Origin of the sequence: Acuticoccus mangrovi (genome assembly GCF_016411865.1) — a bacterium.
Classification (GTDB): domain Bacteria; phylum Pseudomonadota; class Alphaproteobacteria; order Rhizobiales; family Amorphaceae; genus Acuticoccus; species Acuticoccus mangrovi.
Genome location: NZ_JAEKJA010000001.1, coordinates 625,172 through 682,382, shown reverse-complemented (window position 1 = coordinate 682,382; position 57,211 = coordinate 625,172). Strand labels below are relative to the sequence as shown.

Here is a 57,211-nt window from a genome sequence, read left to right as displayed (position 1 = left end):
CTGGTGCGCAACGGCACCTGCCTGAAGTGCGACACCTGCGGCTCCACCTCCGGCTGCAGCTGAGCGAAAACACCGACAGTCCCGCGAGAAAAGAAGGCCGGCCCCCGCCGGCCTTCTTCACGAGAGCGGACCCTCGAGCACGGCATCGAGCGGTTGCGGGCGGGTCAAGGCCGGCGCAGCCGCCCGCAGGGCTTGGCCTTGACGCGTCCGCAACCGCTCCCACGCTGGACGAGGTTTGCCGGTCGGCCGAGCGCGCAGCGTTCGTCCGTCCTGCAAACCTGCCCATCGGCGAGATGGGGGAGCGCGAGGGGGAACACCCTCGCCCGAAGAAGACGAAGCCGGCGCGCAGCGCCGTCCGCTTCCCCCTACCGCCGCCCGCAAAATCCCACGATCTCAGCGCGTCTCGAGGCGTCGCCGCAGGTGCCGCACCTCGTCGTTGAGCCGCTCGATCTCGGCGCGGGCATCGGCGAGCTCGCGGTCGCGGCGGGCGCTGCGCGTCTCGGCCGCGGCATAGTCGTCGTCCCGCCGCGCCAGCTGCAGCTCCAGCGCCTTGATGCGCTCGTCGCGCCGGCCGAGCTGGATCGTCAGCGCCGCGAGGTCCTCTTCGCGCCGCCCGGTGCGGATGTCGGAGGCCGTCGTCGCCCCGCGCGTGGTGCCGAGGCGCTCGCGCAGCTCCTCGATCCGGGCGTCGCGGCGGGCGAGCTCCGCCTCGAGCTCGCGCACCCGCTGCTCGAGCGCCGCCCGCTGCTCCCGATCACGCTCGGGCCGATGCTGAACCGCCACCACACCGCTCGCCACGCCGACCCCGGGCGCCGACGCCGACGCCGACCCCTGCACGGGGCCGGCCGCCGAGGCCATCGCGAGCGGAACGGTAAGAGCGAGCGGCACGGCCAGAGCAAGGGTCGAAGCGCGGAACCTATTCACAGTGCGATCCTCCGAGTGAGCATCGCAGGAATAGCAACACGCGCCTGAACCGCGGGAGAATGGGGCGTCCATGCCCCATTCAGAGAGCTTAACGAACCCTTTCGAGACGCTTCGGGACCGCACAGTGCGGCCCCGACACGTCCGCCCGGGTCGCCGTCAGCTCGGCAGGTTGAGGCGGATGTGCAGCTCGCGCAGCTGCGCCGTCGTCACCTCCGAGGGCGCACCCATCATCAGATCCTCGGCGCGCTGGTTCATCGGGAACAGCGTCACGTCACGCAGGTTCTCGCGCCCGCACAGGAGCATCACGATGCGATCGATGCCCGGCGCGATGCCGCCGTGCGGCGGCGCCCCATATTGCAGCGCCGACAGCATGCCGCCGAACTTCGCCTGCAGCACGTCATCGCCGTAGCCCGCGATCTCGAAGGCCCGCCGCATGATCTCCGGCTTGTGGTTCCGGATCGCCCCCGACGAGAGCTCGATGCCGTTGCAGACGATGTCGTACTGGAAGGCGTCGATCGTCAGCGGGTCCTTCTCGTTCAGCGCCTCGAGCCCGCCTTGCGGCATCGAGAACGGGTTGTGCGAGAAGTCGACCGCCCCGGTCTCCTCGTTGGTCTCGAACATCGGGAAGTCGACCACCCAGCAGAACGCGAACTGGTCCTTCTTGGACAGCCCCAGCTCGTCGCCCACCCGGTTGCGCGCCTCCCCGGCGAACCGCAAGAAGTCGTCCGGCCGCCCGGCGACGAAGAACACGGCGTCGCCCGCCTTGAGGCCGAGATCGGTGCGCAGCGCCTCGGTCCGCTCCGCGCCGATATTCTTGGCGATCGGGCCGGCGCCCTCCGCCTCCCCCTCGCGCCAAAAGATGTAGCCGAGCCCCTTCTGGCCGGCCGACTGGGCCCAGTTGTTCATCCGGTCGCAGAAGGCGCGGCTGCCGCCCGTCGGCGCCGGGATCGCCCACACCCGCACCTTGGGATCGGCCTCGATCATCCCGGCGAACACCTTGAAGCCGGAGCCGCGGAAGGTTTCCGTCACGTCGCTCATCAGGATGGGGTTGCGCATATCCGGCTTGTCGGAGCCGTACTTTGCGAGCGCCTCGCGGTAGGGAATGCGCGGGAACACCTCGGTGACGGGCTTGCCCTCGCCGAACTCCACGAAGAGATCGCGCAGCACCGGCTCCACCGCCTGGAACACGTCCTCCTGCTCCACGAAGCTCATCTCGATGTCGAGCTGGTAGAACTCGCCGGGCGAGCGGTCGGCGCGCGCGTCCTCGTCGCGGAAGCAAGGGGCGATCTGGAAGTAGCGGTCGAAGCCCGCGATCATCACCAGCTGCTTGAACTGCTGCGGCGCCTGGGGCAGCGCGTAGAACTTGCCCGGATGGAGCCGCGAGGGCACCAGGAAGTCGCGCGCGCCCTCCGGCGAGGAGGCCGTCAGGATCGGCGTCTGGAACTCCATGAAGCCCGCCTCGGTCATCCGCCGGCGGATCGAGGCGATGATCTGGCCGCGCTTCACGATGTCCCGGTGCAGCGTCTCGCGGCGCAGGTCGAGGAAGCGATATTTGAGCCGCGTGTCCTCCGGATAGTCGGGCTCGCCGAACACCGGCACCGGCAGGTCCGGCGCCGTCGACAACACCTCGATCTCCGACCCGAACACCTCCACGCGCCCGGTCGGCAGGCGGTCGTTGATGACGTCGGCGTCACGCAGCTTGACCACGCCGTCGATGCGGATCACCCACTCGGAACGCACCGTCTCGGCGACCTTGAAGGCCGGCGAATCGGGGTCGGCGACCACCTGGGTAATGCCGTAATGGTCCCTGAGGTCGATGAAGATGAGACCGCCGTGATCGCGCACCCGGTGCACCCAGCCCGAGAGGCGAACATTCGCGCCGGCGTCCTCGGCACGAAGATCGGCGCAGGTGTGGGAGCGATAGCGATGCATGACGGGCCTTTCAGAGCTGATGGCGCCGCATGGGGCATTTCGCCCGGCTCCTGTCAAGGCGCGAATGGGAAGGGCAGCCATCGCGCGGGCGATCGGCGCCGCGGGCGGCCCCCCGCCGAGCGGCGCACGACGCGCCTGCAAGCAAGCCGATGAGCGCCGCGACGGGCGGGCGGGCCGATTCGCCCATCATCCTCACCCTGCAGCTCGACGCCGCGGCCATGGCGCGCTTCGAGGCGGCGCGCCGCGCCCACTTTCCGCCGAGCCGCACCCTGGTCGGAGCGCACCTCACCCTGTTCCACGCCCTCCCCGGCGCGCTCCGCGCCGAGATCGTCGCCACGATCGCCCGCGAGGCGCCCGCCGCGCCGTTTCCGATGGCGGTGGACCGACTGATGCCGCTCGGCCGCGGCGTCGCCTACGGCGTGTCGTCGGCCACCCTCCTCGCCTTCCGCGAGCGCCTCGCCCGCGCCTTCGCCGGCCACCTTTCGGGCCAGGACCGCGAGCGCTTCCGCCCCCACGTGACGGTGCAGAACAAGGTGAGCCCCGCGGAGGCCCGCGCCACCCTCGCGGCGCTCTCAGCCGACTTCGCCCCCTTCACCGTCACGGCCGAGGGCGTGCAGCTCTGGGCCTACGAGGGCGGACCGTGGGCCCCGCTCGGCGTCGTCTCCTTCGCCCGCCATACCGGCGACGTCGGGTGAGCACCGGACCACGGGAGCGCCATGTCGTACGGGAGCCGGGTCATGGGGCCGCCGGGTCATGGGGCCGCCGGGTCATGGGGCCGCCGGGTCAGAGATGGGCGCCCCGCTCCAGCAGGGCGAGCAGACTGGAGCCCGGCGACCAGCGGACGCCGGCCCACCCCGCCCCGATCGCGGCATCGATGTTCGCGGCCGTGTCGTCGACGAGCACGAGGTCCCGCGGCTTGGAGCCCGTCATCGCCGCGGCGGCCTCGAAGAACGCCTGCTGCGGCTTGCGCGCCGCGACCGCCGCCGAATAGACGATCCCATCCACGTGCGCGCCGAGCCCGAGCCGCTCCATTAGATAGCGGGCCCGAAGGTGCTCTTGGTTGGTGGCGAGGACGACGCGCACCCCGTTCGCCCGCAACGCGTCACAGTCGGCGAGAACCGCCGCGTCGACGGCCGCATCCCGCTGAAACCAATAGTCGAGGAACGCATCGACGCTCACCGCGGCGGAGAGCGCCGGCAGGCAGCCCCGCAGCACCTCCACGAGGTCCTTCCTGCCGACGACGACATCCCCCCAATGGGGCGCGAAGAAGACCGCCTGGAGCCGTTCCGGCGCGATCCCGAGGTCCCGCTCGATGTCGGCGGCCCAGGATCGCCCGTCCTGCGGGCGCCCGTTGACGAGCACCCCGTCGACATCCAGCATCACACACCGCGCCATCACCCGCCTTCCGCAGCAACGGACCCAGTCCGCGTCCGTTCCTCTCCCGTTTCCAGCGACGACGCAACAGCTCCGGGACTGCGCTTACTTGCTATGTTCGCCGCGGATGGTGCCCCGCGCGGCCACTCGCTGTGAACTCTCAGAAGGTTGTTCACCCGCATCGGGTTTAGGCTGGGATTGCCAAACCACCAGCAGAGCCAGACGAGATGAACAACCCGCATCAGAATGCGCGCACGACGGTTCACAGTCGGGCGCTGATGGTGGCCCGCCGGACCGAGGAACGTCCGGTCAGCCAGATCGCCGTAGAACTCGGTGTGTCGACCCGCACGGTATAGAAGTGGCGGCGCCGTCACAGCGAAGGTGGCGCCACAGCGCTCGCCAATCGTGCCAGCACGCCCAGAAGCGCCTGTGGGCCAGCGGGCTGGTCGGCCATGGCGGTGCGGCTGCGGCGGGAGTACCGGCTCAGCGGCGCCGAGATCGCCGACAAGCTGGGCCTTCCCCGGTCGGCAGCGGCACGGCGCACTGGCTCGCCAAGGCCGGCCTCGGCCGCCTGAAGGCGCTGGACCCGAAGGACCCGCCGCGGCGCTACCGGCGCGAGCGGCCTGACGAACTGGTCCACCTCGACATCAAGAAGCTGAGGCGCTTCGAGCGCGCCGGCCACCGCGTGACCGGCCGGCGCCGGAGCTGCCGCAACAAGGGCGCCGGATGGGACTTCGTGCATGTCGCCATCGATGATGCGACGCGCCTCGCCTACGTCGAGGTCCTGGCCGACGAAAAGCGCGGCACCGCTACCGCCTTCCTGGCTCGGGCGCTGCGCTGGTTCCGCACCCGCGGCGTGAAGACCGAGCGGGTCATGACCGACAACGGCTCGGCGTATGTCTTCAGACTGTTTGCCAAGGCGCTGCGCTCGCTGGGCATCCGCCACATTCGCGCACGCCCCCACAGCCAGAAAACCAGCAGCACGGCCGAGCTTCATCCAGACCCTTCTTCGCGAGTGGGCCTACGCCATCCCTTATCGCTCTTCACACAGTCGAACGCACGACCTGCCGCGGTGGCTCTCGTGGTACAATGAATATTGGCCACACGCGGCTCCCGACAGCCTCTCTCCCGGCGCCGCCCTGAACAACCTCATGAGAAGTCACACCTAGCCCCAGGAAACCCGGCCCGAACCCTCACCCCGTTCGGTGGGGCCGCTATTCGGCCGTCATGGCCGCGGGGGCGGCGGCGTCGACGTAGCGGGCGGCCGTCGCGCGCAGCCGCTGCGCGTGGTCGTAGATGTGGTCGAGGGACTCGATCTTCACCCGCTCTTCCTTGTCGCCGTCGAACAGGCCGATGGCCTTCGTGCGGCCGTTGAAGTGAAGACGCGTCAGCGGCTTGCGGTTGTTGTCGTCGACGAGGACGCCGCAATAGGACTTCTGGTCCCGCATCGAGACCCGCCGCACCTCGATCACCTCGCGCACGATCGCTTTGACGATCATGAAGCCCTCGAGCTCCTCCTGCGTCGTGACGATCTCGTCTTCAGGCACGCTCACCGGTCGGGCCTCGTCCTCCGGCTCGGCCGTGGTGCTCGCGAGCGCGCTCGACAGGCGCGCCTGCACCGCCTCGCGCAGAAGCTCGCGAAAGGCGCCCCGAACCAATGGCGTGAAGCGTTCCCGAACCGCCTTCGTGAAGTGCCCGTCGTGCAGCGGCGCGCAGAGGCTGCGAACGAAGTCGTCCGTCGGCTCGTCCATCAGGCGGTTGATCTCGTGCTTGATCGCCGAGGTGTATTTGAGCCGTTCGGCCGAGGCGACGATGCCGGCGACGTCGAAGTCGGCCTTCTGGAACTTCCGCAGCTCGGCGAGAAGCACGGGCTGGGGATCGGAGAGGTCGAACACCAGGAAGGGTCGGGCGTCGAGCTTGTTGGGCTCTTCGATGTCGGTATGGAAGTGGAAATAGCGCCCGTTGGTCAGAATCGCGAACTTCGCCGCGGTCACGGTGAAGTATCGGAAGAGCTGAGCGAGATGCGCCGTGCCGAGGTCGGTGGTGATCGGCTTGCACTCGATGAGGATCTTCACCTCGCCGTCGTGCTTGATCGCGTAGTCGACCTTCTCGCCCTTCTTGCCCACCGCGTCGGCGGTGAACTCGGGCACCACCTCGCGCGGATTGAACACGTCGTACCCGAGGGCGTTGAGGAACGGCAGCACCACCGCCGTCTTCACGGCCTCCTCCGTCGCCATGACGTCGGCCTGGTGGTTGACCCGTTCTGAAATGATGCGAATCTCGTCTTCGAAGCTCACGATCCCATCTCCCCCGTTCCAAATTCTTGTTGTTTTTCGAGCGAATACGGACAGATCGAACGCGCTGCGGCGGCACGGCGGCCGCGCTCCGCGGCCGGCGCATCGGCCGTGCGTCATCGCGACGCGACCACAGCGTGCATCGCATCGAGGATTGGGGCAAGTTTGTGTCGATGAGCCGGCGGCATCGCCTCGTCCGACAGCCGCCTCCACGTCGAGACGGGACGCCGGCGCCCCCTCCCCGACCTGATTCGCGCGGCCCCCTCGGCTCAGACGATGAAATCGCCGCCCGTGAAACTCTCGCTCGCGGCGCCGAGGAGGCGCACCAGCTCGCCGCCGGTGTCGAAGATCATGTCGACGCCCGCCGCGCTGAGGCGGGCGAGCGCCTCGCCGGCGGTGATGTTCAGCGCGGTCACGTCGAGCCGATCGCCCTCGCCGGTGCTGAAGTCGCGCACGATGTCCGCCCCGGCCGTCCGGAACACCTTGAACACGTCGGCGCCGGCGTCGCCCGTCAAGGTATCGTCGCCATAGCCGCCGATCAGCGTGTCGTTGCCCGTGCCGCCGGCCATGCGATCGTCGCCGGCATTGCCGACGAGGCTGTCGGCGCCGCTGCCGCCGAGCATCGCGTCGTTGCCGAGCCCGCCGACGAGAATGTCGTTGCCCCCGCCGCCCAGCAGCCAGTCGTTGTCGCTGCCCCCGTTCAGCGTGTCGTTGATGGACCCGCCCAGCAGCGTGTCGGCCCCCCAGTCGCCGAAGAGCTGGTTCGCCCCCGCCTCACCGGCGAGATGGTCGTCGTCGGGCCCGCCATACATCGTGTCGTTGCCCGAACCGCCGCGCATCACGTCGTTCTGCGGGCCGCCGAGCATCCGGTCGGCGCCCTCCGCGCCCCCCAGCGTGTCGAGCCCGTAGCCGCCGATGAGCGTGTCGCCGCCCGTGCCGCCGTGGATCAGATCGTCGCCCACGTTGCCGTCGAGATGGTCGTCGCCGCCTTCGCCGAACATCCGGTCCTCGCCCCGCCCGCCCCGCATCACGTCGCGATCGGCACCGCCGAAGAGGGCGTCGTCGCCGTCGCCCCCGTCGAGCGTGTCGGCGCCGCGCAGGCCGAGGGCGCGGTCGTTGCCCGCCTCGCCGAAGAGGCGGTCCCCGTCGTCGCGACCGATCAGGTTGTCGGCCCCGCCGCCGGCCCGGATGGTGCTCGAATCGTTCACCCCGATCAGCGTCTCGTTGCGCCCCGTGCCGGTGATCGCCATCGTCTGCGCCGCCGCGTTCCACACCGCGCTCACGCCATCGAGCCCGGCCGCTGGGCCGTAGAGAGCCCGCAGCGCCGCCACGTCGAGCACCTGAAAGGTGCTCTTCGGTCCGCTGACGGTGGTGTAGCTCATCAGCGTGTAGTCGGTGTTGTCGAGGCTCTCCGCGAGCACCGGGCTGTCGTCGAAGGGATGCTTCAGACCCATCGCGTGGCCGAGCTCGTGGAGCAGGATCTCCCAGCCGAAGCCCCAGTCCCCTTTTGACGAAGTTGTCGAACACCGTGCTCATCGCCACTTCGCCGCCGGTGTTCGCATAGTTCTGCGACACCACCGGATAGTTCGCGAACGACACCCCGTCCTGGCGCAGATTGTAGTGGACGCTCACCATCGCGTCGGCGGCGTTGTCCACCTCCACGAAGAGCACGCCCGTCACCGTGGCGATGTAGCTCGCCGCCTCCCGCATCGCCGCGATCAGCTTGGTGTCGGCGGACAGCCGGTTCGCCACCGGCAGGTCGTCGTCGGTGAGGCGATAGGTGACGATCACCGGCGCGCCGCGGTCCGTCATGCCGTTGAGGCGGTACGGATCGCCCGCGATCACCGTGCAGTAGTTGCACATCGGCCCGTCACTCCCTATCACACCGCAGGTTCCGCCATCCGGCGGGCCCGTCGCACTCTATCAACAGCCCCGTTGCGCGCACCGGCCGGCTGGCCTTGACCCGAAGCCCGGAATGGCTTTGGACGTTAAAGGCGTGCGGCGAGCGGTGACATCCTGGCGAACGATCGTTAGATGTCCTCCAAAGTCGTCCCGAGTAGGCTCTGTCATGCAAACTGTCATCATCGTCATCCACCTGATGATCGTGATCGCACTGATCGCGGTGATCCTCCTGCAGCGGTCCGAAGGCGGCGCCCTCGGCATCGGCGGTGGGGGCGGCGGCGCGATGTTCTCCGCCCGCGGCAGCGCCAATCTGTTGACGAGGGCGACGACGATCCTCGCAGCGATCTTCTTCATCACCTCGCTGGGGCTGGGCTTGCTGGCGAAGTCGCAGCAGGGCACCCCGTCGATCCTCGACGGCGGCGCGACGCCCGCCGGCACCGCGGCGCCGCTCGGCGATCCGACCACCCGCGGCTCCGGCTCCGGCCTCCTCGACACGCTGCGCGAGCAGTCCGGCGACACCCCGGCGCCGCCCACCGACGGCGGCTCGGCGACGCCCTCCGGCGCCCCCTCGTCCGGCACCTCCTCGTCCGGCACCTCCTCGTCCACGGCGCCCGCGGCCCCCGCCGCGCCGCAAGTCCCGACGAGCGAGTGATCGCCGGGCCTCACACCCGCCACTTCCGCCGGGGCCTCCCGCCCCGGCACGATCTTCCCTCCCCGAAAGGCGGCCCGGTCGGTGCCCGGCGCCGCTCGCAACCGATGAGCTTGCTGTGACGCGCTACGTCTTCATCACCGGCGGCGTGGTGTCGTCGCTCGGCAAAGGTCTGGCGTCCGCCGCCCTCGGCGCCCTCCTCCAGGCGCGCGGCTACACGGTGCGGCTCAGGAAGCTCGACCCCTATCTCAACGTCGATCCCGGCACCATGAGCCCCTACCAGCACGGCGAGGTGTTCGTGACCGACGACGGCGCCGAGGCCGACCTCGATCTCGGCCACTACGAGCGCTTCACCGGGCGCGCCGCCAACCGGCACGACAACATCACCACCGGCCGGATCTATCAGGACATCATCGCCAAGGAGCGCCGCGGCGACTATCTCGGCGGCACCGTGCAGGTGATCCCGCACGTGACCGACGCCATCAAGGCGTTCGTGCTGTCCGACAACGAGGCCTACGACTTCGTGCTCGTGGAGATCGGCGGCACGGTGGGCGACATCGAGGGGCTGCCCTTCTTCGAGGCGATCCGCCAGCTCTCCACCGAGCTGCCGCGCGGGTCCACCCTCTTCATCCACCTCACGCTGATGCCCTGGATCGCCTCGGCGGGCGAGCTCAAGACCAAGCCCACCCAGCACTCGGTCAAGGAGCTGCGCTCGATCGGCATCCAGCCCGACATCCTGCTCGTGCGCTGCGACCGGCCGATCCCGCCCGGCGAGCGGCGCAAGCTCGCCCTCTTCTGCTCGGTGCGCGAGACCAGCGTCATCCCCGCCCTCGACGTGTCGACGATCTACGACGTGCCCATCGCCTACCACCAGGAAGGGCTCGACGACGAGGTGCTCGCCGCCTTCGGCATCCCCGACGCCCCGCCCCCCGCCCTCACCGGCTGGGCCGAGATCTCCAAGCGTCTGCGCACGCCCGAGGGCGAGGTCACCATCGCCATCGTCGGCAAATATACCGAGCTGAAGGACGCCTATAAGTCGCTCATCGAGGCGCTCACCCACGGCGGCATCGCCAACAACGTGCGGGTGAACCTCGAATGGATCGAATCGGAGGTGTTCGACACCCAGAACCCCGAGGCCCACCTCGAAGGCGTCCACGGCATCCTCGTGCCGGGCGGCTTCGGCGAGCGCGGCTCGGAGGGCAAGATCGCCGCGGCCGGCTTCGCCCGGCGCCACAAGGTGCCCTATTTCGGCATCTGCTTCGGCATGCAGATGGCGGTGATCGAGACGCTGCGTCACGAGGCGGGCCTCGCGGCGGCGAGCTCCACCGAGTTCGGCCCGACGCCCGAGCCCGCCGTGGGCCTCCTCACCGAATGGCTGAAGGGCAACGCGCTGGAGAAGCGGGCGGCCGGCGGCGATCTCGGCGGCACCATGCGGCTTGGCGCCTACCCGGCCGAGCTCAAGGCCGGCACCCGCATCGCCAAGATCTACGGCAACACCCTCATCAACGAGCGGCACCGTCACCGCTACGAGGTGAACATGGAATATTGCGACCGTCTCGAGGCCCACGGCATGGTGGTGTCCGGCACCTCCCCCGACGGCGTACTGCCGGAGACGATCGAGCTCGCCGACCATCCCTGGTTCATCGGCGTGCAGTTCCATCCGGAGCTGAAGTCCCGCCCCTTCGAGCCGCACCCCCTGTTCGCGAGCTTCATCGAGGCCGCGGTGGAGCAGTCGCGGTTGGTGTAGGGCACCCGCTCGCCCTAACGACGCGCGGGTTCTGCCGAATGCGGAGCCTCGAGCGCCGGCAACCGTCGCCTCGCAGAAAGCGCCCACACGTTTTCCGTCATTCCCGGTTCAGCTTCGTGGCAGTATGGTCTGCGATGAAAATGTGAGGGACATCACGGCCGGCTTGATCAAGTCGCCCCATCTACGCCTCTGGACGGAACATCCCGCCACAGGCTGAAGGAGTAGACGATGACTATAGTTCGGACATGCGCTCTGCTGGCACTGATCGCTGCCGCCGCGCTCTCGGTACAACCCGTCACCGCCGGCCCGGCCAGCGGCAACGTCGCCTCGGATCTGCGCGTCCCGCCCTGATCGTCGACGGAGTACATGCTCCTCATCGTCATCGGAACGAGTGCTCCCTGATCGTCAAAGCGGCGCGCCCCATCGTCAGAGGGACTCGCCGGGCTCGACGCCCAGCTTTTCCAGTGCCCGCGCCGACTTGGTTTGCAGATCCTCCAATTCGTGTTTGGTCTTAAGCAATTTCCTCATATTCACTTCATCGACGTTCCCCGGGTGCGACGCCTCCGCGATCTTGACGTTCACGTCGTCCAAATGCTGCTGCAACAGCGCATTCGACTTCCCCAGAAGCTTGCTCAGCCGCGCATAGTGCTGCTCGCGTACCATACGCTTTGACAGATCCTGCGCTGCAATCAGCTCGAGTTCGAAGCGGATCAAGGTGCTCGCAAAAATCACCTGGATGTCGCTCACTTGGGTATCAGGAAATACATCCTCGAAGCAGTTGAAATTCAATCCAAGGAGTTTCTTTGACATTTGATCGGCTGTCGCGCGATAGGACATCGCCTTCGATGGAACGGGTAAATCCCAAATCGTCGGCGTCGTTGCAACGGCATAGATAATATTATTTATTGCGAATAGATAATCTAAATAAATTCTCCGAAAATATACACTCGTTGGACAGGATACGCCACCAAAGCTTAACAATTGATCGTCATAGAGGCGCTGCGACAATCGCTCTTCAATCCGTCCTTCCCGTCTCGATTTCACCAGTCCTGGCACAGCCGGCAGAAAATGATCTTCAAATTCCTGAACATCCGCAAACAAATACTCCAGATGCGGAATCACCGTTCCGAGGCGATCCGGCCGGTAGAGCTCACGAACAAAACGGCGAATATACGTACGAATGAGAAATTTTTCTCGAATCTCTCGAGCATCGTCGCCATCCTCGTATTGGAGTGCCGTCCCATCCAACGTGGCCTGAATGCCATTCGCCGCAATATTTTTGTCGAACAATGTCAACTTTAAAGCAGACGAGATAAATCTATTAAAATTTATATTAGTTGACTGTTTATCTTTCAGCATCTTCTGAAAGATAGGCCAACTATACGAAACAAAATCATTGGCTTTACCATAAATATCCCAGCCATCCCAACGATCAACTTCATCAGCAATCGGACGCCACACCTCTTTCCAATCTGCTGCATTTGCGTATTGCTCAATTTCAAGACGATTATTGTGCATAATACTAACAAACATAACACAATTTTGCTCGAGGGTTCGCTCAAAAATGGAATTTCCATAAAATTCTGTGAACTTTTGCAGCGTCACCAAAATAACATTGCGCAATGTATTCTTATACAAATTTTCGAAAATTGAAGCATCACCCGGAGACGTCGCACCTTTCGTCTGATCCAAATAGTCTACTAGTTCTTTGAGGCGAAAAAGTCGCATATCCAACCCAGGCAATCCTTCAATTTGTCGAATTGCCCAATTACAAGAAATTAAAGATTGTAAACCATACTTAATCGCATAAAAATAATCTGTTTCTTGCCATTCCTGAATCGTGATACCCTCCAACGGATGACGATTCCTGGTATAAGCTCTGTCATCGATGTCGGATTGATAGACGATCTTCGCCAGCTGAGGATAGAGCCGGGTGGCGTAGATCAGCATCGCAATGCCGATGTCCGTGCTGGTCGGCCCAAAGGGGCTGTGATAGTCGCTGTTCGCGTTGTGAATCGAGACACCGACCTGTTCGGTGGCAGGCTCCTCTTTCGCGCGCGAAAATTCGATGCCCGCCCCACCCGGCAGCGTGACGTGGTGGATCCGATCGAGCACCCTGTCGAGCAACGTCCCCGGCACAAAAATCATCAGAAAGATCAGAAGAAGCGCGAAGATCCCGAAGCCGAAGCGCTTGTGCTTGGCCCACAGCGACATGCTCCGCTTGCTCACCGAGATGTTGGGCAAGCGTTCGGTCTGCAGGAACCAGACGCCCAGCAGCGCACCGATCGACATCCCCGCCAAGACTTCCGCCAGCGACCGGGCATGCCCCCGCGCGAAGAAGCGGTGCATGCCGCCGACGAGGTCGTTGGTCAGGTAGAACTCGTAAGGGGCATAGAGCGCCCCGTAGAAGGCGTAGACGATCGCCGTCAGATAGGCGGTGATGAGCACGGCGCGGACCCGCCAGTCGAGCCGCAAGAAGGGCCTCTTGCCCGTGCCCCGCCACCGCGATACCGACGCCCCCCAAAAATAGACGCCGCCGCAGGCCGTCATCGCGGACAGTATGAACAACAGCATAGAAGTCGTCCCGAAAAATATAGAATTATGAAAAGATCATCCGCCCCGCAGGATGGACGACAACGACGAAAAACCCTGTCGATCCCGTCAGAGTGACACGAGCCCCCGGGCCGCGCAACGTCGACCGCCGCGGCCCGACCCGCGCCGCCAACGCGCGCCGCAGCTGCCGGTCGCGCCCGAGCCTTCGCGCGCGACACTTATCCCCGCCCCCCGCGCCGGCCCCTATCCTGCCCCCGTCGCTCGATCCAAGGGGAGGCGTGGCCGGACCGTCCACCATGAGGATCGAGGGCTCCGGGGTCGCGCCCGCGGCGGGTAACGCACGCCAACGGCGCGGCATCGACCGGACGGGCCGCTCCGCAGACGCGCCCACCTTCCACGTGAGCAGCGTGGACGGGCGACAGCCAGGGTCAACCCCGAGGGCCTGTAAGAGCGGACGGACGGCGGGCTCAAAAGGCCCGTCGCACCGGGCCGGGCGCTCGCGCCCGAAAGCAGCCCCGCCCGCAAGAGCCCGGAGACGGGACGCGTGGGGACGGCCTCACTCTTTCCATCGGGTCGCCCCCTCGCGTCCCGTCGATCCCCAATCCTCGGCCGCCTCGCGGCGCGAGCGCACGCCCGCGCGCCCGCTCGCCGTCGTGAGCCGCCGCCCACTCCTTGGTTTCGCCGGCGCCCGTCCGCCACGGCCGCCGCGCGCAGCAACGCCGTCCACCCCAATCGGCGGCCCAGCCTTGAGCCCGCGCCCCATTCGAGCTACCTACCCCTCGCGGGCGCCTGTAGCTCAGCTGGTAGAGCATCCGACTTTTAATCGGACGGTCAGGGGTTCGAGTCCCCTCGGGCGTACCACCCCCGCCTCCCACCCTCGGCCGCTTCGCGGCGGCCCTCCGCAGCCGATCGCGGCGACGCGCCCGGAAGAGCCCCTCGGCCACCCCGTCCCCCGCTCCCTTCCTCATCGACGGCGACCCCGGCACCGCCAGCGCCCTCGCGATCCTCACCCTCGTCGCGCCGGAGTTCCACCCCACGGCGATCACCACCGCCGGCAACGGTCCCGTCCACCAAGTCGGCGTCCCGGGCAACGGTGCCGCCACCGCCGAGTTCAACGTCCTCCACGATCCCCCAACCGCCGAGACCGTCCTCACGAGGGTGCCCCCGTCACCCTCTGCGGCTTCGACGTCACCCGCCACGTCCGCGCCGGCTGCGCCATCCTCGACACGCTGCGCGCGCCAGGCGGCGGGGCGGCGGGGCGGCGAAGGCTGCAGCCGCCATGCTCTCCGCCGACGCCGAGCGCGGTCCCACCCTCCACGACCCCGGCGTCGTCGCCCACCTCCTCACCCTGGATCTCGCGACCGGCCGCCCCGACCCCATCGAAGGCACCACCGTCCTCGTCGAAGCGCCGCCGCCGGATGCCCCCCGCGTCGCCCTCGTCGACACCATCGGCGCCGAGGCACCCTCGCCCTCGTCGCGGTGCGCATCGCCACCCTCCCCCGACGTCCGCCGCGACGGGCGAAAGCATCCCCGCTCCGCACGGCAATGCTATCGTGACGCCGTGCCGACCACCCTCCGGCGGGTCGTCCGGTACCTCGTAAGGCCTTGTCTTTGCGGCCACGGCATGCAGGCTTGACGTAACCGGACCGGCACGCCGCCGGTCGAAGAACAACGCCAAGGGGTCGTGGACGGGATGAGCATCGGAACGCGGATCGGCCGAGCAGTCAGACTCACCCGCCAATCCCTCGCCATCATCGGCGACGACAAGAGCCTTCTCGTCCTGCCGATGATCTCCGGCATCGCCTTCTTCCTGGTGGCGGCCGCCTTTCTCGCCCCGGTCTTCGCCAGCGAGCAATTCCGAACCCTCCTCGAGGGCGACACGCCGAAGACCGAGTACATCCACTACGTCTACGGCTTCCTCTTCTATCTCGCCGCCTACACCATCATCACCTTCTTCAACGCCGCGCTCATCCACTGCGTGCTGGTGCGGCTCGGCGGGGGGCGCGCGTCGGTCGGCGAGGGCATCGGCTTCGCCCTCGCCCGCCTGCCGCAGATCCTCGCCTGGGCGGCGGTCAGCGCCACGGTCGGCCTCGTCCTCAACATCATCCAGCAGCGGGCGGGCTCGGCGGGGCGCATCCTCGCCGGCCTCGGCGGCCTCGCCTGGTCCATCGCCACCTATTTCGCGGTGCCGGTGCTCGTCGCGGAGGGCGTCGGGCCGGTCGAGGCGATCAAGCGCTCGGCCGCCGTGATGCGGCGCACCTGGGGCGAATCGCTCGTCGCCAACTTCGGCGTCGGCATCCTCGTCACCATCATCGTCGTCCTCGCCGGTCTCGTCTCCGGCCTCGTCGCCGCGGCGGGGGCACCCCAGGCCGTCACCCTCACCGTCATGACCGCGATGGCCGCCGTCATCGGCCTCACCGTGCTCGTTGCGACCACCCTCGGCGTGATCCTGCGCGCCATGCTCTACGACTATGCCGCAAACGGCCACATTCCGCCCGCCTTCGACGCCGCCGAGCTCCAAAGCGCCTTTACCCCCAAGCACAAGGCTGAGTAGCACCGGAGCGACCGCCAACCCGGCCCCGCCCCCACACACCGCCGGCGCGCAGCGAGGAGACATCCATCTTGGCACAGGCCGCGACCCATCCGACCCACCCGCTCTGGGTCATCCTCGTCCCCCTCGTCGCCGGAGCCCTCGTGGTGCTCGAGGAAACCCACGTCGTCCACCTCGACACCCTCGCGATCCAGCTCGTCGCCGCCCTCATCCTCGGCGCCGCCGTGTTCGCCGCGGTGCATCACGCCGAGGTGCTGGCGCTCAGGATCGGCGAGCCCCTCGGCTCGCTGGTGCTCGCCGCCGCCGTCACCGTCATCGAGGTCTCGCTCATCATCTCCATGATGCTCGCCATCGAGGGCGGCGGCTCGGAGATCGCCCGCGACACCGTATTCTCGGCGGTGATGATCGTCCTCACCGGCATCATCGGCCTCTGCCTCCTCGTCGGCGGCGTCTTCCATCGCGAGCAGGGCTTCCAGATCCAAGGGGCGAGCGGGGCGCTCAGCGTCCTCGCCACCCTCGCCACCCTCGCCCTCATCCTGCCGAACTTCACCGTCGCCGTGCCCGGGCCGGTCTACTCCACCGGCCAGCTGATGGGCGTCGGGCTGATGTCGCTGCTCCTCTACGCCCTCTTCATCTTCGTCCAGTCCTGGCGCCATCGGGACTACTTCATCGACATGGAGAACGCCGAAGAGGCCCACCCCCGCCCCGACGGTCGGCTCGTGGCGGTCAGCATCGTGCTCCTCGCCGTCTCGCTCCTCTCGGTGGTGCTGATCGCGGAAGGCCTGTCGCCGGCCGTGGAGGACGCCGTCTCCGTGGCCGGCCTGCCCGACGCCTTCGTCGGCGTCGTCATCGCCGCCCTCGTCCTGTTGCCGGAGGGACTCGCGGCGCTGAGGGCGGCGCGCGCCAACCAGCTTCAGAAGAGCCTCAACCTGGCGCTCGGGTCGGCGCTCGCGAGCATCGGCCTCACCATCCCCGTCGTGGGAGCGGCCTCGGTGATGATCGGCGCCCCGCTGAGCCTCGGCCTCGAAGCCGAGCACATCGTGCTCCTGGTCCTCGCCCTCTTCACCTGCACGCTGACCCTCACCACGGGGCGCACCAGCATCCTGCAGGGCGGCGTGCACCTCGTGATCTTCGCCGCCTTCCTCATCGTCGCCGCCGTCCCTTGAGATGGCGCGCCGAACGCCCCCAGGCCTCAGCGGCCCCTGGCAATTCCTGTGGCAGCGTCGGAGCGCAGCACCGCCACCACCCAGTCGACGATGAGGCGGTAGCTCGCCTCCCCCGTCTCGGGCAGCGCGTTGGCGGGATCGCCGGTGGGGCCGTCGGAAAACCCGGCGAAGCTCTCGTCGTCGTAGCGATAGCGGCCGATGGCGCCGCCGAGATAGGGCATCCTCTCCTCCACCTCGCTCGCCGGAAAGGAGGGATGCCACGACACCGCCCGCTCCATGTGGACGAGGTGCGGCGCCGTCACCAGCATGCGCGCCGTCTCCCCCTCGCCCGCGTGACCCTGCGGCTTCTCCGACTTCAGGATGCCGCTGCGATAGGTCTTCTGGGTGCCGACGAGCCAGTTGAGCGTGACGACGTTGGCCGGCGTCTGTTCCGTCACCTCCTTGGCGACGATCTGCATCGCCGGGTCGCTCTCCGCGTTCGCCATCAACAGATAGATGGTGCGAAAGCCGGAGCGGACGAGCTCGCGCACCACGGCGTCGGTGAGGTCGATCAGGAGGCGGTTGGAGATCGCGATGGTGCCGGGCCGGTCCTTCGGCGATTCGGAGAGGAACATCGGCGGGCCGAACGGGATCACCGGGCCGAGCACCGCGGCAAGCCCCTCGCCGGCGAGGCGGTGGATCGTGCGCCGCGCCACCTCCACGCCCTGATAGGTGTCGGTGCCGAGCGGCAGATGGGAGCCGTGCTGCTCGGTCGCCCCGAGCGGCACGATGACGGGCGCGCCCGCCGCGACGGCCGCCTCCACCTCCACCGAGGTCAGCGCCTCGAAGAGCGGCACGTCGGCGGGGGTGGCGGGAATGGGAAGGGTCATGAGCGGGGCTCCGGAAGAAGAGTGTCAGGCGCCGGTGCGGGCGCGCGAATAGGCGTCGATCACGGCGAGCGCCTCGGCAGGCAGGGCGCGCCGCGAGGGCTGCAGCCGTGCCTCGATGGGCCGGCTCACCTCGGTGCGCAGCACCATCGAATCGAGCGGCAGGGCGCGCGGCGTGTCGGGCCGCCTGGCGTAGATCTCGGCCGTCTCGCCAAGGGCCGCGCCATAGACCACGGCGTCGAGGTCGGCGGCGAGGATCGCCGCCGTGCACATCGAGCAGGGCTCGCACGAGGTGTAGATGGTGCAGCCCTTGAGCGAGGCGGTCTGAAGCGTGGCGCAAGCGGCACGGATCGCCACGATCTCGCCGTGCGCCGTCGGATCGTGGTCGAGATAGGTGGCGTTCACCCCCTCCCCCACGATCGTGCCGTCGCGCACCACCACCGCGCCGAACGGGCGCAGCCCGTCATTGGCGAGCGCCTGCTCGCTGAGCGCGATCGCCCGCCGCATGAAGTCGTCGTCGTTCATCGGTCCGCCCTCGCAAAGGACCGACGTCGGTGTCGGCCCTTCGGCGTGAGGGCAAGGACCGTGCCGCCAAAGGCCGTACCTTCAGGCGGGACCGCCGGAGATACGCGGCGTCTCCCCCGGCGCCGGCGTATAGGGGAAGCTGCCCGCGCTCATCACCTTTTCCGACCCGCCCAGCGCCTCGATGCGGGCGGCCTGGTCGGCGAAGGCACGCGCATTCACCGCCTCCGGGTCGCAGATCTCGCGCAGCCGCCGCTCGCCCTCGACGAGCACCGCCTCGTAGCCCGCCTCGAGCGCGAGGTCGCGCGTCTCGAAAGGGTCGGCCTCGAGGTCGTAGAGCTGCGGCCGGTGGTCCACGTAGTAGACGTACTTGTAGCGGCCGAAACGGACCATGAAGATGCCGGTGATCGAGGCCACCGCGTGATATTCGCTGAACGCGGTGCGGTCGAAGTCGGCCCCCTCGACGATGGCGAAGAGCGAGCGTCCCGGCAGGTCCGCGTCGGCGGGATCGGGCGCGACGCCCACCGCTTCGAGGATCGTCGGATGGGCGTCGATCAGCGACACCGGGGTGGCGACGCGGCGTCCCGCGGGCACGTCCTTGCCGGCCATGATCATCGGGATCGCGGCCGACTCCTCGTACATGTTGGACTTTCCCCAGAAGGTCCGCGTGCCGAGATTGTCGCCATGGTCGGAGGCGTAGATCACCACCGTATCCTCGGCGAGGCCGGTCGCCTCCAAGGTGGCGAGGATGCGGCCGACATTGTCGTCGAGGAAGGACACCATGCCATAGTAGGCGGCAACCGCGATGCGCACGTGCTCCTCGTCGCGGAAGTGGTCCTCGTAGCTCTGGACCGCGCGCAGGGTGCGCAGCACCGGGTGGTCTGGAAAGTCTCCGGCCTCGCGCAGCCGCGGCATCGGCACCTCGTCAAGCGGATAGAGGTCGAAGAATTCCGGCGACGCCACCAGCGGGAAGTGCGGGCACACGAACGAGACGAAGCAGGTCCACCCCTCGCCCCGCTCCCCGGCGGCGGCGGCGCGGAGCCAGTCGCAGGCGGCGTCGCGGATCTGCCGATCGTAGGCGATGTAGGTCGATTCCCCCGGCCCCGCGTCGCCGGCGAGCTGGGCCGTCGACGGGCGCTTCGGCGGCGGGCGGCGGATCATGCCCTGAATGTCGCCCTCGCCGTTGAGGACGTGAAGCGGCAGGATCTCGTCGTCGAAGCCGGCCGGATCGGTGGAGCCGCGATAGTGCAGCTTGCCGATGGAATCGCAGCGGTGGCCGGCCGCCTGCAGCCGATGGCCCCACGCCGGCGGCGTCCCGGCATAGGGGAAGGCGTTGTCCCAATGGCCGATCTGATGGACGTAGCGGCCGGTGGCGAAGGCGGCGCGCGCCGGCACGCAGATCGGGCAGTTGGTGTAGGCGGCGTCGAACACCGTCCCGCGCGCGGCGAGCGCGTCGAGGTGGGGCGTCTTGATGGTCTCGTTGCCGTAGAAGCCGGCGACGCGCTTGGAGTGCTCGTCGGACATGATGAAGAGGACGTTCGTCACGAAAGAGTCTCCTTGGCGCGACGGTTGCGGGACTTCGAGAGGGCGGACTGGGCGAACGGCCAGACGAGGGTGAGCGCCGAGACGGCGAGGAAGGCGAGCGCGATCGGCCGGTCGAGGATCGCCCAGAAGCCGTCGGCGGTGAGCTGCATGCCCGAGCGCAGCTCCTCCTCCAGAATGCCGGCGAGCACGAAGCCGATGACGAACGGCCCCAACGGCACCCGGCAGCGCGCCATGGCGAACCCCACGAGGCCGAAGAACAGCATCACCCACACGTCGAAGATGCGGTTATGAAGGGCGTAGCAGCCGACGACGCAGGCGACGAAGATCGCCGGCAGCATCAGCGCCCGGTCGATCAGCATCAGCCGCGCGAGCCAGCGGACCGAGACGGTCATGATCGCGAACATCAGGACGTTGGCGAGGAGATAGGCCGCGACCAGCGCCCACACGAAGTCGCCGTTGTTCACGAAGAGCAGCGGGCCCGGCTGGATGTTGTGCAGGATGAGCGCGCCGAGCAGGATCGCGTCGATCGGGCTGCCCGGGATCCCCATGGTGATGAGCGGGATCAGCGCACCGCCCACGTTGGCGTTGTTGGCCGCCTCGGAGGCGACGATGCCCTCCTCCGAGCCGGTGCCGAACGCCTCCGGCGTCTTCGACATGCTGCGAGCGGTGGCATAGGCGACCATCGAGGAGATCGACGCCCCCACCCCCGGCAGGATGCCGATCCAGGTGCCGATGACGGAGGAGCGCAACAGGTTCGTCCCATGCTGGCGCCAGGTGCGGCCCGACAGGAGAAGCGACGCGCCGCCCACCTTGATGGGCGTCGCGTTCTTCTCGATGTCGAAGGCGTCGACGATGATCTGGCTCATCACGAAGACGCCGAGGAGCACCGGCAGCAGGGCGAAGCCGCCGTCGAGCTCGTGCCAGCCGAAGGTGAGGCGCAGCTGGCCGTCGGACGGGTTGAGGCCCGGAAGCGCGAAGGCGATGCCGAGGGCACCGGCGAGGAGGCCCTTCACCATCGAGCCCTGGCTGATCGAGGCGATGAGCACGAGGGCCATCAGCACCATCGCGAAATATTCGAACGGGCCGAAGGTGGTGGCCCAGCGCGACAGCGGCACCGAGAGTACCACCAGGAAGACGCCGGCGACGAGACCGCCCACCAGCGAGGCGCCGATCGAGAGGGCGAGGGCGCGCTCGGCTTCGCCCCGGGCGGCCATCGGAAAGCCGTCGAAGGTGGTCATCACCGACGACGGGGTGCCCGGCATCTTGAGGAGGGTGGCCGAGATCAGGCCGCCCGACACCGAGCCGACATACATCGACACCATGAGCACCAGCGCATGGGTGGAGTTCATGGTGAAGGTCAGCGGGATCGACAGCGCGATCAGCATGCCGCCGGTGAGGCCCGGAACCGCGCCCACGAAGATGCCGAGCGTGGTGCCGAGGAGCACCCAGAGAAACGGCACGGGGCTGAAGATGTAGCCGAACGCGCCCAGAAGGTCAGCGAGCATGTCGCCTCTCAGCGTGGGAGATCGATGAAGAAGAACTCGGTGAAGAGCAGCGTCCCGCCGATGCCGAGGACGACGGCGAGCGCGAGGCCGATCAGCACCTGGCGCCGGCGGAAGGTCGCGAGCAGCGCCGTTCCGAGCGCCAGAAACAGGATGGTCGCGACCATGAAGCCGAGGACCCCCGCCGCCATCACCCCGACATAGGCGACGGCGAGGGCGACGATGCCGCAGGCGACGTCCGGCCGGCGGCGATATCCGGTGTCCCGCTCGAGCGCGGGCCAGGGACGGGCGAGGAGCGCGCGGACGAGAACGATCGCCGCGAGCAGCAGGAGGACGACGGCGACGCCGCGCGGCACCGCCGCCGATCCGAGCGGATCGAAGAAGGGCGGCGGCACCTTCGCCGCCTGCCACAGGAGAAGGGCCGCGAAGGCCGCGACGACGAGGGCGAGGCCGACGTCGCCGCGCGGGGTATGGCTCGTGCCGAAGATCCGGGCGAGCCGTTCCGAAGCACGCATCGGCGAACCTCCCGGGACGCGGCCTGCTACTGCACCGCCTGCCGCGCCGCCGGCACCAGCGGCAGCGTCTCGGCGAGCGCCTCCTCGAGCTGCGCCTTGACGACGTCGGGCTCGACGAAGGTCGGGTTGAGGCCGAAGTCGCGCAGCTGCTGGGCCACCTCCTCCTGCGCCATCGCCTGGCGGAAGGCGTCGCGCAGCAGCTCAAGACGATCCTCCGGCGCCCCCTTCGGCGCGAGCCAGATGCGCTGGGAGGGCACCACCACGTCGATGCCGAGCTCCTTGGCCGTCGGCACGTCGGGAAGCTCGGGCACCCTCTCCTCCGTCAGCATGATGACGGGCTTGAGGCCCGATTCCTTAAACTGCACCAGCTCCTGCGTGGCGAACATCGCGGTGTCGGTATGGCCGCCGAGGAGCGACTGGTAGCGCTTCGCGCCGCCCCCCACCTGCACATAGCGCAGCTCCGCCCCCCACCTGCACATAGCGCAGCTCCGCGCCCGCCTCGGTGGCGACGCGCATCGGCACGAAGTGAACCGGCAGGCCGATATTGGCGGCGACCGTCACGGTGTTGGGGTTCGCCTTGGCGAAGGCGAGCATCTCCTCGAACGAGCCGAACCGGCTCTCCGCCGAGATCGCGAGGCCGAGGTCAGCAAAGCCCGTGGCGCCGATGATCTCGAAGTCGGACTGGTCGAAATCGACCACGCCCATCGCCTTGGAGGTGACGATGCCGTCGTGCCAGAGGCCGATGGTGTAGCCGTCGGGCTCGGCGTCCTTGATGGCGCGCGTGCCGATGGTGCCGCCGGCGCCGGCCATGTTGATCACCGCCACGTCGGGCAGGATGTCGCCGGTCTCGAACGCCTTCTGGAAGACGCGGGCGAGCCCGTCGATGGCGCCGCCGGGATCGGTGGGCACGATGATCTTGATGGGCTCGTCGGGATAGGCGAACGCGCCAGCGGGGGCGGCGAAAGCGAGTGCGCAGGCGAGCGCGACCCGTCGGGTGAAGTTGGGAACCATGTCCATCTCCCTTCCGGCCTTCGGCCTTCTTGTTCTTCGAAGGGATGGTGACAGCGGCTCGTTTAGGCTACAAGCTCTATCTGTTTAATAGGCAATTACTGAAGGTTATCGCCCATGGAAGGCAGACTGGCCGGTTACCTGATCGCCGTGGCGGAGCACGGCAGCCTGCGGGCGGCGGCCGAGCGGCTCGGCATCAGTCAGCCCGCCCTCACCAAAGCCGTGCTGCGGCTCGAGGACGAGGTGGGCGCGCCGCTGCTGGAGCGTGGCTCGCGCGGCGTGACCTTCACCACCTACGGCGAGGTCCTGTTGCGTCACGCGCGGGTGGTGCGGGCGTCGGTGCGCGAGGCGCGGGAGGAGATCGCGGCGCTGAAGCAGGGGCTCGCGGGCCGGGTGCGGATCGGCGCCGGCCCCTCCTGGCAGCGCCGGGTGCTGCCGGAGGTGATCGCGGCGTTTCGCGAGGACTGGCCGCTCGTGCGCCTCGAAGTCGTCGGGGGGATGGACGACCAGCTCAAGGCGCGCCTCCGGGAGGGCGAGCTCGACATCGTGCTCGCGGCGATCGCCTCCCCCGCCCCGATCGAGCCGGACCTCACCGGGCGGGCGCTGATCGACGACGAGTATCAGATCATCGCCCGCGCCACCCATCCGCTGGCGAGGCGGGAGACGCCGGTGGGTCTTGCCGAGCTTCTGACCCATCCCTGGATCCTGCCGGGCCGCACCTCGCTGATGGTGCAGCGCCTCACGGCGATCTTTCATGGCCACGGCCTGCCCGCCCCCGACGCGGTCGTCGAGACCGACATCGCCCCCCTCAAGATGGCGCTGATGCGGGAGGCGGACTATCTGAGCTTCCACGCGCTCGGCCAGCTGCGCGAGAGCGACCCCGGCCCGATCGTGGCGATCGACGCGCCGGAGGCCCGCTGGCGCCGCTCCGCCGGCATCATCATGCGCCGCGGCTCCGAGCCCAACCCCGCCGCCGGCGCGGTCATCGCGCAGATCGAGCGGATCAGCCGCACCGCCCTCGACCTCGTGCCGGTGGAGAGCTGAGGCGGCCATCGTCTCAGCGCACCGCGAGGGCGTTGATGGCGGGATCGAACGCCCAGACGTGCTGGCTGACGGGTCGCACCGTCCGCGCCCAGGCGGCGAGGATGTCCTTGTCGAGACGGGCGGCACGCATGCGCCGCGCGATCTCCTGCGCGTCCCATCCCTCGCCGAGGCGATGCTCGAGCTGCCGGCGGACGGTGTCGTAGGCGGGATGATCGGCGAGGTCGCGCGTCTCGCCGGGATCGGCCTCGAGATCGAAGAGCAGCGGCGGCTCGGCGTCGTAGAGGGAGAGCTTGTAGCGGCCGCGGCGGATCATGCGTTGCTGCACGGCGCGCCCGCCCGTCCAGTAGGGCACGGGGTCGGTGCAATATTCGCAGAAGGTCTCGTCGAACCAGGGCGCCGCCGCGTCCTGGGCGTGGCGCCAGAAGCTGACGCCGTCGGCGTTGGGCAGGCTGGGCGCCCCCATCGCCTCCAGCATCGTCTGGGAGAGGTCGATGAGGTTGACGACGGCACCGCGCCGCTCGCCCGCGGGCAGCACCCCCGGAAGGCGCATGAGGAGGGGGACGGCGGCCGATTCGTCGAAGAAGGTGTGCTTCCAGAAGAGCCCGCGTTCGCCGATGTGGTCGCCATGGTCGGAGGCGTAGACCACCAGCGTCTCGTCGAGCACGCCGAGGCGCTCTAGCGTGGCGAGAAGGCGGCCCATCATCTCGTCCATGCGGTGGACGAGGCCGTAGTAGGCGGTGCGGGCGCGCGCCTCGGCGGCCGCGTCCGGCAGGCCGATGCCGCGATCGCGCCGCCACCAGGCGTGGAAGGCATGCTCGTTGTCGGGCACACGGCGCGTCGGCGGCGGCACGCGACCCTCGTAGAGGGCGTAGGCCTCGGCGTCGGCGACGTAGGGGGGATGCGGCAGCATCAGGCCGACGGTGAGGCAGAAGGGCTCGCGCCCGCACTGCTCCAGCCAATCGACGGCGGCGGCCGTCACCGCCTCGTCCTTCGCCTGATAGGCGCTCATGCCGGGTCCCGAGGCGCTGCGCGAGCGCGGATCGGGGTCGTTGGCGCCGGCAAGCGGTCCGAGATCGTGCCGCGGCGGCCCGGGATAGTTGGGCGAGTGCTCGCCGACCTCGCGCTCGGCGTAGCCGTGAAGCTGATCGGGGCCGATCGCATGGAGGCGCCCGATGAGGGTCGGACGATGGCCGCCCGCCCCCATGGCGTGGAGCCAGGTGGGCAGGCTCGAGGGCAGGATGTCGTCGTTGGTCCAGCAGCCTTGGCGGAACGGCCAGCGTCCGGTGAGCATCGCCATGCGGCTCGGCACGCAGATCGGCGACGGGCAGTAGCAGCCATCGAACGTCACCCCCTCGCGGGCGAGACGGTCGAGCGTCGGGGTCGCGACGACGGGGTCGCCGTAGGCGCCGGTGACGTGCCGCGCATGCTGGTCGGAAAAGATGAAGAGGAGATTCTTGGCGTCAGCCATAGGCCTTGCTCCCCTGCGCCCGCCGGCTCTCGAGGTTGTGTTCGTGGACGTGGTCGCCGGGCGCGATCGCGGCCGTCGCGACGCCGATGACGGCGCCGTATTTGCGCACCTGTGCCCCGGCTTCGCACCCGCGCACCGCCACCTTGTGGCAGCGGGCGATGGCGCTGCGAGCCGTTACGGATTGCGCGGCGAGCGGCGCAGCCCCGCCGGGACCGACGAGCTCCAGCACCTCCCCCGCCGCGACCGGGGCGAGCACCGTCGCGACGTCGTCGTCGGCGTGGAGGATGATCGCGCGGGGCGTCTCGCGGCTCATAGCGAGGCTCCGAACCGGGCGATCACCTCCTCCCCGTCGCCGAGGATCTCGGCGAAGGTCATGGCGCCCGAGGCGGTGGCCCGCATCGCCTCCAGAAGCCGGCGCGCCGCCTCCTGAAGCGTCTCCTCGCCGGTGAAGGCGGCGGCGAGGTCGACGTCGATCTGGGTGCCGAGGCGGCGGGCGCTGTCGGGATTGCCGGTGATCTTGACGGTCGGCACCAGCACCGAGCCGAACGAGTTGCCGACGCCCGTCGCAAAGAGGTTGAGCGTCGCGCCCGCCGCCACGAAGCCGGTGAGCGATTCGGGCGCATAGGCCGGCGCGTCCATCAGATGGAGGCCGGGACCCGCCGGCGCCTCGCCATAGGCGAGAAGGCCGCTGATCGGGCTCTCGCCGGATTTCGCCACGGCTCCCAGCGACTTCTCCTCGATGGTCGTGAGGCCGCCGTCGATGTTGGTGCGGCTGGGGTTGGTGCCGGTGAGGTCGAGGCCCGCCGCCACCGCCTGCCGCTCGCGGGCGAGCACCGCGTCGACGAGGCGGCGGGCGAGATCGGGATCGGCGGCGCGCGCGGCGATGCGGTCTTCAGCGCCGAGCCATTCGGTGGTTTCCCCGAGGATCGCCGTGCCCCCGGCGCGCACCACCTCGTCGGCGATGCGGCCGATGGCGGGGTTGGCGACGAGGCCCGACGAGGGGTCGGAGCGGCCGCACTCGAGCCCGAGGACGAGCGCCGACAGCGGCGCCGCCACCCGCTGCGCCGCCGAGATCTCCTTGGCGAGCCGGGCAGCGTGGCGAACCCCGTCGTCGACGAGGCGCAGGGCGTCGTGGCCGGCGCCGTCGAGGGTGAGCGCCGCAACCGGCGTGCCCCGGGCAAGGGCCGCCTCGGCGATCTCCTCGACGAGCGGCGGGTCGGCCCCCACCACCAGCGTGGCGCCGGCGTTGGGGTGGGCGGCAAGGCCCTCGAGGGTGCGCAGGTGGGCGGCCTTGTCGGCGCCGAGGAGGCCGCTGCCATAGGGGGTGCCGGCGAACACCGCCCCCCTCACCCGCTCCGCGATGCGCCGGCCCGTCGGCCCCGTCAGCCCCGTGACCGAGAGGACGAGGAGGTGGTTGCGCGTTCCGACCCGCCCGTCCGGCCGGGCGAAGCCGGCAAAGCCCGCCGCGCTCACCGGGGCGCCCTCACGAGGAGGCCCCGTCGGCGCGAGCGTCGAGGCGACGCCGGGCCGACCGCGCGACGCGCCAGGCGCGGAACGCCGGCAGCAACAGGAGGAGGATCGAGATCAGCAGGAAGATCAACGGCAACGGCCGGGTGAAGATCGGCTCGATGGAGCCCGCCGTCATCATCAGCCCGGAGCGCAGCTTCTCTTCCATCAGCGGTGCCAGCACGAAGCCGATCACGAAGGGGCCGAGCGGGAAGCCGCCCTTTTCCATGGCGAAGCCGAGAACGCCGAAGGCGAGCATCACCCAGACGTCGAACATCGTGTTGTCGAGGGCGAAGGTGCCGATGACGCAGAACACCAGGATGACCGGCAGCATGAAGGTGCGCGGCACGTACATGATGCGCGCCACCACGCGCACCGATCCCATCATGACGACGTACATCACGACGTTGGCGACGAGGGCGGCCGCGATCATCGCCCAGACGACGTCGCTGTTGGTGATGAAGAGGGTCGGCCCGGGGGTGATCGAGTGGATCATCAGCGCACCGATGAGGATCGCGTCGATGACGGAACCCGGGATGCCCATGGCGATGAGCGGGATGAGAGCGCCGCCGATGGTGGCGTTGTTGGCCGCCTCGGAGGCGACGATGCCCTCCTCCGAGCCCTTGCCGTACTCCTCCGGCCGGCGCGACATGTTGCGCGCCGTCGTATAGGCCATGATGGACCCGATCGACGCGCCGATGCCGGGCAGGATTCCCACCGCGGTGCCGATCGCCGACGAGCGCAGCATGTTCCACATCTGGTCGCGCCAGTCCTTGACCGTCATCAGCATGCCGGAAACGCGCGTCTCGACCCGCTCCATGCGCTTGCCGATGGTGACGATGTCGCCGATCACCTGACTGACGGCGAAGATGCCGATGAGCACCGGCAGGAGCTTCAGCCCGCCGTTGAGCACGTACCAGTCCCAGGTGAGGCGCGGCTGGCCTGCGGAGGGGTCGACCCCCGGCATCGACACGAGCATGCCGAGGAAGCCCGCCACGAGGCCCTTCACCATGGAGCCCTGCGACACCGAGGCGATCAGCACCATCGCCATCAGGATGAGCGTGAAATATTCGAACGGGCCGAACCGTGTCGCCCAGATCGACAGGGGCTTGGCGAGGAAGAGGAGCACCACCCACGACACCAGGCCGCCCATGAAGGAGGCGGCGATGCCGAGGCCCAGCGCGCGGCCGGGGCGCCCGGCCATCGCCATCGGGTGCCCGTCGAAGGTGGTCACGACGTTGGAGGGGGTGCCCGGCATGCGCAGCAGCGTCGCGGTGATGAGGCCGCCGGTGATCGAGCCCACGTACATGCCGATCAGGAGCACGATGGCGTTGACGGGCTCCATGTAGAAGGTGAGCGGCAGCGTGAGGGCGATGAGCATCGCGCCGGACAGGCCGGGGATCGCGCCGACGACGATGCCCGCGACCGTGCCGATCAGCACGTAGAGGAAGGGCATCGGCGTGAAGATGTGGAGGAGCGCGCCGGTGAGACCGTCGATCATCGCATGCTCCGGGGGCATGAGGTTCGCATTAGAGGCCAGGCAGGTCGACGACGAAGAGTCGCGTGAAGACGAAGGCTGCGCCCCACCCCATGATCACCGCCACGAGGGCCGCGAGGACGAGGCCGCGCACGCGGAAGCGGATCAGGTAGCCGATGGTGAGGATGAGGTAGAGCGCGGTGAGCGGCGCGAAGTCGAGGACGTGCGCGCCGAGGACGGCGACGTAGATCACCGTGAGGACACCGGTGACGACGGCGTCGAGCGGGCGCGCCTCGTCGACGATCTCGGGCGCGGGGTCCCGCTCCCCGCCCGTGAGGGTGCGCCAGGAGCGGGCGGCGACGGCAAGGCTCAGCGCGATGATGAGGAGCGCCGTCGCCTGCGGCACTGGAGCCGAGCCGAGCGGCTCGAAGGTGCCGGGCGGGATGTCCCGCGTTTCCCAGAGGACCGCGAGGCAGCCGAGGATGAAGAAGAGGCTGACGCCGAGCGCCCAGCGAGCGGTGATGACCATCGATCAGCCCCACCGCCCGTTCGGGGCGACGGCCGCACGGAAGCGAGCCATCGCAGCGCCTACTTCTGCGCCGCCTGCTTAGCGACGGGCTCGATGCGCGCCCAGGTGTCGTCGAGCGAGGCCGCCATCTCTTCGCCGCGCAGGAAGACCGGGCCGAACATCTTGTCGTCGTAGAACTTCTTCACCCGGTCGGTCTGCGTCGCCTTCTGCAGCGCGTCGGCCACGCCGTCGATCGCCTCCTGCGGCGTGCCCTTGGGGGCGAACCACCAGCTCTGGACGCAATAGGTCATGTCGTAGCCGAGCTCCTGCATCGTCGGGACGTCGGGCAGGCCCTCGACGCGCTCGGCGCCGGTATAGGCGAGCGGCTTGATCTGGGTGTCGGCGATCTCGGTGCCGTCGGGATTGCGGGTGAAGTTCGCCACTTCGGCCGCCGACAGCACCGAGGCGTTGGTCTGGTTGCCGGTCAGCGCGGTGAAGTTGGCCGTCCCGCCGCCGATCTGCACGAAGCGGAACTTCGCCCCGTCGACGAGGTTCTGCAGAAGGATGCCGCCCATGTGGTTGATCGCGCCGAGGTTGGCGCCGAAGAGCAGCGTATCGGGCTCGTCCTTCGCCTTCTGAAGCAGCTCGTCGACCGAATCGATGCCCGAGTCCTTGCGCACCACCGGCAGGACGCAGAACTCGCCCGTCGTCGCCACCGGCTCGAAATCGCGGTAGCCGAAGTCGAAGATGCCGCCGCCTTCGCCCCCCATCAGCGCGATGTGGAGGGAGAGGAAGGTGTAGCCGTCGGGCTGAGCCTCCATCACCTGCCGCGCGCCGATCGAGAAGTGGCCGCCGACATTCACGACGGTGAGCGGCTGCGGCAGCAGATCGTTTTCCTGGATCGCGGCCTGGAAGGCCCGCACCACCTGATCCGACGTTCCGCCGGCCTTGAAGGGCACGATCACCTTGATCGGCTTCTCCGGCCATTCCGCGTGGGCCGCCGTCGACAGGCCCGCGAGCACGGCCGTGGCGAGCGCCACGCTTCGGGTGAAGTTGAGAACCATATCCATCTCCATTCCGGCATTCGCCGTCTTGTTCTTCTTCTGGATGTTGACAGCGAGCCGGATAGCTCGCAATCTCTATCTGATTAATAGTCTATAGCTACAGGTTATCGCTCCATGCTCCATGAGACGCCCCGCCGGTCGAGTGAGGCCACCTGCGACGACGCCCCGCCGTGCCTTCGCAAGGACGTCGCGCTTCCTGGCGCGGCGGTTTCCAAGGTCGCCACGCGTTCTCGCGCGGCAGCGTCCAAGGCCGTCGCGCGTCCTCGCGCCACGGTGTCGAGGCGCGGCGACGGGCAGCCGGCGGGCGGAGCGTCGGCCCGTTCGGTGGGGGTGTGGTGGCGGGGCGAGCGATCGCGCGCGTCGCGGGCGCCATGGCGGGGCGATGCCGACGCGCGTCGACCCTTGCCCGGCACAATCGTTCAGATCGAAACCTTCGCCCGTGTGACGTGGAGCACCGTGGAGACACGTGCTCACACGGCAGCCGCCGGCGCGGTGAACGCGCAGCGCCTCATCATGGTCGTCTCTCCCGGTCCGCATCTCTCCCGCCGTAAGTGGCGGTGGACGCGTGTGTTTTCGTTGGTTAGACCAACACACTATAAATGGAGCGCCCGGCCGAGGACAAGCCCGGTAAAGCGGCGCCGCACGGGAGAAACAGCATGAATATGACCGAGAAGCGGCCGAATGTGCTGCTGATTGCGGTCGACCAGTGGCCCGGACATCTGTTCGGCTACCGGGGACATCACGCCATCGAAACGCCGACCATCGACCAGCTGGCGCGCAACGGGGCGATCTATCCGCGGGCCTACTCGGAGTGCCCGATCTGCATTCCGGCGCGCCGCACGCTGATGACCGGCACCAGCCCCCGCACCCACGGCGACCGCCTGTTTCAGCCGGCCGCGCCGATGCCCGACCTGCCCACCCTCGCCGGCACCTTCCAGGCCGCGGGCTACCAGACGGCGGCGGTGGGCAAGATCCACGCCTTCCCGCCGCGCGCCCGCATCGGCTTCGAAGAGGCGCTGATCGCCGAGGAAGGGCGCCCGCAGCTCGGCGCCGTCGACGATCACGACCTCTACCTCAGCGATCGCGGCTTCACCGGCAAGCAGTTCATGCACGGCATGTCGAACAACGACTATGGCTGGCGCACCTGGCACCTGCCGGAGGACTGCCACGTCACCAACTGGACGACGTTCGCGATGTGCCGCACCATCAAGCGGCGCGACCCGACGCGGCCCGCCTTCTGGCACCTCTCCTACACCCAGCCGCATCCGCCCATCGTGCCGCTCGCGGCCTATCTGGAGCGCTACACGCGGCGCGAGATGCCCGCCGCCCTCAGCGCCCCCTGGGGCGACGACGTGCCCTATGCCCTCCAGGCGGTGCGCGGCTACTGGGACCAGCTCCCGTCCGACCGCCTCGCCGACGTGCGGCGCGCCTTCTACGCCCTCTGCACCCACATCGACGCCCAGCTGCGCCTCGTGATCGGCACCCTGCGCGAGGAGGCCGTGCTCGACGACACGATCATCCTCTTCTGCGGCGACCACGGCGACATGCTGGGAGACTTCGGCCTCTACGCCAAGCGGCTGATGTACGAGGGCTCGGCCAACGTGCCGATGATCCTGATCCCGGCGAAGGGCGATCGCCGCGTCGCGCCCGGCACCACCGACATGCGCCTCGTCGGTCTGCAGGACGTGATGCCCACCCTCCTCGACCTTGCCGGAGTGCACGTGCCGCAGACCTGCGACGGGTTGCCGATGACCGGCGAGGCGCGCCGCGAGACCCTCTACGGCGAGGCGCTCGAGGGGTCGCGCGCGACGCGCATGATGCACGACGGCCGGCACAAGCTGATCTGGTATCCGACCGGCAACGTGGTGCAGCTCTTCGACCTCGAAGAGGACCCCGACGAGCGCGTCGACCGCGCCGGCGACCCCGCCTACGGCGCGGTGGAGGCCCGCCTCACCGAACGCCTCATCGGCGAGCTCTATGGCGTCGACGGCGGGCTCGCCGAGGCCGGCCGCCTCGTCGGCACGCCGGCCGAACGCTACGTGCCGGTGCCCAATCGCGGCCTCTCCGGCCAGCGCGGGCTCCACTATCCTGAGCCCCCGCTCGACGATCCCGCCAACGTAGTGGGAGCGGGCTGATGGAGTTCGGCATCACCGTCCTGCCGGAGTGGGCGCAGGCGGAGGGTATCGAGCGGGTGCTCGACAATCTCCAGGCGGCGGGCGCGACCGCGGTCGCCACCAGCCCCTACGTGATGGAGCCGATGGCCGACGGTGCCGGCTCGCGCGAGCCGCCCGCCGACGGTGGCGCGGGCAAGGTGCGCCTCCTCGACCGTCCGCTCTGGGGCCGCCGCTCGCTCCACGTGCGCACCGCGCCGAGCTTCATTCCCGACCGCGCGCTCTATGAGGGCCTCGCCTACCAGCCCCCCGCCCCCGACAGCCTCACCGAGCGGGAGGGCCACGTGGTGGCCGACTTCATCGCGGCGGCGAAGGCGCGCGGGCTCAAGGTGCACCTCCAGGTGCAGTCCGCGATCCCGCCGGGCTACCGCGTGCAGTTCGGCGGCCCGCGCCCCGAGGACCAGCCGCTCGGCCCCGACGGCGCCCCGGTGCCCGACCGCGTCGACCTCAACGCCAGCCTCGCCGCGCCCGAAATCCTCGCCTACGCCGCGGCGCTCGCCAAGGATCTCGCCCGCGCCTATCCGCAGATCGACGTCCTGCGCATCGACTGGCCGGAGATGCCGCCCTACCAGTTCGACGCCCTGTTCTTCGACTTCTCCCCCCACGCCGTGGCGGTTGCGATGGAGATGGGCATCGACGTCGCTCGGATGCGCCGCGACGCGCTGGCGCTGAAGGCGATCCTCACCGGGGGGCTGACCGACGGCGGCCTCGAAGAGGTGGTGGCCGACCCCTCGCCGGTGCGCTGGTACGCCCTCCTCGCCGAGCGCTTCGCGGGCGTTGCCGACCTCCTCGTCCTGAAGCGGCGGCTGCCGCACGATCTCGTCGCGCGCTGGCGGGAGGCGCTGCCCGCCTCGATCGGCCTCCTGCCGCAGGCCTTCCCGCCGCCCTTCACCATCGTGTCCGGCTTCGACTTCGCCGCGATCGCCCCCCTCGCCACGGAGATCGGGGTGAAGCTCTATACGATGCACTGGCCGATGATCCTCAGGGACTGGGGCACGGCGATGTCGGGGAGCGCTGTCTCCGACCGCGCTCTCGCGATGGCGCTCGTCGCGCTGACGGGCACCGGCAGCGGCGAGACGAGCCTCGACGCGCTCGTCTATCCCGAGCCCGACGTGCCCCACAGTGCGGGCGACGCCGCGATGGCCGGCAAGATCGCCGCCGCCCGCCGCGCCGTCGCCGGCCGGGTGCCGATCGCCGCCTTCGCCCACGGCTACGGGCCGGTGGACGACGTCGCCCGGCGCGCCCGCGTCGCCTTCGAGGCCGCCGAGGGGCGCATGTGGATCAACCGCTACGGCTATCTCTCCGACGAGAAGCTCGCCGCGCTCGGCGCGATCGTGAGGAACGAACGATGACAGCGACGGATATCGAGCCCATCACGCTGCGGCGCGTCGCGACGATGGTGCTGCGCGTGCCCCTCGCCGAGCCGATCCCGACGGCGTTCGGCGGGCGGATGGACGCTCGCGTGACGCTTCTTGTCCGCCTCGAGGACGCCGAGGGCGCCGTCGGGTGGGGCGAGGTGTGGTGCAACTTCCCCACCTTCGGCGCCGAGCATCGGGCGTTGCTGATGGAGCGCATCATCGCCCCGCTGGTGCTGTCGCAGCCGCTCGTCCCGGCCGAGGCCGCGGCCGCACTGGAGCGGCGCCTCCACACCCTCTCGCTGCAGACCGGCGAGTTCGGTCCGCTCGCCCAGGTGCTCGGCGGCTTCGACATGGCGCTGTGGGACCTCGCCGGGCGGCGGGCGGGTGTTCCCACCCATCGCCTGATGGGTTCCACCGTCGATGCCGTGCCCGCCTATGCGAGTGGCATCAACCCCACCCGCCCGGACGAGACGGTGCGGGCGGCGCAGGCGGTGGGCTTCCGCGCCTTCAAGCTGAAGGTGGGCTTCGGCCGCGAGCGCGACCTCGAGAACGCCGCCGCCGTCGCCCGCTGCCTGCGGCCGGGCGAGGTCTTCGTGGTCGACGCCAACCAGGCATGGAGCGTGGAGGAGGCCTGCCAGATGGCCGAGGCGCTCGCCCCGCTCGGGCCGCGCTGGCTGGAGGAGCCGCTTCCCGCCGACGCCACCCCGGCGGACTGGAAGCGCGTCGCCTCGGTCGGCGTGCCGCTCGCCGCGGGGGAGAACATGCGTGGCCTTGCGACGTTCGTCGCGGCGCTCGCGGAGGGCTGGCTCTCCGTCGCCCAGCCCGACGCCGGCAAGTGGGGCGGCCTCTCGGGCGGCCTCAAGGTCGCGCGCCGGGCGCTCGGCGCGGGGCGACGCTTCTGCCCCCACCATCTCGCGGGGGCGATCGGCCTCACCGGAGCCGCCCACCTCCTCGCCGCCTCGGGCGGCGACGGGGTGCTCGAGACCGACGTCAACGACAATCCGCTCCGCTCCGTTCTCGCCGGTCCCTTGCCGGGGCTCGTCGACGGGCGCTGGCCGCTCGCCGACGCGCCCGGCCTCGGCCTGTCGCCCGACCGCGTCGCCATCGCCGCCTGGGTGGCGCGGGAGGGAGAAGTTTGCGCGGGAAGCGTGTAAACTGGTCGTACCAACGCATGACACGACCCGGAGACATCGAGCCGATGACGGTGAAGCTCTACCAGACGATCGCCGCCGACCTTCAGAGGGAGCTCGACGCCGGCGTGTGGAAACCGGGCGACCGGCTGCCGCCGGAGCGCGTGCTCGCCACCCGCTTCGGCGTCAGCCGCACCTCGCTGCGCGAGGCGCTTCTGGCGCTGGAGTTCGCCGGGCGGCTGGAGATTCGCGACAGGGCCGGCGTCTATGTCCGCGAGCCGGAGGCGACGGTGGCGCTGCCCGCCTTCGCCGACCTGCCCGGCCCCTACGAGGTTCTGGAAGCGCGCCGCCTGATCGAGGGCGAGGCGACCTACCGCACCGCCCTGCGGGCAAGCCACGCCGAGCTCGCGGTGATCGTCGACGCGGCACGCCGCCTCGCCGCCATCGACCAGAACGATCTCGTCACCTTTCAGCGGATCGATCGCGCCTTCCACGTCCACATCGCCCACGCCTGCGGCAACTCGGTGCTCGCCGAGCTCGTGGTGGCGCTGTGGGACCAGCGCGACGGGCCACTGTGGAAGAGCTGGTATGAGGGCACCCGCTCCACCGAGAACCGCACGCGCTCGAGCCAGCAGCATCTCGAAATCGCCGCCTTCCTGGAGGCGCGCCAGGCGCAGCCTGCGCGGGCGGCGATGGAACGACACATCGACACGATCATCGAACGCTTCCTGCGCTACGGCGCGGAAGCGACGGACGCTGACCCGATGGTGGCGCCCCGCACCAAGGCGAAGGCCAGCGGATAGACGTCACCGATTTTGGTTGGACCAATTCCTTGCCGGGTGCTAGCGTCCCGCCCAACAAGGATAAGATTTCGGGAGGATCCCATGTCGCCGACCCGCCGTTCCGCGCTCCGACGCGGCCTTGCCCTGTCGCTCGCCGCCGCACTCTCTCTCGCCGCCCCGCTCGTCGCCGGCGGCACCGCATCGGCGCAGGAGGCCTGGCCGCAAAAGCCGATCCGCGTCATCGTCCCCTTCAAGCCCGGCGGACGCACCGACGTGGTCGCCCGCCTTCTCGGCAAGGTGATCGAGGAAAAGGGCCTCCTGCCGCATCCCCTCGTGATCGTGAACATGGATGGTGGCGGCGGCGCCATCGCCGGACGCGCCGCGCTCGACGCGGACGACGGTCACACCGTCCTCCACTGGCACCACCAGATGCTCATCGCCAACGCAATGGGGCTGATCGACTTCGGGCCGGACGCGTTCACATCCATCGGCTTCACCGGCGGGGGCAGCCCGGTGTGGGCCGTGCGCGCCGATTCCGGCTACGAAACGCTCGCCGACGTGGTCGACAAGCTGAAGGAGGAACCCGGCAGCCTCGTGGAAGCGATCGGCATCGGCTCGATCCCCCACTTCGTCGGCGCCCTCCTCGCCAAGGAGGCCGGCTTCGAGACGCGCAAGGTGCAGGCCAACAGCGGCGCCGACCGGCTCAAGATGATCGCCGGCGGCAACGCCGACATCGCCCTCTTCGCCGCCTCCGAATATCTCAACGCCAAGGACGTGGCGGGCGGTCTCGACGCCGTCGTCTTCTTCGGCCCGAACCGGATCGACAACATCCCCGACGTGCCGACCGCCAAGGAGCTCGGCTACGACGTCACCTGGGCCAACCCCAACTGGTGGCTCGCCCCGGCCGACATGCCGGCCGAGCACGCCGCGATCCTCGCTGAAGCGCTGAAGACGGCGATGGAGGACCCCTCGATCCAGGAATATTTCGCCGAGAACGCGCTCGACGCCTACTGGACGCCCGGCGACGAGGCGCAGGCCGAATCCGAAGCCCTCCTCGAAGACCTCAAGGAGATCGCGGCCGAGATCCGCTGACGCCCGTGACCCCACCGGAGCGCTCGCGCATGATCCCTTCGCGCCAGGCGGCCGGCGACCTCGCCCTCGCCGCCGCCGTGATCCTCGTGGCGGTGGTCGTGTGGATCGCCACCGCCGACCTGCCCCCGCCGCGCTACGAGCCGGTGGGCTCGGCCGCCCTTCCCCGTGGCATCTCCGCCATCATGGCGCTCCTCGGCGCGCTCCTCGCCGCCCGCACCCTCATCGGCGCCGAGGCCCCCGCGACGGCAGCGGGCGAGCGGGTCGGGATGCGCGCCGTGGTGCGGCTTCTCGTCCTTTGCGGCCTCACCCTCGCCTACGTCGCCGCGATGGACGGGCGCCTCGTCGGCTTTCGCCCGGCGACCATCGCCTATCTCTTCCTCGCGACCCTCGCCCTCGCCGGGATCACCCTCCGCCGCGTCGTGACGGCCTTCGCCTTCGCCGCCCTCCTCGCGGTCGGCCTCCACGCCCTCTTCACCCACTTCTTCTACATCGACCTGCCGTGAGCGCCCGGGATGCTTGACGCCTACGTCGCCCTCATTGCCCCGTGGCCGCTCCTCTATCTCGCCATCGGGACCGCCCTCGGCATCGTTATCGGCTCGATCCCCGGCCTCACGGCCTCGATGCTGATCGCCCTCACCCTGCCGCTCACCTTCCAGATGGACGCGACCAACGCCATGACGCTGCTCATCGGCGAGTATGTCGGGGGGATCTCGGGCGGTCTCATCGCGGCGACGCTGTTGCGGATGCCGGGCACGCCGGCCTCGATCATGACCACCTTCGACGCCTTCCCGATGGCCCAGCGCGGCGAGGGCGAGCGGGCGCTCGGCCTCGCCGTCGCCGCCTCCTTCTTCGGCGGGTTGGTCTCGTGGGGCTTCCTCGCCGTCCTCTCCCCGCCGCTCGCCCGCCTCGCACTCACCTTCGGGCCGTGGGAGTATTTCACCCTGGTGCTGATGGCGCTGGTGATGCTCGCCTCGCTCTCGCAAGGCTCGCTCCTCAAGGGCCTGATCGGCGCCTGCCTCGGCATGCTCTTCGCGATGCCCGGCATCGACCCGTCGATCGGCCAGCTCCGCCTCACCTTCGGCTTCAACGACATGACGGGCGGGCTCAACCTCCTGCCGGTTCTGATCGGCACCTTCGCCGTCAGCCAGATCATCAAGGACGTGCTCACGATCGACGTGGCGCTGCCGCGCGTCGACGTCGGTCGCGGCGTGAAGGTGGGCCTCGGCGACGTGCGCCGGCACGGGCCCAACGCGCTGCGCTCGGCCGTCATCGGCACCTGGGTGGGGCTCCTGCCCGGCATCGGCGCCAACATCGCGGCGATGCTCGCCTACGCCACCGCCCGGCAGGTCTCGCGCGAGCCGGAGAAGTTCGGCACCGGCCACGAGCCCGGCGTCGTCGCGGCCGAGACAGCCAACAACGCCTCGATCGGCGGCGCTCTCATCCCGCTCATCACGATGGGCATCCCCGGGTCGGTCACCGAGGCGATCCTGATCGGGGCGCTGATCATCCACAATCTGCAGCCGGGGCCGCTCCTCTTCGCCACCAATCCGGAGGTGGCCTATGGCGTCATCGCCTCCTATCTCGGGGCCAATCTCGTGATGGTGGTGTTCATGCTCGCCTCGATCCGCTGGATCGCCAGGCTGATGTACCTGCCGCGCCCCTATCTCGTCAGCGCCATCCTGATGTTCTGCGTGGTCGGCGCCTTCGCTCTCAACAACCGCTTCTTCGACGTGTGGGTGATGCTCGCCTTCGGCGCCATCGGCTACTTCCTGGAGCGAGCCAAAGTGCCACTCGGACCCTTCGTGATCGGCTTCGTGCTCGCCCCGATCGCCGAGGAGCAGTTCCGCGCCGCGCTGATGAGCTCGGCCGGCGACCCCTTCACCCTCTTCACCCGCCCCTTCGCCACCGTCTTCTTCTTCGTTTCGATGGCGACGCTCTCTTGGCCGTTCATCACCGAGCGGCTGCGCCGGCGTCGCGCCACGTCCCACGGAGCCGACCGCCGATGATCGACCGCCCCAACATCATCCTCATCATGACGGATCAGCAGCGCTACGATTCGATCGCCGCGCTCGGCTACCCCTATGTGGAGACGCCCACCCTCGACCGTCTCGTCACCGAGGGGACGATCTTCACCAACTGCCACATCACCGCCGCCTCGTGCGTGCCGTGCCGGGCGAGCCTCTTCAAGGGCTACTACCCGCACACCACGGGCGTCCTCAGCAACGGCCAGCCGTGGCGCCATACCTGGGTGGAGCAGCTCGCCGAGGCCGGCTACCGCTGCGTCAATGTCGGCAAGATGCACACCATCCCCTACGATGCGAAGGCCGGCTTCCACGAGCGCTACGTGGTGGAGAACAAGGACCGTTACATGGAAGGGCGCTGGTTCTTCGACGAGTGGGACAAGGCGCTCGCCGCCCACGGCCTCGTTAAGCAGCAGCGCGAGCTCTACCGCCAGCGGGCCGACTATCGCGAGCGCCTCGGCGCCTTCGAGTGGGAGCTGCCGGAGCATCTCCATTCCGACGTCTTCGTCGGCAACATGGCGCGCTGGTGGGTCGACACCTACCCGCCGACGCAGCCGCTGTTCCTGCAGGTGGGCTTTCCCGGCCCCCACCCGCCCTACGACCCGCTGCCGGGCCTCGCCGAGCGCTATCTCGGCCGCAACGACCTGCCGCTGCCGAAGCCGACAAGGGACGAGCTCGACCGGCTGCCGACGCCGTTCAAGGAGCTGCGCGCCCACAATGTGGAGGTGGACCACGATTCGGTGGTCTGGTCGCTCGATCCTACCGACGACCAGCTCCAGCGGCTGTGGGCCCACTATCTCGCCAACGTTACGATGATCGACGCCAAGATCGGCGAGCTCCTCGCCTCGCTGAAGGCGCGCGGCTATCTCGACAACGCCGTGGTGTTCTTCGCCTCCGACCACGGCGACTGCATGGGCGACCACGGCCAGATCCAGAAATGGTCGATGTACGAGGAGATCACCCGCGTGCCGCTGATCGCCTGGTCGCCCGGCCGCTTCGGGGCGGGCAAGCGGGAGGATCGGCTCTGCCAGCTCTTCGATCTCGGCCCCGCCATCCTGGAGCTCGCCGGCGTCACGGTGCCGGAGAGCTTCGAGGCCCGCTCGCTGCTTCCCGCCATGGAGGGGCGCGCCTGGACGCCGCGAGACTACGTGTTCTGCGAGCAGGCGGGCGACGTGAACCTCACCGGCACCTCCTTCATCACCATGGTGCGCTCGAGCCGCTACAAGCTCGTCTACTTCAAGGGGATCGAGGAAGGGCAGCTCTTCGACCTCGAGGCCGATCCCAAGGAGGTGGACACGCTGTGGGATTCGCCCGCCCATCAGGCGATCAAGCAAGAGATGCTGGGCGTTCTGCGCGACTGGCTGATCGACAGCAACTACCACACCCGCGACTGGATGAGCGCGGCGCGCTGACCCGATGACGCCGCGCCTCGTCCGCCTCCGCTCCCACACCGTGCCGGTCTCGGCGAAGACGGCGTGGATCGTCCTCGAAGCCGCCCTCGAGGACGGCACCGTCGGCTATGGGGAGGCTTCGCTGTTCGGCGAGGAGGCCGCCGTCGTCGCCGAGGTCGCGGCGTTCGATGCGGCGCTCGGCGAGGGCCTTCCCGTCGTCGGCCCGGTGCTCGCCGTGCTCCACCAGGTGGGCACGCCCCCGGCGCGAGCGGTGCTGAAGAGCGGGCTCGAAGGCGCGCTTCTCGACGGGCTCGCGCGGCGGGCGGGGCTTCCCCTCTGCGCCCTCCTCGGCGGCCCCTACCGGCCGCGCATCCCCGCCTACGCCAACATCAACCGCGGCACGCTCGATCGCTCGCCGGAGGGCTTCGGCCGCCGGGCGCGGGAGATCGTCGCCACCGAGGGCTATCGCGAGATCAAGATCGCCCCATTCGACGGGGTGCGGTGGCGCGAGGCGAACGCGGACGCCCTCGCGGCGGGGCTCGCCCGCATCGCCGCCGTGCGCGAGGCCGTCGGGCCGGAGGTCGGCATCCGCGTCGACTGCCACGGCCGCTTCAACCGGCCGATGGCCGAGCGCGTCGTCGCCGCCGTCGCGGCGCTCGATCTCGTCTGGATCGAGGACCCTCTCGATCCAGACTGCCCCGCCGAGGATCGGCGTGCCGTGCGCGATGCCGCCCACCGCGCCGGCATGATGGTCGCGGGCGGCGAAGCCATCGCGACCCTCGCGGACGCCCGCCGCTTCGTCGCCGAAGGCGGGCACGACGTCATGCTGCCCGACCTGCGCGAGACTGGCATCCTCGACGGCCTCGCGATCCTGCGCCTCGCCGTTGCCGCCGGCCTCCATGCGAGTCTCCACAACCCGGCGGGGCCGGTGCTCGACGCGCTGTCGCGGCAGGTGGCGGCGGCGCTCCCCTCCTTCCTCGTCCTGGAGCGGCAGGTCGGCGAGAGCCCGCTCTACGACGCGCTGCGCGGCGGGACCTCCGTGCCCGTCACCGACGGCACGGTCGGCCTCGACGAAGGCCCCGGCATCGGCTTCGCGCCCGACCCGGCGACGCTCGCGGAGGCCGCCCGCACGCCGCTCGCCCTCGCCCGCTCCTTCGCCGGCATCCCCGGCGCCGGCCCGAACGCCTGAGAGGGGTCGACGGCGAACGTTGAAGCGGCGCGCGGCGGCTGCTAGCCAGTCAATCTCGCCCGAGCGTCCGCTCGCGGCATGGTCCTCTGCCAACGATGGTCGGCGGGCACCGTCTCGGCGGAGCCGCCGGCATCGCTGCGCACCCGCTCGGTATGTCGATGCTTGAATTCGCTGCGGCCATCGTCTTTCTCATGGGGACCCCGGGGCCGGGGGTCCTGTCGGCCGCGGGCGTCGGCTCCGCCTACGGCGCGCGGGCGGGCGGGGCCTACGTGGCCGGCCTCTTCGTCGGCAACTATCTGGTCGTGGGGCTCGTCGTCTCCGGCATCGCCGCCCTCGCGCTGGCGCTTCCCTGGCTGCGCATGCTGCTCTTGTGGGGATCGGTCAGCTATCTCCTCTACCTCGCGGCCAAGATCGCGCTCGCCGGCAGCCGCATCGCCTTCATCCACCGCGAGTCGCCGCCGGGCTTCTGGAACGGCGTGGTGTTCCAGCCCATCAACCCCAAGGCCTATGCGGTCAACACCGCCCTCTTCTCCGGCTTCGCCTTCATGCCGCAGGCGCCCGCGACCGAGGTGCTCGTCAAGGCCCTCATCATGGCCGCCATCTGGATCCCGATCCACATCGCCTGGCTGTTCCTCGGCGTGACGCTGCGCCGGCTCGACCTCTCCGAAACCGCCAATCGCGCGATCAACTTCGTGATGGCGTTCGCGATGGTCGCGGTGGTCGCGATCGCCATCACCGCCCAGTTCTGAGCGGCGCGACCCGCCGGCAAGGCGGCACGCCGGGCGGCCGACGGATTGACCCGCGGGCCGCCCGCACGGCATTCTGGAATCTGGCAATCCTCTGCTCGCCCTAGCGGGATTTGCCTGCGGTTTGGTCAATTAGCGCCCAAATCTTCGCCGCCTGCGGTGCGGGATCCCCACTTGACGGTATCTATCAGACGTTGATTGTATATGATCTGTTGGATGGGCCGATCGGGACGGCGCATTCGAGCCCATCGATTGTGACATGAACGGACGGAGCGGAGCCGAATGATCGACACGCCGTCGCCCTCCCCGCGCCGCCCGCAGCCCCCGGCGGCGGCGCTCGCCCCGCCACCGGTGGACGGACGCACCAAGTCCGCCATCATCGCCGACTCGGTGCGCACCCGCATCGTCGAAGGCTATCTCGCACCGGGCGAGCGCATCACCTTGCGCATGCTCGCCGAGGAGTTCGACTGCAGCGCCATTCCGGCGCGCGAGGCGATGCGCCTCCTGGAATCGGACAAGCTGATCATCTTCGTGCCGCACGGCGGCGCGCGGGTGGCCGACGTCAGCGTCGACGACATCATCCATCTCACCGAAGCGCGCGCCCTCTTGGAGCCGGAGGCCACCTGCCTCGCCGCCCAGAAGATCGATCACGCCGGCATCGAGCGGCTCGAAATCATGCTGGGCAAGATGTCGTCGCTGAGCCTTGCCGACGACGGCGACGGCTATTCCCGGCTCAACCGCGCCTTCCATTCCGCGATCCTCGCCCACTGCCCGAACCGCCACCTCGCCGATCTCATCGACAACCTCTGGGACAAGGCGGAATGGGGGCGGATCGTCCATCGCCTCGACCCGGGTCACACCCGCGTCTCCCTCGGTCAGCACGAGGAGATCGTCGCTGCCATCCGGGCGGGCGAGCTCGACCGGCTGCGCAAGGTGGCGATCGCGCATAGCCGCTTCGGGCTGCAGTCGCTGCGCCGCGTCCTCACCCGCAGGAGGTAGGATGACGCTGTCCACCGCCGACGATGCCCTGAGCCCCGCCGCCGACGCCGCCAAGCCGCGTCGGCGCCTCCTCACGTCGCCGTTGGCGCTGCGCCTCGCGCCGCTCCTCTTCGTCGCCCTCCTCATCGCGATCTGGCAGGTCTCGGTCGACGCCTTCGAGATTCCGCCCTTCCTGCTGCCCTCGCCGCTCGCCATCGTCACGCTGATGTACAACGAGTGGGGGCTCATCCAGATGCATGCCCTCTCCACCATCGGCTCGATCGTCAGCGGCTACTTCGCGGCCGTCGTCTTCGCCCTGTCGATCTCGGCGCTGATGATCCGCTTCCGCGTGGTGGAGGCGATCATCATGCCGATCTTCGTGGCGCTCCAGAGCGTGCCCAAGATCGCCATCGCGCCGCTGATCCTCGTCTGGGTCGGCGCGGGCATGGGCTCGAAGATCCTCGTGGTCGCCTCGATCGCCTTCTTTCCCATCGTCATCAACACCATGGCCGGCTTCAAGCAGGTCGATCAGGGGCTGACGGACGTGTTCCGCTCGGTCGCCGCCAACGAGCGGCAGACTCTCTTCATGCTGCGCCTGCCCTACGCCATCCCCTACATCTTCGCCGGCCTCAGGATCGCCACCACCCTTTCGGTGCTCGGCGCCATCGTCGCGGAGTGGCTCGCCGCCTCCAACGGCATCGGCTACCTCGTGCTGTCCGGCAGCTTCAACTTCAACACCGCCCGCTCCTTCGCGGCCGTGATCGTGCTCGCGGTCATCGGCACCGTCTTCTTTACCTCCATGTCGTGGGTGGAACGCCGGATTTCCTGGAAGGTCGACAGCCAGACCAGCACCAACATCTGACGCGCTCGCTCGTCGGCGAGCCAATCGAAGAGGACGATATGGCCCTTCTCAAGACGCTGTCCCGCGCCGCCACCGCAGGTGCCCTCTCCGCCCTGGTCTCGCTCGGCGCCATCGACGCCGCGGCGGCGATGGACGACGTAACGCTGCGGATCAACTTCACCCCCTGGGGCATGCACGCGCCACTCTACGGCGGGCTGAAGCAGGGGTTCTTCGAGGACGAAGGCATCAACCTCACCATTCGTCCGCCCTCCGCCGGCCAGCAGAACGAGGTGTTCATCGGCACCGGGCGGGAGGAGTTCGGCCTCGCCAACGCCGACTCCTTCATCAAGGCGCGCGCCTCGGGCCTGCCCGTCATCGCCTTCATGGCCGACGAGCCCGACACCCCCTTCTCCGTGATCACCCTCAAGGAGAGCGGCATCGACACGCCCGAGGAGATGAAGGGCAAGAAGCTCTCCTGGTTCCAGACCAACGTGAAGGGCCTCGTGGAGCCGCTCTTCAAGGCCGGCGGACTGACGCTCGACGACGTGGAGTTCGTGGTGGTGTCGCGCGGCGCCGAGCAGCAGATGCTTGCCGCCGGCCAGGTCGACGCCCTCTTCGGCTACTCCTTCGGCCAGGCGCTCACCATGGAGATGCGCGGCTATCCCACCAACGTGATGGCGCTCTCCGACTATGGCGTGAAGTTCTACGGCACCGTGTTCTACACCAGCGAGAGCCTCCTCGCCGACGACCCCGACCTCGTGGAGCGCTTCGCCCGCGCGGTGCTGAAGAGCTACATGTGGGCCGACGAGAACAATCGCGCCGCCGTCGAGGAGATCATCAAGGTCTCGCCGGACCGCGATCTCGACCTCGAGACGAAGAAGAGCGAGATCATCTTCGACCTCTACAAGTCGCCAGACTACAAGGACAATTTCGGTAAGATGTACGCCGACAAGTGGGCGTCGTCGATCGACATTCTCGACGGGGCCGGCTTCCTCGACACCAAGCCCGCGCCCGAGGATCTCTTCACCAACGCGATCGTGGAGAAGCTGCCGGAGTCCGCCGCACTCGCCAAGCAGCTCCAGGGCTCGGGAAGCTGAGGCGCCCGCGCCCCCATCCGCCGGGCCGCGCCGCGGCGCGCCCGGCCAACCGTGGCCACTGACATGTCCATCGCCGAACCCGCCGCCGCCCCAACCACCGCCGACGCCGGCTCCTCGTCCGCCATCTCGATCCGCGACCTGCGCGTGGTCTACGGCGTCGGCGACGCGAGCCGTGCCGTCACCGCGGTGGAGGCCGTCGACCTCGAGGTGGAGGAAGGCTCCTTCGTTTCCCTCGTCGGCCCGTCCGGCTGCGGAAAATCGACGCTCCTCAAGGTCGTCGCCGACCTGTTGCGGCCGACGAGCGGCCACGTCGCGATCGGCGGCCGGCCACCGTCGGCGATGCGCGAGGAGGGCCGCGTCGGCTTCGTCTTCCAGCAAGCCAATCTGATGCCCTGGCTCAAGGCGCGCGACAACGTCTCGCTCTTGCGCCGCATCGTGAAGGGCCGCGGCCTCGCCGCCGATCGGGCCGTCCTCGACGTCGACGAGCTCCTCTCGGTCGTCGGTCTCGAGGGCTTCGAGGACAAGCGGCCGAGCGAGCTCTCCGGCGGCATGCAGCAGCGCGTGGCGCTCGCCCGCGCGCTCGCCCTCGACCCCAACATCCTGTTGATGGACGAGCCCTTCGCCGCGCTCGACGAGATCACCCGCGAGCGGATGGCGGTCGAACTCCTGCGCGTCTGGTCCCGCTACAGGAAGACCGTGCTGTTCGTCACCCACTCGCTGGAGGAGGCGGTGCTCCTGTCCGACAAGGTGGTGCTGATGGCCGCCCGCCCCGGCCGTATCCACCAGATCTTCGACGTCTCGATCCCCCGCCCGCGCGACCGCGAGACCCGCCTCACCGACGCGTTCCACGAGACGGTGCGGGAGGTGAGCCGCGAGCTCTATAAGGTGATGGCATGACGATGCACGACTTCGACCCGGCCTGGCTCGCCTCGAGCGCCCTCCTCCTCGTCGACATGAACCGCTCCCACCTCGACCACGAGATCGGCCACCTGCTGGTGGAAAAGTCCGAGGCGGACCGCATCATCGCCCGCGCCGCGGAGGTGCGCGAGGCGTGGGCTCTCGCCGGCCGACCGGTGATCTTCGTGCGCACCCATCACCGCTACGACCCGGCGAGCGGCACGATCGTCGACAACCACAACCCGTTCTGGAAGGCGCAGCAGGCGAGCGCCATTCCGGGTCTCGGCAAGAAGCGCAAGTCGATGGCGATCGAGGGCTCGCCGGTGACCGAGATCGTGCCCGCTCTCGCCCCCCGGCCCGGCGAGCACACGGTGTTCAAGCACCGCTACAGCCCCTTCCACGGCACCGACCTCGACATGCTGCTGCGCAACCTCAAGGTCGACACGCTGGTGGTGGCGGGCGTCAACACCAACAACTGCGTGCTGTGCACCTGCTTCGAGGCGTTCAACCGCGACTATCGCGTGGTGCTGATGGACGACGTCTGCGCCTCCATGAACGGACCCGACTATCACGCGCGCGCCGTCGCCCTCATCGAGGCGGCGCTCGCCTGGGTGGTGCCCTCGCACAAGGTCATCAGCGTCGCCAAGGGGCTGCCGGCGGCCGCCTGACCATCCAGAAAGACACGGAGTGATCGGCATGATCCGCAGAAGCGGTCAGCAATGGGTGATGGACCAGCTCTTCCGGATTGCCGGTCACGACCTTCTCTTCCCCGGCGCCCTCGGCTTTCGCCTGGAGCGCGGCTACCGCTACGCCGAGGTGGAGCGGACCATGGAGCGGGTCCAGACGTTCCGCCAGAACGCCCGCGAGTGGGCGAAGACGGCCGCCCAACTCGAAGCGATGGCGCAGACCGCTGAGGCCCGCGGCCACACCGTCACGGCACGGGAATTCTACTATCGCGCGTCGATCTACTATGGCCGCGGCCAATGGTCGATCCTGCGCGACACCGACGAGAAGCGCGCGCTCTACGACAAGTGCGTCGCCGCCTTCGAGAAGGTGGTCGCCTCCTCCGACGGCGCCATCGAGCGCGTCGCCCTCGATGTCGAGGGCGAGACCGTCTACGGCGTGCTCCACCTGCCGCCAGAACGGACGGGGCCGGTGCCCGCGGTGGTGTTCTTCCCCGGCATGGACATGTTCAAGGAAGAGTTCCCCGACGTTCAGAACAACGCCTTCGCCAAGCGCGGCCTCGCCGTCCTCAGCCTCGACGGTCCCGGTCAGGGTGAGACGCGGGTGAAGGGCTGCACCGTCACCGACGAGAAGTACGTCAAGGCCGGCAAGGCGGCGATCGACTGGCTGGTGGCGCGCGAGGAGATCGACGCCGGGCGCATCGCCGTGTCGGGCGCGAGCTTCGGCTCCTACTGGGCGCCGATGGTGGCCGCCCACGACGACCGCGTGAAGGCCTGCGCCGGCATCATGGGCGTGCTCTATTCGATGACGCCGATCTTCGAGCTCGCGCCGCCGAGCTTCAAGGCCAACTTCATGTACATGGCCGGCATCGAGGACGAGGACGACTTCGACCGCATGGCCGCCCGGATGGGGCTCTCGTGCGTCGGCGCGAAGATCACCTGCCCCACCCTCATCACCCAGGGCGATTGCGACTTTCTCTGCCCCGTCGAGGGAGCCGACCGCTTCTTCTGCGAGCTCGCGGGGCCCAAGGAGATGTGGCTCTTCGAGAACGAATATCACCCGCTCGGCGGAGTGATGGCCCACCTCATCCCCTGGCTCGCCGATTGGCTCAACGACGCCTTCGCCGGCAAGTTCGCCGCCGACCACGCCGTGCGCACCGTCCACGAACCGCTCTGACACCGGACCCTTCGATGCCCGATCTCGTTATCAAGAACGCTTCCGTTCCCGCCTGGGGCGACCAGCTCGTCGACATCGCCATCGAGGGGGAGACCATCGCCGGCGTCGCGCCGAGCATCCAGGCCGATTGTCCGGTCCACGACGCCGAGGGGCTGCTCGTCGCCGCCGGCCTCGTCGAGACCCACATCCACCTCGACAAGTCGCGCATCATCGACCGCTGCGAGCCTGAGACGAAGCGGCTGCCGGAGGCGGTGCGCCGCGTCTCCGACGTCAAGCACACCTTCACCGTGGAGGACGTCGTCGCCCGCGCCGACGAGACGGTGCGCAACGCCGTCGCCAACGGCACCACGCGCATGCGCACCCATGTGGAGGTGGACCCCAAGGTGGGCATGCGCGGCTTCGAGGGCGTGCAGGAGGTGGCGAAGCGCTGGAAGTGGGCGATCGACATCGAGATCTGCGTGTTCCCGCAGGAGGGGCTGACGAACAGTCCCGGCACCGACGAATTGATGGTGGAGGGGCTGAAGCGCGGGGCGACCGCCGTCGGGGCGGCACCGGGCTATGACACCGACCATGCCGGGCAGATCCGCCGCGTCTTCGAGCTCGCCCGCGAATTCGACGTCGACATCGACATGCACCTCGACTTCGGCAACACGCCGGACGATCTCGACGCCATCCTCACCTGCGAGCTCGCCAAGGAGCACGGCTACGAGGGCCGCGTCGCGATCGGCCACGCCACCAAGCTGTCGACGCTCTCCGTCGACAAGCAGAAGGAGGTCGCGTTGCGCCTCGCCGATGCGGGCGTCGCCGTCACGGTGCTGCCGGCGACCGACCTCTTCCTGATGGGCCGCGACCAGGACCACAACGTGCGCCGCGGCCTCGTCGACGCCAACATGTTCGCCGAGCACGGCTGCAACTGCTCGCTGTCGACGAACAACATCCTGAACCCCTTCACCCCCTACGGCGACTGCTCGCTGATCCGCATGGCGAACCTCCATGCCAACGTGCTCCAGGTGAGCCACAAGGAGCGCCTCGCCGACTGCTTCGCCATGCTGACCGACCGCTCGGCGAAGCTCCTCAACCTGAAGGACTACGGGATCGCGGCCGGCAATCCCGCCGATCTCGTGATCATCGACGCGGCGTCCCCGGCGGATGCCGTCGCCCGCATCGCCCAGCCGCTCGCCGTGTTCAAGCGCGGCCGGCGGACGGTGACACGCACCCGCCCCGAACTCCACCCGCCCCACTGAGGAAAGGATCCGCCCGTGACCCCGTCCCTGCGCGCCTTCCCCGTCCTCGATCTTTCCGGCGACGATCCGGAGGCGCACGGCCGTCTCCACGGCGAGCGCTTCACCGCCTCGGTGGCGCATAATCTCGCCACCTATCTCGCCCGCTTCGAGGCCTCGGGCCTCGACCGGGATGCGGCGATCGCGGAAGGCGCGCGGTGGGCTGGCGCCATCGCCGAGGCCGCCCCCGCCTACGCCGCCGAGATGCGCGGCATCGCCGCCGGCGCGGGCCGCACGCTCGGCGAGATCGCTCTTCTCAACGCGCGCTACGAGATCGCCTTCACCCTTTTCGGCCGCGAGGCGCGCAAGGCCGACGGGCCCGCCGCCGAGCCCGACGGCTGCACCACCGCCGGCCTCCTCGGCGAGGCCTGCGCCGATGGTCACACCCGGCTGCTGCAGAATTGGGACTGGATCTCCACGATCCGCGGCCACTGCCTGGTGCTGCGCGTGGCGCGGCGGGAGAAGCCCGCCTTCGTGGCGCTGACCGAGGCCGGCATCGTCGGCGGCAAGATGGGGCTCAACGCCGCCGGCATCGGGCTGGTGGAAAACGGCCTCGCCGGCGCCGTCGACGGCAAGAACCCCTACGAGAAGCCGTTCCACGTGCGCTGCCGCGAGGTGCTCGACGGCGAGACGCTGCACGATGCGATGCGCCCGGTGGTGGCGACGCGCCGCACCGCCTCAGCGAATTTCGTGATCGGCTGCGCCACCGGCGAGGTGATCGACCTCGAGACGAGCCCGGACCTTGCGACCCCACTCCATCCCGTCGACGGCGTGGTCTCCCACTCTAACCACTTCCTCGACCCCCGCCACGGCCCCTCGCAGATGGAGCGCATCAGCCCGTCGACCCTCTTCCGCGCCGAGCGGCTCGGCCGGCTGCTGCGCCGCCACGCCGGCCGCATCGGCATGGCAGAGATCCGGGCAGCGCTCGCCGACCACACCTCCTATCCGCACGGCATCTGCCGCCACTCCGACCCCAAGATGCCGCCGGTGCGCCAGACGATGACGCTCGCGAGCGTCGTCCTGGACCTTTCGGCGCGGCAGATGTGGATCGCCGAGGGCACGCCCTGCGACACCGACTACGCCTTGATCCCGCTCGAGCGCGAGAGCGTGCGCGCCGGAGTCGCCGCATGACCCACATCGCCTGCCTCACCTTCGACTTCGACGTCTGGTCGGGCTTTGCGGCGCGCGACATGCAGACGCCGACGCCGATCTCCCGCGGCGAGTTCGGCCTCGTCGCCGCCCGGCGCATCCTGTCGCTCCTGAAGTCGAGGGGCGTGCGGTCCACCTGGTACGTTCCGGGCGTCATCATCGACACCCACGAGGCCGACGTCGGGCGCGTGGTGGAGGCGGGGCACGAGATCTCCCACCACGGCTACTCCCACCTCGTTCCCGCCTCGATGCCGCCGGAGCACGAGGAGGCGGAGATGGTGCAGGCGATCGAGGCGATCCGCCGCGTGTCGGGCCGGGCGCCGCGCGGCTATCGCTCGCCCTCGTGGGACCTCAGCCCGGTCACCATCGACCTCCTGCTGAAATACGGCTTCGACTACGATTCCTCCATGATGGGCGACGACTTCACCCCCTATTTCGCCCGCCGGGGCGACGTCGTGACGGTCGATGCGCCGTTCCGCTACGGCACGCCCACCCGGCTCCTCGAAATGCCGATCTCCTGGTCGCTCGACGATCATCCCTATTTCGAGTTCTTCCGCATCGGCCAGGCGGTGATGCCGGGTCTCGCCAACGCCGACATGGTGCTCGAGAACTTCCTCGGCGACTTCGAGTACATGCGCCGGCACAGCGACTGGGGCGTGCTGACCTACACCTTCCACCCCTACGTGATCGGCCGCGGGCACCGGATGCTGATGCTGGAAAAGCTCATCGACCGGCTCGGCGAGATGGGCGCCACCTTCATGGCGATGGAGGACGCCGCCGACACCTTCCTTTCGAGCCGCGCCGCGGCCTAGCCTGCCTCGCCGCCACGCGGCCAGACACCCCAAGGACAGAAGATGGCCAAGACGATCGGCATCATCGTGAACGGTGCCACCAGCGGGATCAGCAATCGCCAACACCTGCCGCAGGCGCTGGTGCCGATCATCCGTGAAGGCGGGCTCGACATCGGCGGCGAGCGCTTCGTGCCCGATCTCCTGCTCCTCGGTCGCAACGAGGCGAAGCTGAGGCGCGTCGCCGCCCAGTACGGTCTCGACAAGATCGCCACCGATCTCGACGCCGCCCTCGCCGATCCCGCCTACCCGATCTTCTTCGACAGCGGCGTGACGGGCCATCGCCCCACCGTCCTCAGGAAGGCACTCGAGGCGGGCAAGGACATCTATACCGAAAAGCCCGTGGTAACCGCGCTGGAGGACGGCAAGGCGCTGATCGCCCTCGCCACAGCGCTCGGCCGCAAGCATGGCGCGGTGGAGGACAAGTTGTTCCTGCCGGGTCTCGTCAAGCTGCGCCAGACGGCCGAGAGCGGCGTCCTCGGGCGCATCACCACCTTCCGCCTCGACTTCGGCTACTGGATCTTCTCCGGCCACGGCGCGATCCCCATGCAGCGCCCGAGTTGGAACTACCGCGCCGAGGACGGTGGCGGCCTGATGATGGATATGTTCCCCCATTGGCGCTACGTGATCGAGGGCATCCTGGGGCCGATCCGGCGCGTGGTGGCGCGGGGGTGGACGGCGCTGCCGGAGCGGGTCGACGAGACGGGCAAGCCCTTCGCCGTCGACACCGACGATTCCACCGCCGCCATCGTGGAGCTCGAGTCGGGCGCCGTCGGCGTCGTCACCAGCTCGTGGGCGACACGGGTCCACCGGGAGGACCTGTTGACCTTCCACGTCGACGGGATCGGCGGATCGGCCGTCGCCGGCCTCCACCGCTGCGCCCTGCAGCCCGCCGCCGTCACGCCGAAGACCCGCTTCGACCCCAACACCGACCTCGGCGTCGACTATCGCGAGGGCTGGGTGGACGTGCCCGAGACGCTCCCCTTCGCCAACGGCTACCGCAAGGGCTGGGAGGCGTTCCTACGCCACGTCGTCGCCGGGGCGCCCAAGGCGGCGGATCTCTCCGACGGCCTGCGCGACGTGGCGCTCGGGCGGGCCGTGTCGATCAGCTCCGCGGAAGGTCGGTGGGTCGATATGAAAGAGCTCGTCTAGAGGCCGATCCCCGCGCCGTCCGCGCGCCCCTCCCACCACCTGCGATGCGAGCGCCCACCCGCGCGAGAGGACGCCGATGACCATCTACCGCTGCGGCGCCGTCCCCGATCGCTTCGACACGATGGTGCGCGATGGCCGCGGCCGCCACCACATCGTCGACATCCACGCCCACATGGGGGTGCCCGCGGCCGCCGCGCTGGCGCAGCCCCATTTCGACCCCTCCCGCGACCCGAACGCCCGCTACACCTCCCCCGCCTCGCAGGCGGTGAACCGCCGGATGGCCGAAACGATCCGCCCCGCCCTCACCACGGTGGAGGCGAAGCTTGCCGACATGGATCGCATGGGCATCGACATGCAGGTGCTCTCACCCGCTCCGCCGCAATACTATTATTGGGCGGATCCGGAACTCGGGCTCGCCACGTCGCGCCTCATCAACGAGGCGATCGCGGATGCCGTCGCCCGCCACCCGGACCGCTTCGCCGGCTTTGCGACGCTCCCGATTCAGGCACCGGAGCTCGCCGTGCGCGAGATGCGGCGGGCAGTCGACGAGCTCGGCCTCAAAGGCGTCGAGATCTCCACCAACGTCGACGGGCGGGAGCTCTCCGACCCCGCCTTCGCCCCGGTGTTCGCCGCCGCCGAGGACATGGGGCTCGTCGTCTTCCTGCATCCGCTCGGCTTTTCCCACGGCGAGCGTCTCGCCACGCACTATCTCAACAACATCGTCGGCAATCCGCTGGAATCGACGGTGGCGGTGAGCCATCTGATCTTCGGCGGCGTGCTCGATCGCCATCCCGGCCTCAAGATCTGCGTCGCCCACGGCGGCGGCTACCTGCCCGCCTATTCCGGCCGGATGGACCACGCCTTCCATGCGCGGGACGACTGCCGCGGCTGCCACCACCCTCCGTCGCACTACCTGAGGCGGCTCTATTTCGACACGGTGCTGTTCGACCGGACCCAGCTGCGCCATCTCGTCGAGGTCTACGGCGCCGACCATCTTCTGATGGGAACCGACCACCCGTTCGACATGGGCGAAAGCGATCCCGTCGGCTTCGTCCGCGGCACGCCGGGTCTCAGCGAGCGCGACGTCGACGCGATCCTCGGCGGCAACGCCACCGATCTCCTCTGTCTCGATCGCACGCTGCGCTGACATCCGCAGCCAAGAATCCCCGGATTTCGGGGCTTCTATAGGCATCGACTCGACTTTGGGGTCGCCGAGATGCATGTTTGCATCGCTGCTTAATTAAATTAGAAGCATGACAGCCATGAGCCCGTTCACGGGACCGGACGACCCAAGCGGCATGAGGTTGCCTTCGACGGAGCGCCTGTCCGTTCTCGTCGTGGAGGACGAGCCGCTCATCGCGATGCACCTGAAGCTCTGCGTCGAGGCGTTCGGTCACAAGGTGTGCGGCGTAGCGGCCACCGCGGACGATGCCATCGAGCTCGGCCTTACGCATCGCCCCGACGTGATGCTCACCGACTTGCGGCTGCGCGGCGGCACCTCCGGCGAACACGCCGCCCGGGTGTTGTTCGAGACGATCGGGCTGCGGGCGATCTTCGTATCCGGCAACCTCGACCCCGACATGCGGGCGCAGCTCAGCGATCTGTCGCCGATCGCGATGATCATGAAGCCGTTCGGCATCCAGGAGATCGAGCGCGCGCTCAGCCTGGTGCGACCTCCCCCGCAGTCGTGATCCACGGCCGGCCCCAAGGCTCAGCCGAAGGGGAAGGCGCGCGGACAGAGCTCCTCGATGCGGCGGCCGGCCCAGTCGCGGCCCCTCACCCCGGCGATCGCCTCGCGCTGCGCCTCTTCCAACGCCGCCGTCGCGGCGTCGAGGTCGATGGTGGTGACGCGCCCGTCGGCAACCACGCGCTCGCCGTCGACCCAGACGTCGCGGACGACGCGGCTGTCGGCGCTATAAAGCAGGGTCCGGACCGGATCGTAGATCGGCCGCATCGCGGGATCCGTGAGGTCCACCAGCACGAAGTCGGCCTTCGCGCCCGGCGCGATGCGGCCGATGTCCTCGCGCCGCAGCGCCCGGGCGCCGCCGACGGTGGCCGCGGTGAAGATGTCCGCGGCGGTGTGGTCGGCGACCGTCTCGGCGATGGTGCGGGCGGTGTAGCTCGCGGTGCGCAGCTCGGCGACCATGTCGTGGGGGTAGGTGTCGGTGCCGATTCCGACGTTCACCCCGGCGCGCTCATAGTCCCCGAAGCTGCGCAGCGCGATCCCCCGCCGCACGAACACGGTGGGACAGTGGGCAACGCTCGCCCCCCGCTCCGCGATCAGCCCCAGATCGCGCCGCGAGGTCCAGTGGAGCCACGGATGATGGTCGAGGAAGATCGCGTGGCCGAGGATCGTGCGCTCGTCGAGAATGCCGAGGCTGTCCATCCAGGCGATCGGCGTCATCCCGGTGCGGCGGAACATTTCGTGGAACTCGGCGACGCTCTGGGAGACGTGGATCTGGAAGGGCAGGTTGCGTTCGCGCGCGAAGGCGTGGCTCTCGACGAGGAGATCGGCGGTGCACGTGTCGATCTGCGCCGGCGCCACCATGGCGCTGAGGCGGCCGGAGGGATGCTGCCGCGCGCGCTCGATGAGCCGATGCGCCGCCGCCATGGCGCGCCCGCCGGCGGCACTATCCCACTCATATTCGAGGGCGTGGCCGTTGCTCGTGAACCAGCGCGCGTCGCGATACATCGGCGCGGCACAGGCCCGAATGCCGCTCTCGCCGAGAATATCGAGCCAACCCTCGAACGGCACCGACAGGTCGACCACCGTGGTGACGCCGCTCTTCAGGAGCTCGGCGACGGCGATCCGCATCGCCGCGGCCGCCCCTTCGGGCGTGGTGGTGATGACCGGCAGATATTCGTAGAGCGAGGAGTGATGGAAGCCGGGGCTCAGGATCTCGTCGGTGAGGCCGCGTCTCAGCGGCTCGGACGTCGGGTGGGTGTGAATGTCGACGAAGCCCGGCATCAGGAGACGGCCGCGGCCGGAGTGGCGCGCCGCCGCCTCCCCCTCGTAGCGCTCGCCGACGAAGACGATCGCACCATTGTCGAAGGCGATGTCGACGTCGCGCCGGTAGACGTGCCGGCCGGCCTCCGCGTCCCACAGGACCGCCCAGTCGACGTGCTCGATCACGATCGGCGCCATGACTTCTCCTCTGCCTTCCCCGACGTTCAGCGTTCAGGACGCCGGCTGCAAGTCCGCGGCCGAGTGAGGGGCGAGACGACCCGATCCAAGCAAAGTGGCTGCGAGGCCCGGCTTCGCACCTCGGTCGACGGAGTCCGGGCCCGCCACGGTCGCCATATTTCGGCGACTTAGGCGGCCGTCGGCGGCCCGTCAGTCCGACGCCTTGGCACTCCGTGGCAACTCACATCCGCCGCAAGCATCGGTCGGATGCGGATACGCGGTGCCTCGCTGAACACGATCGAGGCGCAACGGCGGAGCGCCTCAGAAGGGGCTCAGGTCACGACGCGCGGCGAGCTTATTCGTAAGGGCGTACACCTTTCCCCGATGGATTGAGAGCGGTGCGTCGATCGCTCGCGCACTCCAATCACGGATCCAGAGCCGCTGTCGCCGCCGGAAAAGGCCGGCGACGTCACCCGCACGGGTGATGCGGATCCATCCATTCGGCGGGACCCTTCACGCAACGCCTCACGCAGGCCGAGTGTTGAAGGGGTCTCGACGATGGGCAGCAGAGCAAAGGACAAGATCGCACAAAGCGCCGGCGAAGCGGCCCGTCGCGAGACGATCCGCCGGGAGGCGTCGGCGCTCGCTGCCACGGGGTTCGCCGAGGTAAGCGTGGCACGGGCACCAGCCGTCGCGGACACTGCCGGCCGCACAGGGTGCAATGGTCGTTGACGGGTTCACCCGCGAATGCCTGGCCGATGGCGAGCGACCCGCCGCGGTCCCCCGCTCCCGTGACCCGGAATCTCCATCCCCTGATCGCCCAGCGGGACGAGCCGGCCGCCGACCGGCCGCACATCAGCTTGGGCGGCCTCACCCCAAAAGCGCCTGCGACCCCGCCCCGGCGGAACCCCGACGTGAACGGAGGCCCGCGTTGAGCGGTGACCCCTCGGGGGCAACATCACGACGCCCTCGCCTCGTGCCGGTCGATCGCAACGCCGAGGATGGTGCCGGGACCACGCCCCGCATGCTTGCGACCACGTTCAACCTTCCGGATGGCAAGGCGGGTCTTCTGTCGAGGGGCGGCCACAGCACGGTGGTCGTGCTCGGCGCCGGCCGTAGCGGGACCACGATGACCGTCGGCATCCTTCAGAGAATGGGGCTCGAATTCGGTGATCGGCTGAACGCCGTCGGCGAGGACGTCGACCTGATCGCCCGCTTCAAGCCGACGGGTCGGGCGATGCTGCCGTGGAATCTCGTGCGACTGCCGTTCCGCTTCGCCGCGATCTTGAAGCGGCGCCGTGCCCAATTCGGCACCTTCGCGTTCAAGTGCCCCTACATGAACCCGTTTCTCCTGCTCGTTGCTCCGCGCATCCCGAACGCGATCTACATCGTCGTGATGCGGAACCCGCTCCAGACCAGCCTCAGCGGCGAGCGCTATGTCGGCCCTCCCCTGACGGCGCGCCTCCTCGAGACGGTGGTGGCGGAGCTGTGCATCGCGCTGCTTCTCAGGCTCACCAAGCGGCCGGTGCTGATCTACCCTTACGAAGCGGGAGTAGCGGAGCCGGAGAAGCTCGTGGACGCGATCGCGACGTACACCGGGCTCGCGGTGTCGGAACCCGCGCGGCGCGACGCGGAGGCGTTCGTGGCACCCAACTCCGGCTACAAGAGCGTGCGGCGCCTCGTCGGCCACATCGAGGCCATCACGCCGCACGGGGCTCGGGGCTGGGCTGTCGATACCTTCGCTGACACGCCCGTGCCGTTGGCCTTCATCGCGGACGGCCGGACGATCACGGAGACGGTGGCCGACCGGCAGCGCGACGACGTGGCCGAACTCGCGCTCCACCCGACGGGACGATGTGGCTTCGTCGCCTCATTCGATCCGCCGCTGAGCGAGGCCCAGCTCAAGACATTGCGCGTCAGAACCACGGACACGGGCTACGAGCTCCTCAACCGACCGGGCAACGCCGCAGCGCGCTGATGCCGGACTG

51 protein-coding genes and 1 tRNA gene are annotated in these 57,211 nt (G+C 69.1%); 32 read left to right on the top strand and 20 right to left on the bottom strand.

The genetic code is table 11. The annotated features are described in order from the left end of the window. Positions 1-393 precede the first annotated feature (393 nt). Both JCR33_RS03125 and aspS read right to left on the bottom strand, forming a co-directional pair. Positions 394-924: a hypothetical protein gene (locus JCR33_RS03125; RefSeq protein WP_198880526.1), complete on the bottom strand. Its 531-nt coding sequence runs from the start codon at positions 922-924 to the stop codon at positions 394-396. A 156-nt stretch (positions 925-1,080) separates the two neighbouring features. Then, positions 1,081-2,856, bottom strand: coding sequence for an aspartate--tRNA ligase (aspS, locus tag JCR33_RS03120; protein WP_198880525.1), 1,776 nt, complete (start codon positions 2,854-2,856; stop codon positions 1,081-1,083). 149 nt (positions 2,857-3,005) lie between these two features. Between aspS and JCR33_RS03115 the strand changes: the two genes are divergently transcribed. Beyond that, a complete protein-coding gene (locus JCR33_RS03115) occupies positions 3,006-3,551 on the top strand; it encodes a 2'-5' RNA ligase family protein (RefSeq protein ID WP_198880524.1) in 546 nt (181 codons plus the stop codon). A gap of 88 nt (positions 3,552-3,639) precedes the next feature. Here JCR33_RS03115 and JCR33_RS03110 read toward each other — a convergent pair whose 3' ends face one another. Beyond that, positions 3,640-4,236 carry an HAD family hydrolase gene (locus JCR33_RS03110; RefSeq protein WP_198880523.1) on the bottom strand — a complete coding sequence of 199 codons (597 nt, stop codon included), beginning with the start codon at positions 4,234-4,236 and terminating at the stop codon, positions 3,640-3,642. A 352-nt stretch (positions 4,237-4,588) separates the two neighbouring features. On the opposite strand from JCR33_RS03110, the gene JCR33_RS03100 reads away from it, so the two are divergent. Continuing rightward, positions 4,589-5,323 (top strand): DDE-type integrase/transposase/recombinase, encoded by a 735-nt coding sequence (locus tag JCR33_RS03100; protein ID WP_198880521.1) that lies wholly within the window; start codon positions 4,589-4,591, stop codon positions 5,321-5,323. Positions 5,324-5,444: 121 nt separating this feature from the next. Here the strand turns inward: JCR33_RS03100 and JCR33_RS03095 are convergent, their stop codons facing one another. Beyond that, positions 5,445-6,527 carry a type I restriction endonuclease gene (locus JCR33_RS03095; protein ID WP_198880520.1) on the bottom strand — a complete coding sequence of 361 codons (1,083 nt, stop codon included), beginning with the start codon at positions 6,525-6,527 and terminating at the stop codon, positions 5,445-5,447. Positions 6,528-6,793: 266 nt separating this feature from the next. After that, positions 6,794-7,978, bottom strand: coding sequence for a hypothetical protein (locus tag JCR33_RS03090; RefSeq protein WP_198880519.1), 1,185 nt, complete (start codon positions 7,976-7,978; stop codon positions 6,794-6,796). Between the two features lie 614 nt (positions 7,979-8,592). Between JCR33_RS03090 and secG the strand changes: the two genes are divergently transcribed. After that, positions 8,593-9,078 (top strand): preprotein translocase subunit SecG, encoded by a 486-nt coding sequence (gene secG / locus JCR33_RS03085; protein WP_198880518.1) that lies wholly within the window; start codon positions 8,593-8,595, stop codon positions 9,076-9,078. Positions 9,079-9,193: 115 nt separating this feature from the next. After that, the gene (locus tag JCR33_RS03080; RefSeq protein WP_198880517.1) at positions 9,194-10,822 is read left to right on the top strand and encodes a CTP synthase; all 1,629 of its coding nucleotides are present in this window, start codon (positions 9,194-9,196) and stop codon (positions 10,820-10,822) included. 426 nt (positions 10,823-11,248) lie between these two features. On the opposite strand, the gene JCR33_RS03075 is transcribed toward JCR33_RS03080, so the two are convergent. Continuing rightward, a complete protein-coding gene (locus JCR33_RS03075; protein ID WP_198880516.1) occupies positions 11,249-13,396 on the bottom strand; it encodes a hypothetical protein in 2,148 nt (715 codons plus the stop codon). 764 nt (positions 13,397-14,160) lie between these two features. On the opposite strand from JCR33_RS03075, the gene JCR33_RS03070 reads away from it, so the two are divergent. The 4 genes from JCR33_RS03070 to JCR33_RS03055 all read left to right on the top strand — a co-directional run bounded on the left by JCR33_RS03070 (position 14,161) and on the right by JCR33_RS03055 (position 17,092). Then, a tRNA-Lys gene (locus tag JCR33_RS03070) sits at positions 14,161-14,236 on the top strand. 418 nt (positions 14,237-14,654) lie between these two features. Further along, positions 14,655-15,011: a hypothetical protein gene (locus tag JCR33_RS03065; protein WP_198880515.1), complete on the top strand. Its 357-nt coding sequence runs from the start codon at positions 14,655-14,657 to the stop codon at positions 15,009-15,011. Positions 15,012-15,068: 57 nt separating this feature from the next. Beyond that, on the top strand, positions 15,069-15,929 hold the full coding sequence (locus JCR33_RS03060; RefSeq protein ID WP_198880514.1) for a DUF6159 family protein: 861 nt from the start codon (positions 15,069-15,071) through the stop codon (positions 15,927-15,929). Positions 15,930-15,997: 68 nt separating this feature from the next. Beyond that, positions 15,998-17,092 (top strand): calcium:proton antiporter, encoded by a 1,095-nt coding sequence (locus tag JCR33_RS03055; RefSeq protein WP_198880513.1) that lies wholly within the window; start codon positions 15,998-16,000, stop codon positions 17,090-17,092. A 26-nt stretch (positions 17,093-17,118) separates the two neighbouring features. On the opposite strand, the gene JCR33_RS03050 is transcribed toward JCR33_RS03055, so the two are convergent. The 7 genes from JCR33_RS03050 to JCR33_RS25200 form a co-directional block, all read right to left on the bottom strand. Beyond that, positions 17,119-17,961 carry a creatininase family protein gene (locus tag JCR33_RS03050; RefSeq protein WP_198880512.1) on the bottom strand — a complete coding sequence of 281 codons (843 nt, stop codon included), beginning with the start codon at positions 17,959-17,961 and terminating at the stop codon, positions 17,119-17,121. Positions 17,962-17,985: 24 nt separating this feature from the next. Then, positions 17,986-18,483, bottom strand: coding sequence for a nucleoside deaminase (locus tag JCR33_RS03045; RefSeq protein WP_198880511.1), 498 nt, complete (start codon positions 18,481-18,483; stop codon positions 17,986-17,988). An 81-nt stretch (positions 18,484-18,564) separates the two neighbouring features. After that, complete coding sequence (locus JCR33_RS03040; protein WP_332461104.1) at positions 18,565-20,025, bottom strand: sulfatase-like hydrolase/transferase; 1,461 nt, start codon at positions 20,023-20,025, stop codon at positions 18,565-18,567. Beyond that, positions 20,022-21,530, bottom strand: a complete 1,509-nt coding sequence (locus tag JCR33_RS03035) for a tripartite tricarboxylate transporter permease (protein ID WP_198880510.1) — start codon at positions 21,528-21,530, stop codon at positions 20,022-20,024. The genes JCR33_RS03040 and JCR33_RS03035 overlap by 4 nt, the downstream gene beginning before the upstream one ends. 8 nt (positions 21,531-21,538) lie before the next feature. Further along, entirely contained in the window at positions 21,539-22,042 is a 504-nt protein-coding gene (locus tag JCR33_RS03030; protein ID WP_198880509.1) for a tripartite tricarboxylate transporter TctB family protein, read from the bottom strand. 26 nt (positions 22,043-22,068) lie between these two features. Then, positions 22,069-22,485, bottom strand: coding sequence for a tripartite tricarboxylate transporter substrate-binding protein (locus JCR33_RS25205; RefSeq protein WP_198880508.1), 417 nt, complete (start codon positions 22,483-22,485; stop codon positions 22,069-22,071). Beyond that, the gene (locus tag JCR33_RS25200; RefSeq protein WP_198880507.1) at positions 22,397-23,053 is read right to left on the bottom strand and encodes a tripartite tricarboxylate transporter substrate-binding protein; all 657 of its coding nucleotides are present in this window, start codon (positions 23,051-23,053) and stop codon (positions 22,397-22,399) included. The genes JCR33_RS25205 and JCR33_RS25200 overlap by 89 nt, the downstream gene beginning before the upstream one ends. Positions 23,054-23,167: 114 nt before the next feature. Between JCR33_RS25200 and JCR33_RS03015 the strand changes: the two genes are divergently transcribed. Further along, positions 23,168-24,094: a LysR family transcriptional regulator gene (locus JCR33_RS03015; RefSeq protein ID WP_198880506.1), complete on the top strand. Its 927-nt coding sequence runs from the start codon at positions 23,168-23,170 to the stop codon at positions 24,092-24,094. A 13-nt stretch (positions 24,095-24,107) separates the two neighbouring features. Here the strand turns inward: JCR33_RS03015 and JCR33_RS03010 are convergent, their stop codons facing one another. Genes JCR33_RS03010 through JCR33_RS02985 form a run of 6 tightly spaced genes read right to left on the bottom strand, consistent with a single transcriptional unit; the run spans position 24,108 to position 30,117 of the window. Beyond that, positions 24,108-25,562 carry a sulfatase-like hydrolase/transferase gene (locus JCR33_RS03010; protein ID WP_198880505.1) on the bottom strand — a complete coding sequence of 485 codons (1,455 nt, stop codon included), beginning with the start codon at positions 25,560-25,562 and terminating at the stop codon, positions 24,108-24,110. Continuing rightward, on the bottom strand, positions 25,555-25,875 hold the full coding sequence (locus tag JCR33_RS03005) for a UxaA family hydrolase (protein WP_198880504.1): 321 nt from the start codon (positions 25,873-25,875) through the stop codon (positions 25,555-25,557). The genes JCR33_RS03010 and JCR33_RS03005 overlap by 8 nt, the downstream gene beginning before the upstream one ends. Further along, on the bottom strand, positions 25,872-27,035 hold the full coding sequence (locus tag JCR33_RS03000) for a UxaA family hydrolase (RefSeq protein ID WP_198880503.1): 1,164 nt from the start codon (positions 27,033-27,035) through the stop codon (positions 25,872-25,874). Before JCR33_RS03000 ends, JCR33_RS03005 begins: the two co-directional genes overlap by 4 nt. 10 nt (positions 27,036-27,045) lie before the next feature. Beyond that, the gene (locus tag JCR33_RS02995; protein WP_198880502.1) at positions 27,046-28,569 is read right to left on the bottom strand and encodes a tripartite tricarboxylate transporter permease; all 1,524 of its coding nucleotides are present in this window, start codon (positions 28,567-28,569) and stop codon (positions 27,046-27,048) included. Between the two features lie 28 nt (positions 28,570-28,597). Then, entirely contained in the window at positions 28,598-29,074 is a 477-nt protein-coding gene (locus JCR33_RS02990; protein WP_198880501.1) for a tripartite tricarboxylate transporter TctB family protein, read from the bottom strand. Between the two features lie 59 nt (positions 29,075-29,133). Continuing rightward, positions 29,134-30,117: a tripartite tricarboxylate transporter substrate binding protein gene (locus JCR33_RS02985; RefSeq protein WP_198880500.1), complete on the bottom strand. Its 984-nt coding sequence runs from the start codon at positions 30,115-30,117 to the stop codon at positions 29,134-29,136. A 656-nt stretch (positions 30,118-30,773) separates the two neighbouring features. On the opposite strand from JCR33_RS02985, the gene JCR33_RS02980 reads away from it, so the two are divergent. The 22 genes from JCR33_RS02980 (at position 30,774) to JCR33_RS02875 (ending at position 53,790) form a co-directional block, all read left to right on the top strand. Beyond that, entirely contained in the window at positions 30,774-32,252 is a 1,479-nt protein-coding gene (locus tag JCR33_RS02980) for a sulfatase-like hydrolase/transferase (RefSeq protein ID WP_211110011.1), read from the top strand. Then, the gene (locus JCR33_RS02975; protein WP_198880499.1) at positions 32,252-33,640 is read left to right on the top strand and encodes a hypothetical protein; all 1,389 of its coding nucleotides are present in this window, start codon (positions 32,252-32,254) and stop codon (positions 33,638-33,640) included. The genes JCR33_RS02980 and JCR33_RS02975 overlap by 1 nt, the downstream gene beginning before the upstream one ends. Beyond that, positions 33,637-34,800 (top strand): mandelate racemase/muconate lactonizing enzyme family protein, encoded by a 1,164-nt coding sequence (locus JCR33_RS02970; RefSeq protein ID WP_198880498.1) that lies wholly within the window; start codon positions 33,637-33,639, stop codon positions 34,798-34,800. The genes JCR33_RS02975 and JCR33_RS02970 overlap by 4 nt, the downstream gene beginning before the upstream one ends. A gap of 17 nt (positions 34,801-34,817) precedes the next feature. Next, on the top strand, positions 34,818-35,579 hold the full coding sequence (locus JCR33_RS02965; RefSeq protein ID WP_198880497.1) for a FadR/GntR family transcriptional regulator: 762 nt from the start codon (positions 34,818-34,820) through the stop codon (positions 35,577-35,579). A gap of 81 nt (positions 35,580-35,660) precedes the next feature. Next, positions 35,661-36,650 carry a Bug family tripartite tricarboxylate transporter substrate binding protein gene (locus JCR33_RS02960; protein WP_198880496.1) on the top strand — a complete coding sequence of 330 codons (990 nt, stop codon included), beginning with the start codon at positions 35,661-35,663 and terminating at the stop codon, positions 36,648-36,650. 29 nt (positions 36,651-36,679) lie between these two features. After that, entirely contained in the window at positions 36,680-37,153 is a 474-nt protein-coding gene (locus JCR33_RS02955; protein ID WP_198880495.1) for a tripartite tricarboxylate transporter TctB family protein, read from the top strand. Positions 37,154-37,162: 9 nt separating this feature from the next. Next, positions 37,163-38,656, top strand: coding sequence for a tripartite tricarboxylate transporter permease (locus JCR33_RS02950; RefSeq protein WP_198880494.1), 1,494 nt, complete (start codon positions 37,163-37,165; stop codon positions 38,654-38,656). After that, a complete protein-coding gene (locus tag JCR33_RS02945; RefSeq protein WP_198880493.1) occupies positions 38,653-40,083 on the top strand; it encodes a sulfatase family protein in 1,431 nt (476 codons plus the stop codon). The genes JCR33_RS02950 and JCR33_RS02945 overlap by 4 nt, the downstream gene beginning before the upstream one ends. A gap of 4 nt (positions 40,084-40,087) precedes the next feature. Beyond that, positions 40,088-41,251, top strand: a complete 1,164-nt coding sequence (locus tag JCR33_RS02940; protein ID WP_198880492.1) for a mandelate racemase/muconate lactonizing enzyme family protein — start codon at positions 40,088-40,090, stop codon at positions 41,249-41,251. Between the two features lie 158 nt (positions 41,252-41,409). Beyond that, on the top strand, positions 41,410-42,000 hold the full coding sequence (locus JCR33_RS02935; protein ID WP_198880491.1) for a LysE family translocator: 591 nt from the start codon (positions 41,410-41,412) through the stop codon (positions 41,998-42,000). 279 nt (positions 42,001-42,279) lie between these two features. Further along, positions 42,280-42,996, top strand: coding sequence for a GntR family transcriptional regulator (locus JCR33_RS02930; protein WP_198880490.1), 717 nt, complete (start codon positions 42,280-42,282; stop codon positions 42,994-42,996). Position 42,997: 1 nt separating this feature from the next. Next, positions 42,998-43,837 carry an ABC transporter permease gene (locus JCR33_RS02925; RefSeq protein WP_198880489.1) on the top strand — a complete coding sequence of 280 codons (840 nt, stop codon included), beginning with the start codon at positions 42,998-43,000 and terminating at the stop codon, positions 43,835-43,837. A gap of 38 nt (positions 43,838-43,875) precedes the next feature. After that, entirely contained in the window at positions 43,876-44,913 is a 1,038-nt protein-coding gene (locus tag JCR33_RS02920) for an ABC transporter substrate-binding protein (RefSeq protein ID WP_198880488.1), read from the top strand. Between the two features lie 63 nt (positions 44,914-44,976). Next, positions 44,977-45,810 (top strand): ABC transporter ATP-binding protein, encoded by an 834-nt coding sequence (locus tag JCR33_RS02915; RefSeq protein ID WP_198880487.1) that lies wholly within the window; start codon positions 44,977-44,979, stop codon positions 45,808-45,810. Further along, a complete protein-coding gene (locus JCR33_RS02910) occupies positions 45,807-46,478 on the top strand; it encodes a cysteine hydrolase family protein (protein ID WP_198880486.1) in 672 nt (223 codons plus the stop codon). Before JCR33_RS02915 ends, JCR33_RS02910 begins: the two co-directional genes overlap by 4 nt. Positions 46,479-46,506: 28 nt before the next feature. Next, positions 46,507-47,670 (top strand): alpha/beta hydrolase family protein, encoded by a 1,164-nt coding sequence (locus tag JCR33_RS02905; protein ID WP_198880485.1) that lies wholly within the window; start codon positions 46,507-46,509, stop codon positions 47,668-47,670. Between the two features lie 14 nt (positions 47,671-47,684). Then, entirely contained in the window at positions 47,685-48,914 is a 1,230-nt protein-coding gene (locus JCR33_RS02900; RefSeq protein WP_198880484.1) for an amidohydrolase family protein, read from the top strand. Between the two features lie 15 nt (positions 48,915-48,929). Next, complete coding sequence (locus JCR33_RS02895) at positions 48,930-50,081, top strand: C45 family autoproteolytic acyltransferase/hydolase (protein WP_198880483.1); 1,152 nt, start codon at positions 48,930-48,932, stop codon at positions 50,079-50,081. Continuing rightward, on the top strand, positions 50,078-50,911 hold the full coding sequence (locus JCR33_RS02890) for a polysaccharide deacetylase family protein (RefSeq protein WP_198880482.1): 834 nt from the start codon (positions 50,078-50,080) through the stop codon (positions 50,909-50,911). The genes JCR33_RS02895 and JCR33_RS02890 overlap by 4 nt, the downstream gene beginning before the upstream one ends. Before the next feature lie 42 nt (positions 50,912-50,953). Then, entirely contained in the window at positions 50,954-52,099 is a 1,146-nt protein-coding gene (locus JCR33_RS02885) for a Gfo/Idh/MocA family protein (RefSeq protein ID WP_198880481.1), read from the top strand. 76 nt (positions 52,100-52,175) lie between these two features. Then, the gene (locus JCR33_RS02880; RefSeq protein ID WP_198880480.1) at positions 52,176-53,246 is read left to right on the top strand and encodes an amidohydrolase family protein; all 1,071 of its coding nucleotides are present in this window, start codon (positions 52,176-52,178) and stop codon (positions 53,244-53,246) included. Between the two features lie 151 nt (positions 53,247-53,397). Continuing rightward, on the top strand, positions 53,398-53,790 hold the full coding sequence (locus tag JCR33_RS02875; RefSeq protein ID WP_198880479.1) for a response regulator: 393 nt from the start codon (positions 53,398-53,400) through the stop codon (positions 53,788-53,790). A 20-nt stretch (positions 53,791-53,810) separates the two neighbouring features. On the opposite strand, the gene JCR33_RS02870 is transcribed toward JCR33_RS02875, so the two are convergent. After that, positions 53,811-55,244, bottom strand: coding sequence for an amidohydrolase family protein (locus tag JCR33_RS02870; RefSeq protein ID WP_198880478.1), 1,434 nt, complete (start codon positions 55,242-55,244; stop codon positions 53,811-53,813). 1,003 nt (positions 55,245-56,247) lie between these two features. On the opposite strand from JCR33_RS02870, the gene JCR33_RS02865 reads away from it, so the two are divergent. Beyond that, complete coding sequence (locus JCR33_RS02865; protein WP_198880477.1) at positions 56,248-57,201, top strand: sulfotransferase family protein; 954 nt, start codon at positions 56,248-56,250, stop codon at positions 57,199-57,201. Positions 57,202-57,211: the final 10 nt, after the last annotated feature.

Bases quoted from the DNA above. Each gene is read 5' to 3' on its own strand.
- JCR33_RS02880 (WP_198880480.1), top strand. From the start codon at position 52,176: ATGACCATCTACCGCTGCGGCGCCGTCCCCGATCGCTTCGACACGATG.
- aspS (WP_198880525.1), bottom strand. From the start codon at position 2,856: ATGCATCGCTATCGCTCCCACACCTGCGCCGATCTTCGTGCCGAGGAC.
- JCR33_RS02925 (WP_198880489.1), top strand. From the start codon at position 42,998: ATGACGCTGTCCACCGCCGACGATGCCCTGAGCCCCGCCGCCGACGCC.
- JCR33_RS02970 (WP_198880498.1), top strand. From the start codon at position 33,637: ATGACAGCGACGGATATCGAGCCCATCACGCTGCGGCGCGTCGCGACG.
- JCR33_RS02985 (WP_198880500.1), bottom strand. From the start codon at position 30,117: ATGGTTCTCAACTTCACCCGAAGCGTGGCGCTCGCCACGGCCGTGCTC.
- JCR33_RS02865 (WP_198880477.1), top strand. From the start codon at position 56,248: ATGCTTGCGACCACGTTCAACCTTCCGGATGGCAAGGCGGGTCTTCTG.
- JCR33_RS02930 (WP_198880490.1), top strand. From the start codon at position 42,280: ATGATCGACACGCCGTCGCCCTCCCCGCGCCGCCCGCAGCCCCCGGCG.
- JCR33_RS02995 (WP_198880502.1), bottom strand. From the start codon at position 28,569: ATGATCGACGGTCTCACCGGCGCGCTCCTCCACATCTTCACGCCGATG.
- JCR33_RS03005 (WP_198880504.1), bottom strand. From the start codon at position 25,875: ATGAGCCGCGAGACGCCCCGCGCGATCATCCTCCACGCCGACGACGAC.
- JCR33_RS02960 (WP_198880496.1), top strand. From the start codon at position 35,661: ATGTCGCCGACCCGCCGTTCCGCGCTCCGACGCGGCCTTGCCCTGTCG.
- JCR33_RS02890 (WP_198880482.1), top strand. From the start codon at position 50,078: ATGACCCACATCGCCTGCCTCACCTTCGACTTCGACGTCTGGTCGGGC.
- JCR33_RS25200 (WP_198880507.1), bottom strand. From the start codon at position 23,053: ATGGTTCCCAACTTCACCCGACGGGTCGCGCTCGCCTGCGCACTCGCT.
- secG (WP_198880518.1), top strand. From the start codon at position 8,593: ATGCAAACTGTCATCATCGTCATCCACCTGATGATCGTGATCGCACTG.
- JCR33_RS03090 (WP_198880519.1), bottom strand. From the start codon at position 7,978: ATGGGTCTGAAGCATCCCTTCGACGACAGCCCGGTGCTCGCGGAGAGC.
- JCR33_RS02955 (WP_198880495.1), top strand. From the start codon at position 36,680: ATGATCCCTTCGCGCCAGGCGGCCGGCGACCTCGCCCTCGCCGCCGCC.
- JCR33_RS02915 (WP_198880487.1), top strand. From the start codon at position 44,977: ATGTCCATCGCCGAACCCGCCGCCGCCCCAACCACCGCCGACGCCGGC.
- JCR33_RS03030 (WP_198880509.1), bottom strand. From the start codon at position 22,042: ATGCGTGCTTCGGAACGGCTCGCCCGGATCTTCGGCACGAGCCATACC.
- JCR33_RS02945 (WP_198880493.1), top strand. From the start codon at position 38,653: ATGATCGACCGCCCCAACATCATCCTCATCATGACGGATCAGCAGCGC.
- JCR33_RS02870 (WP_198880478.1), bottom strand. From the start codon at position 55,244: ATGGCGCCGATCGTGATCGAGCACGTCGACTGGGCGGTCCTGTGGGAC.
- JCR33_RS03035 (WP_198880510.1), bottom strand. From the start codon at position 21,530: ATGCTCGCTGACCTTCTGGGCGCGTTCGGCTACATCTTCAGCCCCGTG.
- JCR33_RS02920 (WP_198880488.1), top strand. From the start codon at position 43,876: ATGGCCCTTCTCAAGACGCTGTCCCGCGCCGCCACCGCAGGTGCCCTC.
- JCR33_RS02980 (WP_211110011.1), top strand. From the start codon at position 30,774: ATGAATATGACCGAGAAGCGGCCGAATGTGCTGCTGATTGCGGTCGAC.
- JCR33_RS03110 (WP_198880523.1), bottom strand. From the start codon at position 4,236: ATGCTGGATGTCGACGGGGTGCTCGTCAACGGGCGCCCGCAGGACGGG.
- JCR33_RS03075 (WP_198880516.1), bottom strand. From the start codon at position 13,396: ATGCTGTTGTTCATACTGTCCGCGATGACGGCCTGCGGCGGCGTCTAT.
- JCR33_RS03060 (WP_198880514.1), top strand. From the start codon at position 15,069: ATGAGCATCGGAACGCGGATCGGCCGAGCAGTCAGACTCACCCGCCAA.
- JCR33_RS03050 (WP_198880512.1), bottom strand. From the start codon at position 17,961: ATGACCCTTCCCATTCCCGCCACCCCCGCCGACGTGCCGCTCTTCGAG.
- JCR33_RS03045 (WP_198880511.1), bottom strand. From the start codon at position 18,483: ATGAACGACGACGACTTCATGCGGCGGGCGATCGCGCTCAGCGAGCAG.
- JCR33_RS02900 (WP_198880484.1), top strand. From the start codon at position 47,685: ATGCCCGATCTCGTTATCAAGAACGCTTCCGTTCCCGCCTGGGGCGAC.
- JCR33_RS02875 (WP_198880479.1), top strand. From the start codon at position 53,398: ATGAGGTTGCCTTCGACGGAGCGCCTGTCCGTTCTCGTCGTGGAGGAC.
- JCR33_RS02950 (WP_198880494.1), top strand. From the start codon at position 37,163: ATGCTTGACGCCTACGTCGCCCTCATTGCCCCGTGGCCGCTCCTCTAT.
- JCR33_RS02990 (WP_198880501.1), bottom strand. From the start codon at position 29,074: ATGGTCATCACCGCTCGCTGGGCGCTCGGCGTCAGCCTCTTCTTCATC.
- JCR33_RS02965 (WP_198880497.1), top strand. From the start codon at position 34,818: ATGACACGACCCGGAGACATCGAGCCGATGACGGTGAAGCTCTACCAG.
- JCR33_RS02905 (WP_198880485.1), top strand. From the start codon at position 46,507: ATGATCCGCAGAAGCGGTCAGCAATGGGTGATGGACCAGCTCTTCCGG.
- JCR33_RS03010 (WP_198880505.1), bottom strand. From the start codon at position 25,562: ATGGCTGACGCCAAGAATCTCCTCTTCATCTTTTCCGACCAGCATGCG.
- JCR33_RS03015 (WP_198880506.1), top strand. From the start codon at position 23,168: ATGGAAGGCAGACTGGCCGGTTACCTGATCGCCGTGGCGGAGCACGGC.
- JCR33_RS02935 (WP_198880491.1), top strand. From the start codon at position 41,410: ATGCTTGAATTCGCTGCGGCCATCGTCTTTCTCATGGGGACCCCGGGG.
- JCR33_RS03115 (WP_198880524.1), top strand. From the start codon at position 3,006: ATGAGCGCCGCGACGGGCGGGCGGGCCGATTCGCCCATCATCCTCACC.
- JCR33_RS02940 (WP_198880492.1), top strand. From the start codon at position 40,088: ATGACGCCGCGCCTCGTCCGCCTCCGCTCCCACACCGTGCCGGTCTCG.
- JCR33_RS02975 (WP_198880499.1), top strand. From the start codon at position 32,252: ATGGAGTTCGGCATCACCGTCCTGCCGGAGTGGGCGCAGGCGGAGGGT.
- JCR33_RS02885 (WP_198880481.1), top strand. From the start codon at position 50,954: ATGGCCAAGACGATCGGCATCATCGTGAACGGTGCCACCAGCGGGATC.
- JCR33_RS02910 (WP_198880486.1), top strand. From the start codon at position 45,807: ATGACGATGCACGACTTCGACCCGGCCTGGCTCGCCTCGAGCGCCCTC.
- JCR33_RS03065 (WP_198880515.1), top strand. From the start codon at position 14,655: ATGCTCTCCGCCGACGCCGAGCGCGGTCCCACCCTCCACGACCCCGGC.